Consider the following 57,157-nt stretch of genomic DNA (forward strand, 5'->3'; position numbering starts at 1 on the left):
GGGCCGGGGGGGGGGGGGGGGGGGGGGGGGGGGCGGCCCCCCCACCGGGCGCCCCCCACCGGTGGCACGGGGTCGGCACCCACCGGTGGCACGGGGTCGGCACCCACCGGTGGCACGGGGTCGGCACGCACCAGAGGGCAGATGGTGGGTGCCGACCGTTGGTCGGCACGCCAAGGGGTTTACGGGGTGACCGTCTCCACCACTTCCAGGCCGTACCCGGCCAGGCCGATCTGGCGGCGCGGGGTACCCAGCACGCGCAGCTTGCCCAGGCCCAGGTCGGACAGGATCTGCGCGCCGGCACCGTTGCGGCGCCACTGGCTCACGTCCTTGTCCTTGCCCGGCACCACCGGCGCCGGCTGCTGGCGCAGGCGGGCCAGCAGGCCTTCGCCGTCGCGCGGGGCCTGCAGCACCACCATCACGCCGGCGCCTTCGGCATCGATCGCGCGCAGTGCATCGGTCGCGGCCACGCCGAAGTCGTCGCGACGCCAGTGCAGCAGGTCGGCCAACGGGTTTTCCACCTGCACGCGCACCAGGGTCGGGGTGTCAGCATCCGGGGTGCCACGGACCAGGGCGAAATGCAGGTCGTGGGCGATGCGGTCGCGGTAGGTGACCAGCTTGAACGGACCGAATTCGGTCTCGATCTCGCGCTCATCGACGCGCTCGACGGTTTTTTCGGTGGCCAGGCGGTAGGCGATCAGGTCGGCGATCGAACCCATCTTCAGGCCGTGCTCGCGGGCGAACACTTCCAGCTCCGGGCGGCGCGCCATGCTGCCGTCGGGGTTGAGGATCTCCACCAGCACGCCGGCCGGTTCCAGCCCGGCCAGCATGGCCAGGTCGACGCCGGCTTCGGTGTGGCCGGCGCGGGTCAGCACGCCACCGGGCTGGGCGATCAGCGGGAAGATGTGGCCCGGCTGGTGCAGGTCGGCCGGCTTGGCGTTGGGCTTCACCGCGGTGCGGATGGTGTGCGCGCGGTCATGCGCCGAGATGCCGGTGGTCACGCCTTCAGCCGCTTCGATGCTGACGGTGAAGTTGGTCTGGAACTGCGCGGTATTGGCCTGCACCATCGGCGCCAGGCCGAGGTCGGCCGCGCGGGTGCGGGTCAGCGGCAGGCACACCAGGCCACGGCCGTGGGTGACCATGAAGTTGATGTCGCTGGCCTTGACCAGCTCAGCGGCCATGATCAGGTCGCCTTCGTTCTCGCGGTCTTCATCATCGACGATGACGACCATGCGGCCGAGGCGGATGTCTTCCAGGATGTCCGGAATCGGGGCGAAATTCATGCGGCATCTCCCTGTGGGGGCTGACCGTTGGTCGGCACACTGATCAGCCGCTCCACATAACGCGCGACCAGATCGATTTCAAGATTGATCGCGCTGCCCACGCCGGTGGCGGAGAACGCGGTGTTGGCCACGGTGTGCGGGATCAGCGCGACTTCAAAACCTTCGTCATCCACTTCGTTGACGGTGAGGCTGACGCCGTCCACGCAGATCGAGCCCTTCTTGGCGATGTAGCGGCGCAGCGCGGCCGGCGCGGCGAAACGCCAGCGCTGGGCACGGGCATCTTCGTGGATGGACAGCACCTGGCCGAGGCCGTCGACGTGGCCGCTGACCAGATGGCCGCCAAGGCGGTCGGTCGGGCGCATGGCACGTTCGAGGTTGATGACGGCGCCTTCGGCCAGTTGGCCCAGCGTGGTCAGGCCCAGGGTCTCGGTGGACGCATCGGCCTGGAAGCTGCTGGCGTCGAACGCGATGACAGTGAGGCAGACGCCGTTGATGGCGATGCTCTCGCCCATCTGCACGTTGTCGAACGGCAGATTCCCGACATTGAAAGTAAAGCGGACATCGCCGCCGATGGATTCGCGTGCGGCCAGACGGCCGACGCCTTCGATGATTCCAGTAAACAAGTAACGTTCTCCGCGAAAAGTGAGCGAAAAACGCCGCAAGGCAAACAGGCGGGCGCAGGGCCGCATAGGCCCTGTGGCACCGTCTTCTTTCATCCGGACTATGACCGTCGGCTCCGGCATTGGACCGGATCTGCTGACCCCCGACGGTAAGGCCGGGGCGCTCGCGGGCTCGTGCTTGCGCACCTACCGCCGGTGGGGAATTGCACCCCGCCCTGAAGACGTTTGTGTACCGGCGAACCGGCCCGCCCAGTGTAACAGCCCGGGCTGAACGGGGTCGGATGCCCCGGGGTCGGATCCCTTTCTGCAGGAAAGGGCTCTGACCCCGCCTGTCCTGTTACTGGGGTCGCTACTGGGGTCAGAGCCGTTTCCCGGTGGGAAACGGATCCGACCCCGTCGCACCCCAGCTGTGACGGCCGTCGCTCGCATTTCGTAAAACTTTCATTAAAATCGGCGGTCGGACGACATGAGGTCGCCACGGACTGCCGCACAGGTGGGCCGCCAATGGACTGAAATTCACAGGAATTCCCATGCGCAAGATCCTGATCGTGGCCGCCCTGCTGGCCGCTGCCCCGTTCTCGGCCTCGGCCGACGCCCTGAGCTACACCTACGTCGAAGGTGGCTGGACCCAGGTCAAGACCAACGACGATGTGTTCAACGATCCTAAGGTCGATGGTGGCTATGTGCGCGGTTCGATCGCGCTGGCCGAGCAGGTGCATGTGTTCGGCGGCTGGAACTACGGCAGCAAGTCGTACGACTACGACTACGGCTCGATGAAGCTGAAGTTGAACCAGCCGGAGCTGGGCATCGGTTACCACATGCCCTTCAGCGACCGCGTCGACTACACCGCCGACATCGCCTGGGTCCGCCAGCAGGCGGAGATCACCGTGAAGGACGTGGACTACGGCCGCTTCACCGTGAAAGACCACACCAACCTGGTGCGTGCCACCATGGGCCTGCGTGGCAAGCCTTCGCGCATGACCGAAGCCTGGATCAAGGCCGGTTACATGGACGGCGGCAACGAGTTCAAGGGCACCTGGGTCGGTACCCTCGGTGGCCAGATCAACTTCACCCGTACCTGGGGCCTGGTCGGTGAGATCTCCGGCTACCGCGACGTCACCCAGTACTCGGCCGGCGTGCGCGCCAGCTTCTGATTGCCCGATCCTCGTCGTGTGATCGAACGGGTCCCGCAAGGGGCCCGTTTTTTGTTGCAGGATCGCCGCAGCGTTCCACACCTTCGATCGATCCGCCATGGCCTCAAAACATGGCAGCATGCTTGTCTCGCGAGGAAGATTGCGACATTGGAAATGCCAACGCGAAGACGATCCGGCTGTCGTCCACACATAAACAGGGAATGTATGGTCTCCATCCATGTACGGGGCGAAGACAAGACTGCAGACATAGTGCAGTGGTCGATCTGGAATGACCGGCACCAAGGACTGCAACTGAAGTGCACTTACCTCGACAAGAGGAAGGCCACCCATGCACTCAGCGAGTGCGTCATTTCTCCTACGAGAACAGTAGGTGAAATGCTGCTGACCAAGCGCAGCAGTGTGCTCGTCACTGCCGTCGAGAAGGCCACGATCTACGGCGAACGATATGCAGTCGTGCACTATCCGGGCATGGACAAGCCATATATCCACAAGATGGAAGGCACCACCTTCGCTGCAGCTACATCGTTAAGGCAAACACAAGCATTCCGCTACTTCTCAGCCGTCGCGAACACCCGGCGGGATCGAGCGCAGTCGAAGACGGAAAATGACATTGCCGCCAATGTGGTGCGTCAGCTGGCCAAGCTTCCCGCCAGCGCTGATACTGCACTGCAAGCCTACTGCACGGGCCGCAACGGCACCCTGCCCCAGGGTCAAGGGCTGATCTACCCTTTCGGACTCAATGAAAGCCAGATGGCAGCGGTCGAGAACGCATTTCGCGCGCAGACCAGTGTGATAGAAGGTCCTCCCGGGACCGGCAAGACCCAGACCATCCTCAACATCCTCGCCAATATCGTGTTGCGAGGGCAGACCGTAGCCGTGCTGTCGAATACCAACTCGGCCGTGAAGAACGTCCTCGAGAAACTGGGAAAGTCTGGACTGGGCCATCTTGTTGCAGATCTCGGCAACCAGGAAAACCGAAATGATTTTTTCGCCGCCCTGCCAGTACGACCCAGCGGCGGCGACGAAACCGAGCACGGCGCCACGCTGGAAGAAGTCCAAGGCTTGCTTACCCAGGTGAAAAAGCACCTGTTTGACAAGAACCGAAGTGCACAACTAAAGGCTGAACTGGACGAATTGACGGTTGAATGGCGCTACCTTCTGGAATGGCAGATTGAAAACGGAGTGCAGGCAGCAACTCCTCTGGACAGGTACGGACTGAGCCCAAGAAAGACCGCCGACTTGATGGCCTATCTGGCCTATCTTGGTGAACGGCGCATCCGAATCAAGGATCGTATTGAGCTAGTGCTGAACTTCGGGATCTTCCGCACAACCTCGTTCGCCTCGGACGGCGCGCGCCTGATGGCCTTCCACTCTCTACAAATGCACTACTACGAGAAAGCACTGCAAGAAAAGGAAAGAGAACTGCAAACCTGCCGTGCGCGCCTGCAAGATGCGGATTTCGACCATACACTGCAGAAGTTGAAAACCGCTTCAATGAGCCATCTGAAGCAACACCTTCATGGTCGGCCACAAACATCTGACTGCTTCGATGCCAAGACCTACCGCACAAATTTTGATGCATTCCTGCAACGCTTCCCGATCCTCTGCAGCGGCACCCACTCCATCATCAATTCGATCGCGCCGGGAGCCATCCTTGATTACGTGATCATCGATGAGGCATCCCTTCAAGACATCGTGCCGGGCATCCTGGCACTGGGCTGCGCGAAGAATCTCATCGTGGTCGGTGATAGCCGCCAATTGGCGCACATCCCTGAACTACTGGGTCTACCAGCACCTTCCGAAGCCTATGACTGCGAGCGATACAGCTTGCTCGATTCATGCATCCACGTATTCAAGGACACGCTGCCACGGACACTACTGAAGGAGCACTACCGCTGCCATCCGAGAATCATCCAGTTCTGCAACCAGCAATTCTACGACAACGCACTGATCCCGATGACCGAAGACAAGGGGGAAGCTCCCCTGCAGCTGGTTGTTACGGCAAAAGGCAACCATACCCGCCAGAACACGAACGTGCGCGAGCTGGATTCACTTCTCGCAGTGCTTGACGATGACGGTGAGCCGTTCGGGATAGATTCTGAACGCCGGGGCTTCATCGCTCCTTTCCGGGCCCAGGTGGCCCTCTCCGACGCACGCCTGCCGCAGGATTTCAAAAAGGACACCGTCCACAAATTCCAAGGCAGAGAGTGCGATGAGATCGTGTTCTCCACGGTTTTGGACAGAAAGCGCTACAACCAGTCGCAGAGCCGGCTGCATTTCGTCGATGATCCCCGCATGGTCAATGTGGCAGTGTCGCGGGCCAGACACCGATTCACCCTGGTGACGGGGGACGAAGTGTTCACCAGCAATAACGGACACATTGCGGCATTGATCCGTTATGTCACCTACTACGCCCAAGACAAGCAGATCGTGCGCGCACCGGTGGTATCGGCCTTCGATCTGCTGTACAGGGAATACGACCATTCCCTGACACGGTTGAATGACCGCTTACAGCCAAGCGATTCCAAGTACAAGTCGGAGCAGATCGTAGCCGAGCTGCTGCGCCAAGTCCTGTCCGCTCCCGAATGCCAGCCGCTTATGATCCACACGCAAGTCCGCCTGGACCAGATCTCAAATTCCACGGATCTAGCATTGACCACGCGCGAACGCGATTTCATGAAACGCTCATCCTGTGATTTCGTGGTTTATTTCAAGGTCGGCAAGACGCCCGTGGGGGTCATCGAAGTCGATGGAGGATCCCATGATCATCCCGCCCAACAGGCTCGAGATCTACTGAAGGATGGCATCCTTGCCAAGGCAGGTGTCCCCATCCTTCGGTTGCGGACTGTCGAGAGCGGCATCTTGGAGAGAATCGCTCTCTTCGTTGCCCAGTGGAGCCCCCGGCAGCCGCCGCCATGACGCCGCATTGATCGGCTGCCAAACGTTCATTCGAATGCGCTAGGCTTGCCGCCCTCTGGAACAGGAACACCGTCATGAAGACCCCGATCCGCGGCCTGCTGGCCACCGCACTGCTGTGCGCGCCGTTGTTCGCCGCCGCTGCACCGGCGCAGCTGACGCCGGAGCAGACCTTCGACCTCTATGCACGCGCTTTGCTGGAGGATGATGCCGCCGCCGCGCGCACGCTCAACGACGCGCTGAAGCCGGCCTTCGACGGCCAGGACTCGGTAACGCCGGTGCCGGGCATGATGGCCCAGGCCCTGGCCGAACCGTGGCAGACGGTGCTGGCCGTGGCCGGCGTGAAGGGCGATCCCGCAGCGGCGGAAGCGATGTACGCCAAGGCGCTGAAGGCCTCGCAGTGCCGTGCCACGCGCAGCACGGTGGAAGACAACGAGTACGTGGACGACCAGAAGATCGCCAGGGTCGATTTCAGCTGCCAGTTGGCCGACCTGGGCAATGTGCATCCGCTGTTCACCGCCAGCCTGACCAGTGATGAGCAGGCTACCCGTGCGCGCTTCACCGAGGCCTATACCAAGGCCCTGCAGAGTGGCCCGCGCAAGGCCGTGACCGGCACCCTCACCCTGTACACCGCCAAGGACAAGGGCTACTGGTACAGCAGCAACTTCGACGATCTGCTGGGCCCGGTGCTGGGCGCGCTGGCGCCGTTCGAAGAATGGCTCCAGGACGTTGAAGCGGCCAAGGCACCGAAGGTGACCGGCGTGCCGGCCTGCGATCTGCTGTTGCAGCAACACCGCAGCTGCGTGGCGAAGATCGCGCCGGACCAGATCAGCGGTGTTGATGCGATGGCCGAAGAGCTGAAGGCGAAGACGCAGGTGATGTCGGCCGAGGAGATGACGCAGGAGTGCAAGTCGCTGCGGCCGATGGCCGAGATGATGTGGACTGATGAGTGCGCGTGAGGTGGTTCTGCTGAAACAGCTGGGGCTGGCTGCGCTGCTGGCCCCTGGTACTGCACTGGCGTCGGCACCTGCGCTGACGCCCGTGCAGGTATTCGACCTGTATGCACAGGTGATCGTGCACGGCGATGCAGCGGCACAGGCAACGCTGGCCCGCTATCTCGATACCGACAACGGGGCTGCCTTCGCCGCGGCATTGGCGGGCGCAAGCCATCTGGACGAGGCGCCCGAACTGGCTGATTGGCCGAAGGCCGCGGCGGCGCTACGCAAGCGGCAAGCCTCGGTGCATTGCGCCACCGACAGCGTGCGCCATGCGCAGACCGACAGCGCCGACGTCGACTATCGCTGCCACCTGCCCGACCTGTCGGCACTGCTGCCCGTGTATCGACAGCATCCCGTGCCGTTCAATGGACCGCACCCGCCGCAGATGGCCAGGGAGCTGGCGACGGCATATACGCAGATGATCGCCGTGGCACCGGACCGGGAAAGGATCATCACGGTGTCGTTCCACCGCGACCCTGACGGTGGTGCCTGGCGCGTGCAGAACCCAACGCCGCTGATGAGCGGACTGGCGGATGCGTTCCTGCCGTTCTTCGAGTGGAACGAGCACCTGCCGAACTGAAAAAGGGACGGAGGGGATTGAGTCGTTTGTGGCATAAACGACTTAATCCCCTCCGTCCCTTTTTCAGGGGCGCAGCAGCAACCGCAGATCCTCACCCACCTGGCGCTGATCGACCACGCGCAGGCGGCGCTGCTGGTCCATCGTGTCGATGCCAAGACCTGCCAGCAGCGGGCGGCCGCTGTCGCCGAGCAGGGTCGGTGCCTGGTACAGCAGCAGTTCGTCCACCCAGCCGCCGCGCAGCAGTGCACCGGCCAGCGTCGCGCCAGCTTCGGTATGCACTTCGTTGATGCCGCGTTCGGCGAGGAGTGCCAGTACCGCGCCCAGATCAAGGCGGCCGTGGCGGACAGCGACGCTGGCGAATGCCGCGTCGGCTGCGTCGGGCGGGCTGATCATCGCATCGTGCAGGTACAGCGTCGGTGCTCCACCTTCGCGCACGCGGCTGCATTCCAGCGAACGCAGGCGCGAATCCAGCACCACGCGCAACGGTGGCATCACTTCGATGTCAGCCAGGCGCACGGTCAGCATCGGGTCGTCGGCGATCACGGTGTCGGCACCGGTCAGGATCGCACCGGCACGAGCGCGCCAGTGCTGCACATCCTCGCGCGCGGCGGGGCCGGTGATCCACTTCGAGCTGCCGTCGGCCATCGCGGTACGGCCATCCAGGCTGGCGGCGAGCTTCACCCGCAGCCACGGACGACCGCGCTCCACGCGCGACAGGAAGCCCTTGTTGAGCTCGCGCGCCTGCGCCGCCATCAAGCCCTCGGCGACCTCGATGCCGGCTTCGCGCAGCAGGTCGAAACCGCCGCCATCGACCTTCGGGAATGGGTCGCGCATCGCCGCAACAACGCGCGACACGCCGGCGTCGATCAGCGCCAATGCGCACGGCGGCGTGCGTCCGTAATGCGCGCAGGGTTCCAGGGTGACGTAGGCGGTGGCACCACGCGCTTCGGCGCCGGCCTCGCGCAGGGCGAACACTTCGGCATGCGGGCCACCGGCTCGCTGGTGCCAGCCCTGCCCGACCACGCGCTCGCCATGGGCGATCACGCAGCCGACCATCGGATTGGGGCGGGTGGTATAGGCGGCACGCTCGGCCAGACGCAGTGCGTTGGCCATGTGCAGGTGGTCGAGGACGGAGAACGATGTGCTCATGCCGCCATGGTAGCGCCGTTGGTATGGATCCACGCCATGCGTGGATGACGGCACGACGCCAACCAAGGTTGGCATCTACCAGGGCAACAGGGCGTCAGCCCTTCTTCTTCTTGGTCAGGGCGATCACATCGCCCAGCAGCTGCAACTGCTCGGTGCTCGACGGCAGGTCGCGTTCGAGCTTCTCGATTTCCTCGCGGAAGTCGGCCACGTCCTCGAAGCTGCGGTACACCGAAGCGAAACGCACATAGCCGACATGGTCAAGCTTGCGTAGTTCATTCATCACGAACTCGCCGACCTTGATCGACGGCACTTCGCGCTCACCGCTGATGCGCAGCTGATGCACCACCGCGCGCACCGCCGCTTCGATCTTCTCTTCGGGCACCGCCCGCTTCTGCAGCGCGCGGTCGAAGCCGGCGCGCACCTTGCGGGCATCGAAGGCTTCGCGGGTGCCATCGCTCTTGACGATGGCCGGCAGCTTCAGTTCGACGGTTTCCAGGGTACTGAAGCGTTCGTTGCACGCCTCGCACTCACGCCGACGACGAATCGTAGCGCCGTCTTCGGAGACGCGCGAGTCGATGACCCGTGTATCGGCATGCTGGCAGAAGGGGCAATGCATTGAACGCCTGGCTCAGGGAAATACCTGCTGCCACGGTCGTGGCAGCGTCGCAACGGTACCTGAGAAGGGCTGTCCCAGCAAATGCCGACTGCAATCAGCCTTGTTCGGCAATGCCGGGCGCGCGCCGCAGCCACACCAGATGCGCCGCCGGCAACAGCAGCGGCACGCCCAGTACCAGATACCCCAGCACCTGCCAGGTGCTGCCGGCACTCAAGCTGAAAAGCACCACGCCGACCACGGCCAACGCCGCGATGGCGCCGAGCACCAGCCCGATCCATGGCAGCGCCGGTGAGCGCCGCAGGCCTTCGCGCCCCTGCCGCAGGTAGCGGATGCTGAGCCACAGCCAGGCCAGCAACCCGGCAACACCCGCCATCGACCACAGGAACAGCACGGCACCTTCGTCGCCACGCATCAGCCCGTGACGGATCAGGAAGGTGTAGATGCCGAACCCGGCGACGCCACCACCGGCCACCAATGCAGGCAGTCCCAGCAGCAGGCATTGGGCGATATACAGGCGTTTGTGCAGACGCTCATCCATGCGTTCGAATCTCCTTGCAGATCGCTCGCTTCACGCGCGCGGTCGCAGCCACAAGAGCATGCCGGCCGGAACCAGCAGCGAAGGCCCCGTCAGCAGCAGACCCAATCCCTCAACACCGTGTGTGATTCCCAGCCACAGCCCCATGCCCAACAGCGGCAGCGCCGCGAGCATGCCGAGCAGCAGCGCGCCCCACTGCACCCGGCTGCGGGTGCGCAGTGCGCTGCGTCCTCCAAACAGGTATCCGCAACTGAGATCGAGCCAGGCGAGGCAACCGGCGAGGCCGGCCAATCCCCACACCAGCATCAACGCCTGGCCGGGCAATTCGACGGTGCCGTCGGCAAGTGAAAGCACGCTTCCCGCCATGCCGATCACCGCCATCGCCCCGCCGAACAGCACGCTGGGTGCGCCAAACGGCACCGCCAGCGCTGCATAGAGATACTTGAGGCGGCGCTCGTCCATGCGCGTTACTCCGGTACTGGGGTCAGAGCCCTTCCCTGCAGGAAGGGATCCGACCCTGCTTCGATCCGGGCTTCGGGGTCAGATCCCTTTCCGTCAGTAAAGGGCTCTGACCCCTGCGGCGATCAACCGTAGACCGGGTACTTGCGGCACTGCGCGCTGACCGCATCGCGCACGCGGGCAATGACGGCTTCGTCGGCCGGCGCGTCGAGCACGTCGGCGATCCAGTTGGCCAGGTCCACGCAGTCCTGTTCCACGTAACCACGGGTGGTCACCGCCGGGGTGCCCAGGCGCAGGCCCGAGGTCACGAACGGCGAACGCGGGTCGTTCGGCACCGAGTTCTTGTTGACGGTGATGTGGGCCTTGCCCAGCGCGGCTTCCGCGTCCTTGCCGGACACGTCCTTGCCGATCATGTCGACCAGCATCAGGTGGTTCTGGGTGCCGCCGGAGACGATCTTGTAGCCGCGCGCGATCAGCGTGTTGGCCATCGCCTGGGCGTTCTTCACCACCTGCTGCTGGTAGGCCTTGAAGCCCGGCTCCAGCGCTTCCTTGAAGGCCACCGCCTTGCCGGCGATGACGTGCATCAGCGGACCGCCCTGGATGCCCGGGAACACGATCGACTGCAGCTTCTTGACCAGGTCCTCGTCGGCGCCCTTGGCGACGATGATGCCGCCGCGTGGGCCGCGCAGGGTCTTGTGGGTGGTCGAGGTGACCACGTGGGCATGTTCCAGCGGGCTCGGGTAGACACCAGCGGCAACCAGGCCGGCGACGTGCGCCATGTCGACGAACAGGTAGGCACCGACCTTGTCGGCGATGGCGCGGAAGCGCGCCCAGTCGATCACCTGCGAGTAGGCCGAGAAGCCGGCCACGACCATCTTCGGCTTGTGCTCCAGGGCCAGGCGCTCGACTTCGTCGTAATCGATCAGGCCCTGGTCGTTGACGCCGTACTGCACGGCGTTGAACAGCTTGCCCGAGGCGTTGACCTTGGCGCCGTGGGTGAGGTGGCCGCCGTGGGCCAGGCTCATGCCGAGGATGGTGTCGCCCGGCTGCAGCAGCGCGAAGTACACCGCCTGGTTGGCCTGCGAACCGCTGTGCGGCTGCACGTTGGCATAGTCCGCGTCGAACAGCTGCTTGAGGCGGTCGATCGCCAGCTGCTCGGCGATGTCCACGTATTCGCAGCCACCGTAGTAGCGCTTGCCCGGGTAGCCTTCGGCGTACTTGTTGGTCAGCTGGCTGCCCTGGGCTTCCATCACCGCCGGGCTGGTGTAGTTCTCGCTGGCGATCAGCTCGACGTGGTCTTCCTGGCGCTGGGTCTCAGCGGCGATGGCCTTGGCCAGTTCGGGATCGTAGGTTTCGATGCGGACGTCACGCGGGAACATCGGGTACTCCAGCAGGCGGGGAAAGGGGTACGACTCAGCCCTAGATTGTAGCCCCGCCCCGGCCTGCTGGGGCCGAAACGACCGGGGCCGGATTCGACGAACGAATCCGGCCCCGTATGGTTTCGAATGGGCGTTGTGGGGTCGGAGCCCTTTCCTGCGGAAAGGGATCCGACCCCGGCGCTGCATCAACGGTTGTTGATGATGTAGTCGGCGATGATGCCGGTTGCCACGGCGACCAGCAGCATGTTGCCGCGGTCATCGCGGATCCAGTGGTGGCCGTACGGTGGGCGGCGCAGCTGGTAGCGCGGGTAGTCGTTCACCACGTAGATCGGGCCGCGGTAGTAGTCGCGGTAGCGGTGGCCGCGCTGCCAGCCATAGCCATAGCCGGGCCGGTAGCCCGGGCTGTAGACCACGCGCGGCGGCGGCGGTGCCGGACGGTAGTAGCCATGGTCGTAACGGCGATCGTGACGGTAATCGCGGCGCGCTTCGCGGCGGTCGCGTTCCCAGTCGCGGCGGTCGTGACGCCATTCCCGGCGATCCTCGCGCCACTCACGGCGGTCATGGTCGCGGCCACGGTGGTCGTTGTCGGCGAAAGCCGGGGCGATGGCACCCAGCGCCAGTACGGAGGCCACGGCGCCGGCCATGAGTCGATGGAGTTGCATGGGAGACCTCTGCTGGGTGGGTGGTGATCCCATCTTGCGCATCCGATCTGAACGGTTTCCGGCTGGAAACGCTTCCCGATGCGGGACTGTGACCGGGTATTCAGGCCGCGGCCAGCCCCGGGCGCTGCGGCCAGCGCGGGCCGGAACCGGTTCCGGCTATAATTGGGGGTATTCCATTCAGTCTGTGCCCGCTGCCGCAACGGGAAGTTCCCCGTGACGGACCGGGCGCAGGGTCGCGCCTACGGAGACCTCATGTCCTCGCAATACATCTACACCATGAACCGCGTGTCCAAGGTGGTCCCGCCCAAGCGGCAGATCATCAAGGACATCTCGCTGTCCTTCTTCCCGGGCGCGAAGATCGGCCTGCTGGGCCTGAACGGCGCCGGCAAGTCCACCGTGCTGAAGATCATGGCCGGCGTGGACACCGATTTCGAGGGCGAAGCCCGTCCGCAGGCCGGCATCAAGGTCGGCTACCTGGCGCAGGAACCGGAGCTGGACCCGACCAAGACCGTGCGTGAAGCGGTTGAGGAAGGCGTGGGCGAAGTGCTGCAGGCACAGGCTGCGCTGGACGCGGTCTACGCGGCCTATGCCGAAGAAGGCGCCGATTTCGACGCGCTGGCCAAGGAACAGGAGCGCCTGGAGGCGATCCTCGCTGCCGGCGACGCGCACACCCTGGAAAACCAGCTGGACGTGGCCGCCGATGCGCTGCGCCTGCCGCCGTGGGATGCCATCGTCGGCAAGCTGTCCGGTGGTGAAAAGCGCCGCGTGGCACTGTGCCGCCTGCTGCTGCAGAAGCCGGACATGCTGCTGCTCGACGAACCGACCAACCACCTCGACGCCGAGTCGGTCGAATGGCTGGAACAGTTCCTGGCGCGCTACACCGGCACCGTCGTGGCGGTCACCCATGATCGCTACTTCCTGGACAACGCCGCCGAGTGGATCCTGGAACTGGACCGCGGCCGCGGCATTCCGTGGAAGGGCAACTACACCGACTGGCTGACCCAGAAGGATGAGCGCCTGAAGCAGGAAGACAACCAGGAAAAGGCTCGCCAGAAGGCGATCCAGAAGGAACTGGAATGGTCGCGCCAGAACGCCAAGGGCGGCCGCACCAAGGGCAAGGCCCGTCTGGCCCGCCTGGAAGAGCTGCAGTCGGTCGATTACCAGAAGCGCAACGAGACCAATGAAATCTTCATCCCGCCGGGCGAGCGCCTGGGCCAGGCGGTGATGGAATTCAAGAACGTCTCCAAGAAGTTCGGCGACCGCCTGCTGTTCGACAACCTGAACTTCCTGGTGCCCTCGGGCGCCATCGTCGGCATCATCGGCCCCAACGGTGCCGGTAAGTCGACCCTGTTCAAGATGATCACCGGCCAGGAAAAGCCGGATACCGGCGAGATCGTGGTCGGCCCGACCGTGCAGCTGTCCTATGTCGACCAGAGCCGTGACGCGCTGGAAGGCAACCACAGCGTGTTCCAGGAAATCGCGGGCGGCCTGGACATCCTCAACATCAACGGCATCGAGATCCAGTCGCGCGCCTACATCGGCCGCTTCAACTTCAAGGGCCAGGACCAGCAGAAGATGGTCGGTTCGCTGTCCGGTGGTGAGCGTGGCCGCCTGCACATGGCCAAGACCCTGCTGCAGGGTGGCAACGTGCTGCTGCTCGATGAACCGTCCAACGATCTGGACATCGAAACCCTGCGTGCGCTGGAAGATGCGCTGCTGGAGTTCCCGGGCAACACCTTCGTCATTTCGCATGACCGCTGGTTCCTGGATCGCATCGCGACCCACATCCTGGCGTTCGAAGGCGACTCGCACGTGGAGTTCTTCCAGGGCAACTACCGCGAGTACGAAGAAGACAAGCGCCGCCGCATGGGCGACGACGCTGCGCCGAAGCGCCTGCGCTTCAAGGCGCTGAAGTAAGGAACGACGAAAGGCCGCGCTCGCGCGGCCTTTCGCCTTTCAGGGGCCGCAATCGATTTTTGTTGACGCTTTTGACCCTTTCGCGCCGCGCTCCAGCGCCACTCGGCTGAAGGCTGCAGGTGTAAAGCAGCGTTAATTACTTGTCGCATACGGCAAGCTCCGCACTTTGCAACTCGTTGTATGTTCCTGGCCCAACGCTTCGGTTTTCCTACGCACCCGATTCATCCCCCACGTAGGAAACACATGAAAGCACTGATCTCGACCACGGCGGCACTGCTGCTGTCCGGCACCGCCGCTGCCGCGCCGGCGAACTGGGAAGGCATCCATCTGGGGGCACATGCCACCCATGGCGAAGGCCACAGCCAGGACCGCAGCAATGCCAATGCCACTGAAAAGAGCATCCGCGGCTTTGCAGGCGGGCTGCAGGTCGGCCGCAACTGGCAGTTCGACAACAACGTCGTTGCCGGGATCGAAGGCACCCTGTCCTTCGGCAACATCAACCAGGAGTGGAAGGACCGCGACAACCATCAGTACAGCCCTTACTACGGCAAGGATGCGGTGACCCGTTCGGGCGCGATCAACCTGACGCTGGGTTACGCCGCAGGCCAGTGGCTGCCGTACGTCAGCGCCGGCGTGACCGTGGCCCGCCAGGAGTTTTCGCTGGGCTGCGACAAGTCCCTGGTGGAGGCCACCAATGGGTGTCGCGTCGCCGAATTTGAAACCCGCGCGTCCCATGTTTCCACCGGCGGCAACGTCGGCGCAGGTGTGCTTTACCGCTTCAACGACCAGCTCTCGGCGGGTGCCGAGTACCGCTACACCCACCTGGGCTCCAGCCCGGTTTACCTGGAAGATCCCAACTACCCGGCTGCGGCGCGACGCAGCTTCCATACCAACTACAGCAGCGTTACGCTGAAGTTGAACTACCACTTCTAACCGCCTGGCGACGCATCCGCAGGCCCTCTGGGCGGCAGGGCGCGCAGGTACGAGAGATCTGCGATGTCCCTGTTCGAACGCCTGTTCCAGCTGCAGCAGCACGGCACCACCGTGCGCACCGAGCTGCTGGCCGGTGTCACCACCTTCCTGACGATGTCCTACATCGTCTTCGTCAATCCCGAGATTCTCGGCACCACCGGCATGGATGCAGGTGCGGTGTTCGTGGCCACCTGCCTGGCCGCAGCGCTGGGCTCGGTGGTGATGGCACTGGCGGCCAACTTCCCGGTGGGCATGGCCCCGGGCATGGGCTTGAATGCGTTCTTCGCCTTCACCGTGGTCGGTGCTGCCGGCCTGCCCTGGCAGCAGGCGTTGGCGGCGGTGTTCATTTCGGGCCTGGTGTTTCTGGTGCTGTCGCTGACCGGCGTGCGCGCGTGGCTGGTGTCGGGCATTCCGGCTTCATTGCGGTCGGCGATCGTGGCCGGCATCGGCCTGTTCCTGGCGATCATCGCGCTGCAGAAATCCGGCGTGATCATCGGCAACGAGGACACGCTGGTTGCGCTGGGCCCGCTCAATACCGCGCCGCCGCTGCTGGCACTGGGCGGCTTCCTGCTGATTGCGATCCTGGAAGCGCGGCGCGTGCGCGGCGCGATCCTGATCGGCATCCTGGCGGTGACCGCGGCCGGCTGGGCACTGGGCGATCTGCAGTACCACGGGCTGGTGTCGTTGCCGCCGAGCCTGGCACCGACCTTCCTGCAGCTGGACCTGCCCGGCCTGCTGCACCACAACGGCGGCGCACCGATTGCGGTACTGCTGCAGGTGGTGCTGGTGTTCGTGCTGGTGGAAGTCTTCGATGCCACCGGCACGCTGTATGGCGTGGTCGGCCGTGCCGGCCTGTTGAAGCTGCCGGGCGCACAGAAGCGGTTCGGCCGCGCGCTGCTGGCCGACAGCACGGCGATTGTCGCCGGCTCGCTGCTGGGCACCAGCAGCACCACCGCTTTCGCCGAGAGCGCCTCTGGCGTGCAGGTGGGTGGCCGTACCGGATTGACCGCGCTGGTGGTGGCCGCGTTGTTTCTGGCCGCACTGCTGTTCTCGCCGCTGGCGGCGATGGTGCCCGGCTATGCCACCGCGCCGGCGCTGCTGTTCGTGGCTGGCTTGATGTTGCGCGAACTGGTGGAAGTGGACTGGAGCGACCTGACCGAGTCGGTGCCGGCGGCGTTGTGCGCGCTGGCGATGCCGTTCACCTATTCCATCGCCAACGGCCTGGCCTTCGGCTTCATTGCCTATGCCGCGCTGAAGGCCGGCACCGGCCGCTGGCGCGAGGTGCATCCGGCGGTGTGGCTGGTGGCGGTGCTGTTTGTGCTGCGTTACGCGTTGGAGTGAGGCGCAGCGGGGTCAGAGCCCTTTCCCGTGGGAAGGGATCTGACCCCATGGTCACCGCCAGCGCGGTTGCAGGCGTCCATCGGCGGCGAAACGCCAGCGGCCTTCCGCCCAGCCGCGACCGAACAGGGTGAGCATCTGCGAGTAGTACGCGGGCGCATCGGCACGCTGCTGTTCGGCACTGGGCAGGCTCTGCAGCAGTGCCGCTGCGCGGGCTTTTTCGCCCTGTGCCAGCAGGTAGGGCAGCAGTGCGGCACGGAACCCATAATTGCCCTCGCCCTGCCCTTTGCCGGTACGCGTGTCGACTTTCTCCCACATCGGTGCGCCATTGCGCAGGCGCTGCAGTGGGCCTGACAGGGCAGCCAGCTGGCGACGGAACAAGGGGTCACGCGGCGCGGTCATGCCAGCCCACGTGTAGCAGCGGATGGCGTCGTAGCCGCCTACAGCGCCCTTCGCCGGATCAACGACGAAGGTGCCGTCCTTCCAGGCGGCCCAGTCCGGCGCGAAGCCGTGCGGACTGGTCTGCTGCAGCACGGTGACCGTGTTGTCGGCCAGGGCCTGCCAGGGACCGCCGCGGTCAACCGCTGCAAAGCGCCTCAACAGCGGCAACGGCAGGTAACTGGGATTGACACGTGTGGCGCCGTCCTCGATGAATCCCTGCGGCCCCGGCAGCAGCATCGGCCCCAGCGTGGGCAACTGCACGATCTCGCGTGCACGCACCTGTGCCAGCATGCCTTCGGCGATGGCCTGCAACGCGGGGCGTCGCCACAGGCGCGCGGCTTCCAGCAGTGCGTAGGCCAGCCACAGATCCGAATCGGATGCGGGATTGTCGTCCAGCAGGCCCCAGCCGTCTTTGTCCTTGCGGCCCCACAACCAGCCGGGCAGGCGCACGGACATGTCGCCACCGGCGAGATTGTCCTGCGTCCAGGCCAGGAGGCGGTCGAACAGCGCAGGATCGTTGTCGACCAGCGCAAAGAACAGTGCGTAGGACTGACCTTCCGATGTGCTGCGCTGATCGTCCTGGCTGCGGTCGATCATGCGCCCATCGCGGCTCAGGCTGCTGTCCTGCAGAACCTGCCAGGCCGGCCAGCGGGTTGCGGCGAGCGCACGGCCGCCGACGCCGCCCAGCAACGGCAGCAGGACGGCGGCCTGCAGCAGGCGGCGGCGTTGCGGGTCAGCGGAATTCGCCATACGGCACCAGCGGAGAGACGGGCAACGGCAGATTGCCCTGCCACGGTTTGAAGGAATAGCGCAGGTAGAGCTGGCACGTGTTCGGCGAGAAATCGCGGCTGCGCTGCAGGGTGCCGGCCGCACCCAGCACGACGTGATCTCCCAGGCGCCGCTCCACTGCGGCATACAGGCGATAGCCGGTACCGGTGCTGCTGCCGTCGGTGGTGTACAGGCCATCCGGGTCCAGCCGCAGTGGACCGTACTGCGGTTCCAGCTGTGCGATCACGCGCTGGATCAGGGCCTCTTCGGGGAAGCGGCTGATCGAGCGGGTGCGTGCATTGGAAACGCTGACCGAACCATCCACGCGCACCGACCAGTCATCGTTGCGCCAGGCGAAGCCCACCGGCAGGCTCAACGAAGCGTAGCGCTGCGGACTGTAGTAACCGCCCTGCCCCAGCGAATAGCCGCCGAGGTCCTTCTGGTAGCGCCAGTACATCGCACTGGTGCCCACATCCAGGCGCATGTCCGGGCGTTGGATCAGCTTGTGGTACCAGCCAACCATCGCCCGCGCACGGGTGTTGTCCACCACGTTGTGCCCGGTCAGCTGGTGCCAGCTCCAGTTCGACCACATGCCGTTGCGCCCGCCTTCGTCATAGCCGAGGCTGAAGGTCACGCCATTGGCGGTGACACCGCCCCAGGCAATGCCGCTGCGTGGATCGATCGCGCCGGCCTGCGACAGCAGTGAATTGGTCATCGGCCGCCGCGATACGGTCGCTCCCCAGCCCAGCCGGCCGAGGTCACCATTGAGGGTGACGCCGCCCAGCCAGTTGCCCACCACGTAGTTGGACGGGGAATGGCCGATATCGAAATTCCAGCGATCATCCAGGGTGCGCCAGCCCACGGCAAAGCCGGGTCCCGAATTGCGCCGCTGGTGTACGTCGCGGGTGCAGCCCGGGGCCTGCAGGCGCGTACCGTCGGCCTGCAGCAGGCCCAGGTCGCAGCTGCCGAAATCATCGCTGTAGGCGCCATCGGCATCGGCCTGGAAACTGCCTGCGTCGAAATGCACCTGTTCGATACGCGCCCAACCCAGGCCGCCAGCGAACGGTGCATCAAGATGGGCGATGCGGGTGTCGCGCGTCAGTTGCGAGATGCCGGGTGTGCCGTCGCTGCGGCGGCCGGAATCCTGCATCACCGTCAGCGTCGGGTTCTCCTGCTGGTACAGGGTGTCCACGTCGCTGCGCAGGCTGCGCCGCAACCAGTCGTCACTGGCGGTTTCGCGGCTGGCCAGGGTCAACGCGCGGTTGTCGCGCGGCTGCGCCTGCGAGGGCGCGATCAGGCCGTTGTCGGCCATCGCCCGTGCGTACATGTCCAGCGCCTGCTGCGGATCCTCGCGGCGCACAAGCCGCGCCGCATCGCGCCAGGACTGCGCGTCCGCTCCGCTCTGGCGGGCAAGCAGCGCGCGCAGGATCTGCAGCGCCTTGGCGTCTTCATGCAGATCGGTCCAGATGTTCGCCAACTGGCGTTGCTGGCCGATCGCATCATCGGCCACCACGGGCGGCGCGTCGTGCATCTGCCGGCGGGCGCTGGCCAGATCGCCGGTGCCGATCCAGGCCTGCACCTGGCCCAACTGCGCATCGAGGTTGTCTGGCTGCACCGCCAGCACCTGCTGGTAGTAGTGCAGTGCCTGTACGTGGTCGCCACGCAGGCGCGCCCATTCGGCCAGGATCAGCTGGTTGTCCGCGCTGGGGGGCTGTTGCTGCAGCAGGGCGATGGCTTCTGCTTCCCGGCCCTGTGCGCGCAGCTCCCACAGATGATCGATCAGCTGCTGTCGCTGCAGGCGTGCTGACAATGCGCGCATGTCATCGTCCCACTGCGCACGCGGCACGCCATCGAGCACGGCCAGCGCCTGCGGCAGGCGGTCGGAGCCTGACAGGTACAGCGCCTGCGCGTAACGCGCTTCCATGCCGGCATTGCGCGCAGCCATATCGGCAATCACGGCATCCGCTTCAATCTGCTGGCCGGCTGCCCGCAGTTCATTGCCCAGCGCATACGCCAGCCAGGCATCGCCGGGCAGCTCGCCGCGCAGCTCTCGCCCCAGCGCGATGGCGGCATTGGCATCGCCGGTGGCGAGCGCCTGCTCGCGACGCTCGCGCAGGCGATTGATCTGCAGCTGGCGCAGGTCTTCGGCGTACAGCTTGCGCTGCGCTGCAGGCAAGGCGTTGATGAAGGCTTCCAGGCGCTGTGGATCGGTGCGGCCATACAGCTGCACAAGCTTGCGGATCACATTGGCATCGCGTGGGGCGATCCGCCGCGCGGCCTGCAGCTGTCGCTCGGCGGACGCATCGTCGCCACGCGCCACCGCTACATCGACCAGGCCGAGGAGGGCGTTGACCTCGCGTGGCTGTTGCCGGCGAGCCTGCGAATAGAACGCCTCGGCCTCATCAAGCCTGCCCTCGGCCAGTGCGGTGTCGGCCTGGTCCAGCAGCAGCCAATAGCGGGTGCTGGTGATCAGGTCGCGCCATCTGTCGCTGGTATCACCGGCGGGCGTGGCCTGCACGGCACGCTGGAAGTACGCGATGGCCTGCTCGCGGCGCCCTTGTCGCATCAATGCCAGGCCCAGCCCACCGAGGAATTCCGCTTCGCGCGGATAGCCGCGCAGCGCCTGCAGGTACGCGCGTTCGGCATCGGCATTGCGACCGGCATCAAGTAGTTGCTGGGCACGCAGGCCGGCGCGCCAGGCCGGGTCGCTCACCCGCTTGTGCTGTTCGGCATAGCGCTCGCGCACCAGCGCGATATCGCTGAAGGTGGGATTGCGGGTGATGAATTCCTGCAGGCGGCGCACGTTGCGCTCGTCGGCGGGCTGGTCCTGCAGGTAGCCCCACTCGGCGTCCGCGGCCAGCGCGCGCGCTTCCGGATTGCGCCCCATGCGCTGCAGCGCGGCCAGCGCATCGCTGTCACGACCGGCCGCGAACAACAGTTGCGACAGTGTCTGCAACAGCGTGGTGTTGCCGGGATAGGTGCGATCCAGCGCAGTCAGTGCGCGGATCGCTGCATCGCGGCCGCTGGCCTGCGTGCCCCGCAGGCGCCAGTACTCCAGACCCAGTTGCAGCCCCGGTGGATCGTCGTTGAACAGGCGGCGGTAGATCGCCAGCGCTTCTTCGCTGCGGCCACCGGCGGCGAACAGGCGCGCCTGCTGCAGTTCCTGCTGCAGGTCGCCCCGGTAGGCACGCCACAGGCGCTCGCCGGCGGCCAGTTCGCGGGTGCCAACGCCGAGCTGGCGCAGCCGTTGCAGGGTCGCATCGGCGTCCTCCATCTTCTGCTGCGACAGCTGCACTTCCAGGATCGCCAGCAGGGTGCTGCGATCGTCCGGCGCCAGCATGCGCAACCGCGCCAGGGCATCTTCGATCAACCCCTGGCGGCCGCTGGCCTCACCGATGCGCACCTGCTGCAGCAGCCATTGCCGCTGCTCGGCAACCGTGCCGCCGGGCGTATCCGGCAGCGCCTGCGCCGCGCACGGGCCGGCCAGCCCGATCAGGACCAGGCCGGAGGCGGCGACCAGCGAAGGCGGCGTGCGCACCATCAATCAGTGCCCCGGATCCAGCCGCTTGGCCGCCACCCAGCGCAGCACCCGCCAGAACAGGAAGGCCACCATCAGCACCACCACCGTGGCCAATACCGCCAGCAGCGCGGGGTGATCAGCCAGGTGGTACCAGAGCAGCAGCCACCACGGCAGCGCGCCCACGTAGTAATGGTCGCCGACGAACTGGCTGTGGATGCCCGAACTGCGCAGGATCGCCACCGAACCGGCAATCGCCTGGCGCTTGCCGGTATCGCTGAGGGCGTCGTCGAGCAGGCCGTAGTCGGCGGCATTGCTGGCTGCCAGCGAGACGATGCTGCGCTGCGCATGATGCGGCGACTGCAGGCCGATGATCGCCGCGAAGGGCGCTTCGGCGGTGACCGCCACCTGGGTGACCGCCGGATCACCGGCGCGGCTGCCGCGACGGGCCTGCTCCATCGCCAGCTGGGGCGACGGTGACTGGCCATTGAGCAGGCGCGTGCGCTGGTCATCGATCAGCAGCGACAACTGATCGCTGCCGCGCAGTTCGGCCGGCATTGCACCCAGCATCAGCAGGTCGGCATCCATCGCGCTGGCCTGCTTCCAGTCATCGGACAGGCGCAGGCCATAGGCCGGGTATCCGGTCTGCACGCCCAGGCCCCCCACCAGATTCAACAGCAGGCTGACCTGCGATTCGCTTGCCGTTGCCGGCACCAGCACCACTGTCTCGGACAGATCGGCCATGCGGCTGAAGGGGAATCCACTAAGCGCGAATGCGGACAGGTCCGGCAGGCCCATGTAGTGGTGGAAACCGGAGAAGTCGATGGTCGAATCTTCTTCGATCGCCGCCTGCAGGTTCGGCGGCAGCACGGTCTGGCAGTGGTCGCGCTGGGCGCTGCCCATCACGCTGGCGAAGTTGAAATCAAAGCGCAGCTGGTTGCGATCACCCAGCTTGAGCGAGGGAATCAGCAGGCGGCCGTCGTCGGCACCGGCGTCACCGGCCAGCACCGGCAGGCGGATTTCCTCCAGGCCCTGCTTGCCGTTGCGACGCACCAGCGGGAAGCTGGAAATGAACTGTTCGTTGATTGCGACGCCCAGTCGCGATTCATCGCTGCCGAACGGCGGCGTGTAGCGGTAACGCAGGTTCAGCGGAATGCCCTGGTTGCGCCAGATGAAAAGATCCGGTGGCAGGTTGAGGCTGACCGTGATCGGCTGCGGAGACACCCCGTTCGCATGCAGCTGCTGGGGATAGTCGAGCAGTTCGGCCAAACGCACGGCACGATCGGTACGCACCCAGTTCGGTGCGTCGTACGGCTTGCGCGGGGCCAACGGCTTGACCTCGTCGATGCTGACCTGGCTGCCACGGAACAGCGCGTTGCCCGCCGCCATCGCCGCCACCGCCTTCTGCAGGTCGTCGTCGTTGCGGCCCAGCACCAGCAGCAGTTTGCGCTGCGGGTCCTCCGGCAGCGCCATCAGTTCAACCACCGGGCCCTTCACCGGTGCATGGTTGGCGATCACCGGCGGGAACTTGCCATTGACCGCCAGCACCACGGCATGCCCCTGCGCCGGCAGTTGGCCGAAGCTGACCGGGAAGCGTGCCTGCCGCCACCAACCGGCCAGGCTGCCGAAATAGGAGGCCATCACTGCACCGGCGCGTTGCTGGGCCAGCGTCGGTGCGGCACCGAACACCACCGGCAGCTCCAGCCGCGCGGTGTCGCGCGGATCGAAGAAGGGCAACGGGAAGTTGGCCAGGTCGTCCTGCATCGCCAGCGGTTGTCCGCCCAGGCGCAGCGTGCTGTTGCTGGACAGGTTCACCCACAGCGAGCTGTGGGTGGGTTCTTCGCAGATGTCGGTGTAATGGCCGACAAACTCCAGCCGCACCTGGTTGAAGTCGGCGATCAGGCGCGCATCCAGCGGCAGCTTGGCCTGCACCGGGCGGCCAAGCTGGTCGTTGCTGATCGGCACTACCCCCATCAACGCGTCGTTGAGATAGACCCGCAGATGCGACAGGGTCGGCAGCAGCGACGGCGACGGCGTGAAGCTCAGGTCCAGCTCGGCTTCGCGGGCCAGGCGATCGCGGCGTACCTGGAATTCGAAGGTGGTCGCGTTGCGCACGCCCGACAGCAGCGTGTCCTGGCGACGGCCCAACTGGGCGAACGTGCTTTCGCGCTGCCAGGGCCACGCACTGCCTGCCCAGGTCTGCGGCAGTGCGGCTTCACTGCGCTGCGCAGGAACCGCTGCAGCCGCAACCGGCGTCGGCACCGCGACCTGTGCTTGCGGGGCGGCCGGCGTGGGGCTGGTGGCAGATGCCGGCACGGGGGCCGGCGCACTGTTGCCCGAGGCCACAGGCAAGGCCAGCAGAGGCAACAGCAGCCAGCGCAGAGAGGACGGAATGCTCATGGACGAAGCCCTGGATCAGCGGCTGGGTCAGCCGGGTGGGATGGAAGCGGACGTTGCGGGGCGAAACTGGCCAGCCAGCGCAGCAGGCGACGGTTCCAGTGCGCGGGGCGGTCGAGGTCGAACGGTGCGAAATCGCCCATCCGCCGGTAACCGCGCCAGCCAAGCACCAGCACGCTCCACAGGCTGCGTGGCAGGCTCTTGGGCTGGTAGCCGGCGTGCCAGTCGAGCCACGCATCTGCGCGGGCAAAGGTGCACTGGGCAAATTCCACGCGCTGGCGTTCGTTCTCGAAGGTCAGCAGCAGGCCGAGGCGGTGGCCGACGCTGCGTTGCACGCGCGCGGGGAACGCGAACTCGCGACGGCCCCGGCCCAACAGTACCTGCACCGGTTGGCCCTCAAGCAGTTGCGGGTCGTCGCCCAGCTCGATGCCGACACCGTCGTTGGAGTAGTCCTGCATGACACCACGCAGGCGGCGACCATCGGGAACCTGCAGGGCCATCGGCAGACGCGTGGTGACGCGATGGGTGCGGCGTACCTGCTGCACTTCGGCGGCCACGGCCAGTGCCCCACCGATGATCAGCAGGTTGTACAGCACCCACAGCGAGCTGACGACCACCGTGCCACGTTCGTCGGCCGGGCCATGCATGAAACGCCAGACCGCGAAGCACAGGCCCAGCACGTTCAACAGCGCCAGCACCAGGTAAGGCCGTGCCACGCGCCAATCGAAGCGATCACCGGCCTGCGTGCCCCCCTTGTCGGTGACGTTGAACTTGCCACGCCCCGGGCTGAACAGCGCAATGGTGGTCGGCCGTGCGATGTACCAGGCCAGCACCGTCTCATACACCTCACCCCAGAAGGGGCGGCGGTACTTGCCCTGGATGCGCGCGTTGGTGAGGCTGGCGTGGGCCATGTGCGGCACCACGAACAGCAGGATCGCCAAGGCCGGCGCGTAGATGATGTAGACGTGCAGCAGCAGGAACGCCAGCGGCGCGGTGAGGAACACCAGGCGTGGAATGCCGGCGAGGAAGTGCAGCATTGCGTTCGCGTAGCAGAAGCGCTGGAACAGGCTCAGGCCCTTGCCGATCAGCGGGTTGTCGATGCGGAAGATCTGCACCATGCCGCGTGCCCAGCGGATGCGCTGGTTGACGTGCGCGCCGAGGCTGTCGGTGGCCAGGCCGGCCGCCTGCGGGATGCGCAGGTACGCCGAGTTCCAGCCGTTGCGGTGCAGGCGCAGCGCCGTGTGCGCGTCCTCGGTGACGGTCTCGGTGGCAAAGCCGCCAATGGCATCGATCGCCTCGCGACGCAGCACCGCGCAGGAGCCGCAGAAGAACGCCGCGTTCCACAGGTCATTGCCATCCTGCACCAGCCCGTAGAACAGTTCGCCCTCGTTGGGGTCGCTGCGGAACACCTGCAGGTTGCGCTCGAACGGATCGGCCGAGAAGAAGTGATGCGGCGTCTGTACCAGTGCCAGCTTCGGGTCGCGCAGGAACCAGCCACAGGAGACCTGCAGGAACGAACGCACCGGCAGATGATCGCTGTCGAAGATGGCCACCAGTTCGCCATCGATCAGGGTCAGGGCATGGTTGAGGTTGCCCGCCTTGGCGTGGCGATTGTCGGTGCGGGTGATGTAGTTCACCCCGGCGCGCTCGGCGAAGGCGCGGAACTCCTCGCGCCTGCCGTCGTCAAGAATGTGGATGCGCAGCTTGTCGGCCGGCCAGTCCAGGCCCATCGCCGCGTACACGGTGTGCCGTACCAGGGCCAGGTCTTCGTTGTAGGTGGGAATGAGCACATCCACCGTCGGCCACTGCTGGACATCGGCCGGCAGCGGCGCCGGGCGACGACGCAGCGGCCACGCCACCTGCACATAGCCCAGCATCAGCACCAGCCACGAGTAGGTTTCCGCGGCCAGCAGTACCAGTCCGCAGATCAGGTCGAAGGTGCTGTTCCAGTTCAACGTGGCCGTGTAGCGCCACCACAGGTAGCGGCAGGACACCGTCATCGACAGCACCACCAGTACCAGGGTGGCGTAGCGCCCCTGCATGCGCCGCACCAGCAGGGCGATGACCCACAGCAGTAGTACGAACACGAACTGCGCGAAGTAGGTGAACGGTTGGGTGATGCACAACACGGCCAGGCCCAGCGTGGCCAGACCGATCAGGAAGGTCAGCAGATTGCGCGTGCGCGGCGACAACGCCTGCAGGCGCTGGCTGGCCCAGGCCATGATGCGGCTGTTCCAGACCTCGTTGGGCGCATCGCGCATCGCACGCACGTAGCGCAGGTGACCACGCCCGGCAGCACCGCGCAGTTCGGCGATGCGTTGCCGGCGCGCGCGGGCCAGTCGTTGCCTGCGCTGCGATGGACGCGGCACCAGGCGCACGATCGACAGCCACACGGCCTGGATCAGCAACCGCAGCGGGTCGCCCGGGCGCCAGCGACGGTCGCCCTGCAACTGCGGGAACGCACCGCGCAGGCGCGGTGCCAGTGCCTGCCACGCCGGAGCTTCCAGGCGCAGGAACGCCCAGCCGATGGCCTGCAGCAGCCACAGCACCAGGCAGGTCGCCCACGGCGCATGGACCCGATCACGCAGGCGGCTCCAATGCAGGTAGTAGACCCGCGCGCTCATCCGTGCGCACCCTCCGCCTGCCGCCGGGCAGCCTCGGCCAGGCACCACAACGCGAGACCATCGATATCCGCCGCGGCCAGCGAATCGGCCGCATGACGGCCCAGCGGCTGCTTGCTGGCCAACGCCGCCGGCACCCGCGCATCCTCGTGCAGCGGTTGCGGCAGCAGGCGCGCAGCATGCGAGTGCAGCCACAACTGCATCAGGTCGCGCTGTACCGGTACGGCGGGATCGTAGCGATTGGCCAGAACACGGCGTGCGTCGGCATTCTGCCGTTGCAGCACCACATGGCTGGTCGGATCGACACAGGCCAGGCGCAACGGCAGAGTGCAGGCGGCGTGCTGATTGATCGCAGCCACGTGCGCCGGCAGCCGCTGTGGCAGGTCGAACAGCAGCCAGTCGAACTGCGAGGACAGCAGCGGCATGCGCTCGGCCCAGGTTGCCGGGGCAGTTTGCAGCCACTGCTCGACCCGCAGTGCCTCGCCGAGATCGACGCGACCGTAGGGAAGCACGGCCAGGCCAGGCGCGCAGGCGAAGGCCGACGCGCGCCAGTCGCCCCCATCAAGCTGGGCGCGTGCCCAGCCGCCTGCCTCCTTGGCTGGCAGGCCCAGGTGCAGGCCCAGCATCTGGTCCGGGCTGCATTCGACCAGCAGCACGCGCTGGCCCTGCACATGCAGGGCCTGGCCCAGCGCCGCCAGCACAGTGGTCACGCCGGTGCCACCATGCACGCCCTGCAGGGACAGCACCGTACTCATGGCTGCTGCTCCAGTTCGGCCAGCAGCGGCCAGCGTGCCAACGCCTGCGCGCGCTCGTTCTGCGCCGAGAAGTCCACATAGGGCATCTCCGGCATGTTCAGGCTGCGCCGCAGCAGGTCGATGTCGTCTTCCTCGACCGACAGCGTGGTGGGCACCGTGAGGATGTCAGCGGCCATCAGCGTTTGTCCTCGGGGTAAGGGCTCCAGGTCTGGCTGCCCTGCAGCTGCAGCCATGGCTTGCCGTCGTAGTCGATGACCTTGGCACCCTCGTTCTCGGACACCGACGGCGTCTGTGGCAGCCCCTTGAGCAGGCTGTTCCAGTCGCGGTCGGCCGGCGGCGATTGTGCGTTGAGCGCGTACACCCGTGCCACCAGCTCGGAGATGGCCAGGTAGCTGCTCGGCTCGGGGACATGCCGTGGGCCACCGGCGGCAGGCGCGCCCATGCCCACCAGCTTCACCCCCACCGGCACATGGGTGATCGACGGGCTGGGAATTTCGCGCATGCCCGGGATCTGCATGCGATCGCCATGCAGGGCAGCGCCGTGTTCGGGCACCACCACGATCATCGCCCGTCGTCCGCTCTTCTCCACCGCATCGACGAAACCGGCCATGTCGCCCAGTACCATCTGCGCACGCGCCTTGTAGTCGGCAGCGTTGGCACGGCCATCGGCGCCGACGATGCGGTTGCCGTCGTGCAGCGAGATGGTGTTGTAGAACAGCGCCACCTGCTGGGTGGACTCGGCCTGGCGTTGCTTGAACCAGCTGTTCAGCACGTCGCCATCGCGACGCAACGGCGATTTGTCGAACGCCACCAGCGCGCGCGGCAGCGGATTGATGTCCATCGGCTTGGCCTGCAGGCCGCCGTACTTGGACAGCTCACCGATGAAATCGTCGAAGTGACCGTCGTGATTCATGGCCACCTCGCTCTGGAAGCCGAGGCGCTGCAGGTTGGAGAACAGCTGGCATTCGGCCGGCACCGGATCGAACAACGCGGTATGCGAGGTCTGCCCGCAGCTGGCGCGCAGCAGGCGGATCGCCGCGGGTCCGCTGTAGGCGGTTGCCGAATTGAAGTCGTCGAACACCACGTCCATGCGGTCGAGCAGGTTGTTCTGCCGCAGCCCCACTTCGTCCAGGTCACTCCAGGCCAGCGAACAGATGTTGAGGATGATGACGTCGAACGGCGCGCCGCTGGCCGGCGCCGGGAACGCCGTCTTCAGGCTCGACTGCTGCTGGTAGAAACTGGCCAGCCAGGCGTTGAGGTTGTCGTTGCTGGCCGGCGCCAGCTGCGCACGGCCGCCACCCGCATTGCCGGTGGCCGCCACCGCCTGGCCCGATCCCGCGACCAGCCCGGCCGGCAGCGGCAGCGCGACCACCGCCATGCCGAGCATGCCCAGCACGCTGAGGGTGGTGATGCGCAGCCACGGTTTCAGCAGGTAATAGGCCACCAGCAGCAGGGCCAGCACCGCCACCATCTGCCAGTTGATGAAGCGCTGCGCCAGTTCCAGCCAGTAGTCGGCAGAGAAATCGAGCACGCCCGGCTGCGCCAGCAATCGCTGGAACGGCGGCCACCAGGTGTCCTGGTAGTACAGCGCCACACCCACGGGGACAGCCACCACCGTGCGCGCGATGCGCGCCCAGCGCCAACGCAACGGCACCAGCAGTGCGCCGAGGAACAGCAGGTTGGGCAGGATCTTCAGATCCAGCGCGCCCATCCAGGCCAGCACCACCTTGGACAGGAAGTACAGGTTCCAGCCACGCAGGTCGGCCCAGGCGAACGGTGATGCGGGCAATGCCTGCGGACTCATGCCGGCCTCCGCGGTGCACGCTGGCGCACGCCGGCCCGGCGCAGGTGGCGAGGCGGCAACCACCCACCGACGCGTCGGCGCAGGCCGCGCCACAGCACGCCCAGCATCGCGCCGAACGGGATCATCAGTACCGCGCAGGCGACGATCAACGTCCACAGCTGCTGGTCGGTGGTCATGCGTCGTCTCCCAGCCGCAGCGGCGTTGGTGTGGCAAATGGCGCTGCGACAACTGCGGTTACCGAGCTCGCCACTGGTTCCGCAGGCTGCGGCAGCAGTTCGGTCTCTGGATCGCTGCCGCTGGCGTTCATCGCCGCGATATCGTATTCGGCAAGCCGCTGGTAACCGTCGAACAGCTCGCGCCAGGGCAGGCGGAACAGGTTGCCCAGCGCCTGTTCGATGGCATCGCGGCGGCAACCGAACAGGAACAGGCGCACCTGTCCGCGGTATACGCAGGCCAGGTCGCCCTGGCGGCGGATGCGCAGCTGCTGCAGCGTCTGCTCGGCGCGCAGGCCAGCCACCGGCTGCAATGCCAGCACCGCACTTTCCACGGCGCTGCCGTCCTGGTCGATGCGTTCACTGGCGATCTGGCGGAAGCGTGATGCACTGACCTGGCCACTGATCGACGGTGGCCGGTGCGCACGGATCAACGGTTCCGGATCGTCCGCCAACTGGCCCTGCCAACGCTGCCGCTGCACGGTGTCGAGCAGGGTCAGCAGGCGCGGCAAAGGGGTGCGTGCAGGCACCACCAGGCTGCCACCGCACTGCAGCAACAGCCGCTCATCGGCGTAGCGCAGGCAGGGCTGCAGTTCGCGCACCACCAGCTTCAGGGCATCGCCGCGCTCACGGCGCAGGCGATGCAGCAATCGAGCCAGCGCATCGACCTGTGCGTTTTCACTGATGGCCACCACTACCGTGGCCTCGCGTGCCTGCAGTGCGGCCGGCATCAGGCCAGCCCACCCTTCGTACAGGCGCCAGGCCGACGACAACGGCGGGGCACCTTCCAGCACATCGGTCTGGGCCAGGAACAGGTCGCGGTCACTGCCGCCCTCGCCCGCCACTGACGGCGCTTCGACCTCGGGGTCGACCACGCGCTGCAGGCGCTGGCCGACCTGTTCGACAGTGAAGGCACGTTGTGCGACGACGCCGTGGCTGTTGGTCCAGTAATGCAGCAACAGCTGCAGTGCACCACGGTGCGGATGCAACTGGGCGACGCCAGCGCAGCTCCGGTTCAAGGGCAACAGGCGTGGCGCGACCGTGGCCACCTCGCCATGGCACAGCAGCAACAGGACCTGAGCGGCCTGCTGCGCCCAGTGCTGCAGGCGTTGGCACCAGCGCGACAAACGCGCATCGTCCCACCCGTCCAGTGCAGCCACCGGAAACTGCACGACGCACATGCGCGTCGTGGAACCCGAAGCGCGGGGCAGATCCTCGGCAAGGCCACGCAGGGCCTGCTGCATGCCCTGATGCGAACACTGGAACATGCGCACCCGTGCAGGGCCTTGTTCGGCAGTCAGCAGGGACAGCATCGGCTCGACACCGCGCCCCAGCGTCGCCAGCACTACGTCATCCAGATCGCCCGCACCGGTCAGCGCACTGGCGCCCAGCAGATCGGCCGGCGCGCTGCCGGCGGCAACGACCCAGTACACGCCGCCACTGCGCATTTCGACGAACTCGGCCGGCATGCCGGCAATGGCAAGATGGGGCGCCGTCACGCGTTGTTCCTTCCAGCGGCCATCGGCGGATCCATTGGCAGACTTGCAGGGTGGATACTGCAGCGAAGGGAACTCATTTGATGACGCACGTCACATTCATGTGGTTGAAACCGCATGATAACGTCGATCCTGCCGCTTGCGGCATCAAGACACGGTCAATTGCAGCCAGGCGCGAGGGCCAGCAAGCACCGCGCGCAGGCAGCCACATCCCGCTGGCCGCAGCGCGGCCCCGGACCGGACTCGATCAGGCCTGGCCCGGGTCCGGCAGCTCGAACACCTGCCGCAGGTAGGACAGGTAGCCCGGGTCATCGCACATGCTCTTGCCCGGCGAGTCGCTGAGCTTGGCCACCGGCTGGCCATTGCAGCGGACCATCTTGATGACGATGTTGAGCGGGGTCGGCCCCAGATCGTTGGTCAGATGGGTACCCACGCCGAACGCCACCTGGCAGCGGCCGCGGAAGTAGTCGTACAGGCGCATCACCTTGGTGATGTCGAGCCCATCGCTGAACACCAGCACCTTGCTGCGCGGATCGACGCGGCGCTGCTGGAAGTGGGCCAGCATACGGTCGCCCCAGTCGAACGGGTCGCCGGAATCATGGCGCACGCCGTCGAACAGCTTGCAGAAATACATGTCGAAGTCGCGCAGGAACGCGTCCAGCCCGACCACATCGGACAGCGCGATGCCGAGGTCGCCGCGGTACTCGCGTGCCCACGATTCCAGCGCCGCCACCTGCGAATCGCGCAGGCGCGGGCCCAGCGCCTGGAACGCCTGCAGGTATTCGTGGGCCATGGTGCCGTGCGGGGTCATGCCGTACAGGCGCGCGAAGTGCACGTTGCTGGTGCCGACCAGCTGCGGGCCCAGCGCATCGCGCAGCAGCGGCAGCAGGCGCGCATGCCAGTCGCGCGAGTAGCGGCGGCGGCTGCCGTAGTCGGCGATGCGGCACTGTTCGAAACCGGGGGTATCGCGCAGCAGTGCGGCCTTGGCCTGCAGGCGGCGCTCGCCCTCGGCGAAATCGGCCGTGGTGGTGTTGCGGAACCAGACTTCGTTGATGATCGCCAGCAACGGCACTTCAAACAGGATGGTGTGCAGCCACGGACCGGTGATGTCCAGTTCGATCTCGCCGGGCACGGTCTTCGATGCGCGCAGCTGGATGTACTTGCGGTCCAGGTGGAACAGGCCGAGGAAGTCGGCGAAATCCGGCTTCACGAAGCGCAGGCCACGCATGTAGTCCAGCTCTTCATTGCTGAAGCGCAGGCTGCACAGGTGGTCGATCTCCTCATCGATCTGGTCGATGTAGCGGGCCAGTTCGATACCGGGGGTGCGGCATTTGAAACGGTATTGAACCTGCGCGCCGGGGTGCTGGTGCAGCACCGCCTGCATCATGGTGAACTTGTACAGGTCGGTGTCGAGCAGGGACTGGATGATAGGCATGGCTGGAATTATGCGCCTGTAGGGGTGAACCGGGGGCGCCGCCAGTAGAGCCACGCCATGCGTGGATGACCCCATCCATGCAACCGAGCATGGGCTCGGCTCTACAAAGACCTGCGCAGCAGCCGCGGCACCTGCACCAGGGCATGGGCCCAGATCGCCCCCCACACCGCCAGCCGTACCGGCAACGACCGCTGCGACGCCTCGAATTTGCTGAAGTAGCGCCACAGCCCGCGATGCTTGTGCCATTCCACGAAGAACGGGCGCGAACGGCTGGACACCCCACGCACGTGGGTCACCTTCAGGTCGTTGGCGACGGCGACCACGCCGCCGGCCTCACGCACGCGACGGCACAGGTCCAGGTCTTCGGCATGCAGCCGGTAGCCGGCATCCCAGCCGCCGATGCGATCGAACAGGGCTCGCGGCATCAACAGCAGCGCACCGGACAATGCCGGCACCTGCTGCAACGGCTGCGCCGGGTCGCGGGCAATGGCCAGCCGCGCGCCGCGACCGGGCGAGCGCAGCATGGCAAGGAAGTCAGGATCACGACGCCGTACCGCGTCATCGGCCTGGCCGTGTTCGTCCACCTGCTCCACGCCCAGCAGGCTGTCGCCCACCGCACTGGCACGGTCACGCAGTGCGGCGAGGGTATCGACTTCAACCATCAGGTCGGGATTGATGAAGGCCAGCCACGGGCTGCGTGAATCGGCAACGCCCTGGTTGTTGGCTGCGGCGAAACCGGGATTGTCCGGATTGGCGATGAAGCGTACGCGCGGATCGTGGCTGGCATGGCGCTGGATGACCTCCAACGTGTCATCCAGCGAGCCGTTGTCGATCACCCGGATCTCGGCCACGTCGTGCGCCTGGCGCAGTCGCGACAGGCAGGCATCGATGGTGCTGCCGCTCTGGTAGGTGACGACGATGGCGGCAATGGCGGCATTCAAACAGGCGGCTCCAGCGGTGATGGCGAGACGAACAGGTCGCCCTGCCCGCGCGGCATTATCGCCTGCTGCAGGTTGTGCTGCAGGTCCTGGCGCAACGTATGCAGCGGGTCGTGCATCAGGAAGTCAGCCAACCGCGGTACCCAACCCGGCCAGCGCGCGGCCAGTGCCTCCAGATCGCCGTCGCGGCTGGGCGCTTCACTGGCACGGCTGACGAAGGCGTTTTCGCACAACACGTTGCGCCAGCCGAGACCGGCCATGCGCAGGCTCAGATCGACCAGCGCCGCGTTCCAGCCCAGGTAGCTTTCTGCGTCCAGGCCGCCGGCACGCCGCCGCGCATTGGCGCGCACCAGCACCGCGTGGGTGACTGCCGAGGGGAGTTCGGGGTGCAGGGTCGGCAGTGCGGCGCACACGTGGGCCAGCAGCGCCGGGTCGTCCGGTTCGGGGTTGAGTTCACCCAGCCGTGGCCAGGCAGCGGTCTCGCCCACGTTGCACCACGGCGTGGCGGTGGCAATGGCGGCGTCACGCGCAAACGTGGCCTGCAACTGCTGCAGCCATCCCGGTGCAGGCACGCTGTCCGGGGCCAGCACCGCGACATCCAGGCCATCGCAGGCACGCAGCATTTCGTCCAGGTGGGCAACCTCGCCGAGGGGTCTGGCGCGGCGGGTGTATTCGGCCTGCAGCGGGGTATGTGCCAGCCAGTGTTCGACCACTGCCTGTGCACGTGGCCCGGCCTGCGCGTCATCGCCCAGCCAGATCGATGTACCCGCTGCGGTACCGGCATCAAGCGCGGCCAGGCAGCGGTCAAGTACCGCGTCGTCCACGCCCAGCGGCAACAACACGATCGCCCCCATCCCGCCTCCGTGGTTGTCGGTGGCCACAGCGTAGCATCGGGTGGGTGTCGGCCGGGTTGCACCCGGCACTTGCAGAGGCCGCAGCAACGGCAACAGCAACAGCCGAAGCGGGTTTCCTGTGGGATGGCGGGGTGTGTCCGGTGGCGGGGGACGCCGTAAATACGTCCCTGTAGGCTCGGTCGCGCCAGCCCATGGGCGCACGCCCCCGCCCCCCGACACACCCCGCTTTCGACAGTTTTCCGCGAACTGTTGGAATGGCTCTTGGGGTCAGATCCGTTTTCCGCAGGAAAATGGATCTGACCCCAGAATTTCATTCGATATCTGAAAGAGATTCATCCACGCATGGCGTGGATCTACTGGCCACCGGCCAACTGTCGAAGGCGGGGCACTGTGGGTTTGCGGGGTGTGAGCCGCATGGATGCGGCGACCAAGCCTCCATGGACGGATTCACGGCGTCCCCGCAAACCCACAGTGCACCGCCATCCCACGGAATGCCGCTGTTGCTGTTGTTTCGGCCGTTGCTGTTGCTTCGGCAGGTGCAGGGCGCAGCCCTGCCGATAAACCCCTTACTTCAGCCGGCGACCGGAACGATCGATACGGAACCACTCGCCGCCTTCCATCGGCGTATGCCCGTCGCCATCGGGCGTGCCACGACGGCAGCCGTTGCAGACCTCAGCCACGCCGTCCTGGAATGGCCAGGCAAAATCGAACGTGGCCGCAATCACCTGCTCGAAGGCGGCGTTGAAGTAGCCCACGCGGTCGCCGACGCGGCCGCGGAACAGGCCTTCCTGCAGCGGATCTGCGCCGTTGTCCCAGGCGATCACCGCCTGGCTGCGGCCGCGACGGTCGACGTAGTGGAAGCCGTCGGCGGTCTGTACCAGCGCCAGGCCATCGCCGTCGTAGGGAAGATCCTGCAGGGTGTCCGCGCTGATCTGCGGCTTGTGATCGACGACTTCGCAGCCAGGCAGCATCCACAACCCGTGTTCTTCGGTCATGACCTTGCAGGCCGGCCCCTGCGCCGACGCCCAGGTGCTGGCCAGCACGCCCAGCAGGGCCAGCCAGCGCGCACGGCGGAGGCTGGCCAGGGCAGGGCGTGCCGGCCGTGCCATCACTTGCTGCCAGCCTTGCGCTCGAAGGTGGCCGGTGCCGGCAGTTCCACCGGTACGCCCTTGTCGTCGCAGGTGCCGGCCTTGCACAGGCGATCGCGCAGGGCCGGGGTGGCCTGCACGATCATGTGGTAGATCGCGTTCTGTTCCAGGGTGCCGCGGATCGCCTTGCTGCCCGGGCCGCGTGCCCAGATGCCGACGTCTTCGCCACCATGCGATTCGGACTTCATCGGGACCAGCGCTTCCTGCATGTAATCCGGATGCTCGGTATCGACATCGTGCAGGTTCGGGCGGCCAGTGGCCGGTTCGAAGCTGCTCGGGTTGTGCGGGTAACGCTTCGGGCCGGCCGGCTGCTGGTTGCTGCTGCCGGTGTGGCCCGGGCCGTTGGCGTAGCTCAGCGTGGTGTACGGCTGGCCGGTGCCGTCCAGCGCGTAATCCAGCTTGCCGGCGCCGTCTTCGCCGCCCTTGTCCTTCACCTTGCCCAGGATCGGGTTGCCACGGGCCGGGTAGCCGACGAAGTTCAGGGTGTGCGAATGGTCGGCGGTGACGATGATCAGGGTGTCGTCGGCCGAGGTCAGCTCGTTGGCCACGCGCACGGCATCGGACAGGGCCACGGTTTCGGTCAGTGCACGGTAGGCGTTGCCGCTGTGGTTGGCGTGGTCGATGCGCGCGCCTTCGATCATCAGCACGTAGCCTTCCTGGTGGCGCGACAGGTTCTTGATCGCTGCAGCGGTCAGCTCGGCCAGGCTCGGCTCACCGGCCGGGTCCTGCGGGCGTTCGTACTCGTAGCGCATGTGGTCCGGCTCGAACAGGCCGAGGATTGCCGGTGCGTTGGCGGCGGCCTGCAGCTGCTTGCTGTTCCACACATAGGCGCCCTGCGGATGCGCCTGCTGCCATTCCTGCACCAGGCTGCGGCCGTCCAGGCGCTGGCCGACCTTGTCGTCGTACTCGGGGTCGCGCTCTTCCACGGTGGTGAACTCACCACGACCGCCACCAAGGGCGACCAGCGGGCCACGGCCGTAACGCGAGGTCGACAGCAGCTGCTGGGCGATGTCCTTGCAGCCGGCGGCCTTGGCCGCTTCGGTCAGGTCGGTGTCGTTTTCCCAGTTGCGCTCGGGCGAGTGCGCATAGGTCGCGGCCGGGGTGGCATGGGTCAGGCGTGCGGTGGACACCACGCCGGTGGCCAGGCCGGCGCTGTCGGCCAGCTGCAGCCAGGTCAGCAGGCCCTTGGACAGGCTGTCGGCGCAGTCGGTGCGGCTGCCGGCACCGACACCGATCGCACCCATGTGGGTCTTCACGCCGGTGGTGATGGCGGTCATGGTGCCGGCCGAATCCGGCGTCTGCGAATCGGTGTTGTAGGTCTTGCTGAACGCGGTAGCCGGGAAGCGCTCCCACGACAACAGGTTCTCTTCGCCCGAGCCGCCCTTCTGCTGGCCTTCGTAGATACGCGAGGCAGCCACGGTGGTCAGGCTCATGCCGTCACCCAGGAACAGGATGACGTTTTTGGCCTTGCCGGCCATCGCACCATTGGCGGCCGCTTGGGCGGCACCGCTGCGGTACCACCACTGCGGGGTTTCACCGGCAGGATGGGCGACGGGGGCGACGCTGACCTTCAGGCCGGCCGGGGCGGACGCGGGGGCGGTGCTGGCGCAGGCGCCGAGCAGCAGGGTCGTGGCGCAGGCGGCCAACAGGGAGACGGAACGACGCATGGACGCTGGGATCTCACAAAGTGTAACGGGACGTTCATTATGCCCGGCCTCGCAAGGCACGCCGATGACACACTGATTTGCCATGTGGGCGGTCGTTCTGCGGCCCGCCTTGGGCTATCGTGCCAGCATCCCTTCCTACCCCCTTGGATTGCCTATGAAGCTGGTCTCTGCCTGGCTGCGGATTCCATTCTGGCAGCGCGTGGTCGGTGGCTTCGTGCTCGGTGCGTTGGCCGGCTGGGCGCTTGGCCCGGCCGCTGAAACCTGGTTCGGCCCGCTCGGCGAGCTGTACGTCACCCTGATCAAGATGATCGCGGTGCCGCTGGTGTTCTTCGCGGTCATCAACGCGATCTCTTCGCTGCACGGCCAGAAATCGGTGGCCGCGCTCAGCGGGCGCACGTTCCTGTGGTTCGTGATCACCGCCGCGCTCGCGGTATGCGTGGGCCTGGGCGTGGGTACGGTGCTGCAGCCCGGCGCCGGTGGCCTGCAGCTGTCGATGGCCAGCAACTATGTGCCGCGCGAAGTGCCCAGCGTGGTGCAGGTGCTGCTGGATGTGGTGCCGTCCAACGTGTTCTACGCGCTGTCGGGAATCGGCACCAAGGTCAACGCCGCCGGTGAAACCGTGTTGGCCGCAGGCCGTGGTTCCATCCTGCCGGTGATCTTCTTCGCTGGCCTGGTCGGCTTTGCCATCGTCAAGCTCGGCGAGAAGGTGACCGAGGCGCGCAAGCTGGTCGGCCAGATGAGCGACATCATGATCCAGGTGACCCGCTTCGTGCTGGAAGTCACCCCGATCGGCACCTTCGGCCTGATCGCCGGCCTGGTCGGCAGCTATGGCTTCGAGAAGCTGCTGCCGCTGGGCCACTTCGTGCTGGCGCTGTACGTGGCCTGCGCGCTGCACATCGTGGTGGTGTACAGCGCGCTGCTGCTGGCGCATGGCCTGAACCCGCTGAAGTTCTTCCGCGGCGCGGCGCCGGGCATGCAGGTGGCGTTCGTCAGCTCCTCCAGCTTCGCGGCGATGCCGGTCGCGCTGCGTTCGATCACCCACAACCTGGGCGTGAACAAGGATTACGGTTCGTTCGCGGTGCCGCTGGGCGCGAGCATCAAGATGGACGGCTGCGGTGCGATCTATCCGGCGCTGTGCGCGGTGTTCATCGCCCAGTACAGCGGTGTGCCGCTGACGCCGGAGCAGTACGTGGTGGTGCTGATCGCTTCGGTGCTGGGCAGCTTCGGTACTGCCGGCGTGCCGGGTACGGCGGTGATCATGGCGACGGTGGTGCTGAGTGCGGCCAACCTGCCGCTGGAAACCATCGGCTATCTGTATGCGATCGACCGCATCCTGGACATGATGCGCACGATGACCAATGTGACGGGCCAGATGCTGGTTCCGGTGATCGTGGCCAAGGAAACGGGCCTGCTCGACCAGACGGTGTACGACAACCCGTCGACCAACGTCGGCATCGATGATCCCGACCCGAGCCCGCCGCGCGCCTGAAGCGGCACTGCATCGGGCTGTATCAGTACCTGTAACACGGCTGATACAGCCCCGATGGCGCCTTGCGCAGTGGTGTTTCCTGCGCGTTAAGGCCAACGAAATCCGAACGAAGTTGTAACACTGCGGCGTCATGCCGCCGTGCTGTTGCCGGTCAAACCCCTGCTGCGACAGCCTCCCGGAGTTGGCACGAAAGCTGCTCACTCCCTGCGCATAGGCAACGGGAGAGCGGCATGGACGGCAGCACCACCCTTTTCACTGTTTCGGGCCGGCAGCTGGCGCTGCTGCTGATGCTGGTCGTTCCGCTGGCGGCTGCGGCCTCGGGTGCCCGCCAGGGGGTGAAGGCGCAGCCGGGTGAAATCGTCCTGTTGCGCGATGTCGCCACGCGCCCGGCCTACCGCATGGCGCCGCCCGGGGTGGCATTGATCGCCGATCCGAAACCGCAACATGAGATCGCCGCTGCACTCGGCAGCGGTGGCGCCACAAGCGGCATGGATGAACTCAGCGAGGACGACTACGCCGGCCTCGGCGCTGGCCAGTCCGGCAACGTGCACGCGCACGGTGTCACCACGGTCGAGCGGGTGACCCAGCAGGCGCTGGGCGGAACCCTTGGTCGCTCGGGTGAGGGAATGATGAGTGGCAGCAGCCTCAGCGGTGCGATGAGCGGCCCGCTGGGGGCCGTCGGCAATACCACACGCGGCATTGGCGATACGGTGCGCGGCGCACTGTCGCAGTTCCCGCTGGGCGCACCAGCGCAGGCGGGTGGCAAGTGAAGCGCGCAGTGTTGCTTGCGGTCTGGCTGGCAGTGCCGGCCGTAGCCTTGGCCGACGACTACAGCGGCATGCTGGCCTACCTCGATGTGACCCGCATCGACGGCCGCGCACTGGCGGGTGCCAGCGGCGCCATCGCCATCAACCAGGCGGCCGGCGATCTCAACCTCCAGGCCAACCTGCATGGCATGGCCAGCGGTGACCGCGCCGACGTGGCCATCGCCGCACGGCAGCAGCACAGCAACGATGTGGTGCTGTCGGCACCACTGGAAGCCAGCGCGCACATCGCCGGACAGGCACTGGCAGGGGCCAGTGGCATTGCATCGATCAACCAGGCCAGCGGCATCGCCAACACGACGCTCAATGTCGTCAGCGCGACGCTGGCCCGGCAAGGAATACGCGAATCCGATGACACGGCGTTGGCCGCCTCGGACATCGCGTCAGCAGGGGGGCAGGGCGACACCGGTGACGGTGTTGCGGCGGGTATCCGCAGTGTCGGCGTTTCCTCGACGGCACTGCGGGGCTTCGACGGTGTCCTGCAACTCAATCAGATCGCGGGAGCGCGAAACGATACGGCCAATGTTCTGGGCCTGGTCGTGCAGGGCAACCCGTGAGTACCACCCACCCGAACCAATCACCTGATGAGAGAGAGGGCACCATGAAAGCGACTGTCAAAAAGACCGTACTCGCCATGGCAATTGCCACTGCCTCGACCGCTGCTGCGGCCAATGGCTGGGACAACCAGAACGCCAATGCGAACATCAACCACAACCACGTCGTGACCGAAACCCGCAACGACACGCACAACCATACCGACAACGAAGTCCGCAACTGGACCCGCAGCAACACCACGGTACGCAACAACACCGACACCTCGAACGTGACCCGCAATCGCACGGTGAACATCAACGAGCAGGTGCAGAAGAACAGCAACATCCAGGCCGACGAGCGCAAGGAAAAGAACAACCACGGCGTCGACGTGAACCTGGAGAAGGACCTGCGGCTGAGCTCGGACATCAACTTCTCCGGCGACCCGACCATCAGCGGTGACATCGACCTGGACTCGGCCGCCATCGCCGTGATCGACAACCGCCAGTCGATCAGCAACAACGTCACCGGCAACAGCCTGGTCACCAACAGCGCTTCGATCGCCGATGATGTCGGCGCCGGTGCCTCCGGCAACCTCGGCTTCAACGTGGTGGCTGGCGACAACAACGCGCAGGACAACGCTGCGTCGCTGTCGGCGGCGGATGCCTCCTTCAGCTTCGGCATGGCCGACGCCGAGGTGTTCGTCAACCAGGCCGGCTTCGGCAACACCACCATGAACTCCGGCGTCACCAACGCCGCTGGCCTCGGTGGCAATGCCTTCGGCGGTGCATCGGGCAACATCGGTGTGAACATCGCTTCGGGCAACAACAACGAGCAGAAGAACGCACTTGCTGCCTCGGTAGCCACCAGTGCGATGGCGCAGTCGAGCATCAGCTCCAACCAGGTGTCCACCGGCAACACCGTGTCCAACGCCGGCTTCGTGCAGTCCTACACCGATACGGTGCAGGTCGGCCTGAGCGGTCGCGTCGCTGGCGGTACCCTGGCCGTGGGTGCCGGTACCTATCGCGGCACCGGCAATGCCTACCAGATGGCCAACTACTACCTCGATACGTGGAGTGGCGATCTGCCGCATCCGGGTGGCAATGCGACCGGGCACATCGATCTGGACAACGAGATCCAGAACGCAACGATGAACCCGAACCGGCCGGGCGTGGGTGGCCTGGGCTTCGATACGCGTGAAAGCGGCACCAGCCAGTTCGTCGAGCTGGGCGTGGCCGACCTGTATGCCAGCCTCAGCGGCACGGTCAACACCACCCGCTGGGTGAACGTCAATGCGACCAACACCTCGGCACTGTCCGGCAGCGCGTTCTCCGGCGCGTCCGGCAACATCGGCGTGAACGTGGCATCGGGTACCGGCAACCTGCAGGCCAACAGCCTGGCATTGGCCGTGGCACAGCCGAGCACCGGCGGTGGGAGCGGCGGCGGCGAGTGATCCACGGTGTGACCGCTTTCGCAGCGAACCTGCGTTGAGCGCAACAAGCCCGGCCATCCGCCAATGGCCGGGTTCCCCCGGGGGCCCCTGTCCCTCCTCCCCCTTGGGGCAGGGGCTCCTTCCTTCTCGTGGAGAACGGCATGGCCGGTCATCGCTGGTGGTTGCGTTTGCTGCCCTGCCTGCTGCTGTTGACCAGCGCATCTGGCTGGGCAGGCGAGGTGGTGTTCAGCGGGGTGCTGCCCAATGGCGCGCTGCTGCAGCAGAAGGTGGAAAGCATGCAGGAGCGGCGGTATCGCAACCTGGTGCGGCAGCACACCGACTACAGCTGCGGGGCGGCCGCTCTGGCCACCATCCTGCGTTACGCCTACCACCTGGACACCACCGAGGCGACGGTGATCGAGGGAATGATGGGGGTATCCGATCCACAGCTGGTCAAGGAACGTGGTTTCTCGCTGTTGGACATCAAGCGCTATGTCGAATCGCTGGGCATGCGTGGACGCGGCTATCGCATCGATGAATCGCGGCTGCGCACGTTGCGGGTTCCTGGACTGGTGCTGATGGATGTACGCGGCTTCCGGCATTTCGTCGTGCTCAAGCAGGTGCGCGACGGCGTGGTGGAAGTAGCCGATCCGATCCTGGGCAACCGCAGCCTGTCGCTGGCCGAGTTCAGTGCCGCCTGGCCGTCACGCGCCGTTTTCGTCGTGATCGGCAGCGACTTCGATCGCAACACGGTGCTGCTGCAACCCAGCGAACGGCCCAGTGCCCGCGCGTTGTATGCGCGGCAGGGACCGATCACCGATGCCGAACTGGTCGACTTCGGCTTCAGCCACGCCGACCTGTTCTGAAGGAGGCACGATCATGCAATGCCAACGTGTGTTACTCGCCCTGCTGCTGATGCTGCCTTTGTCGCCGTTGATGGCGGCAGACGGCGCACCGGGGCGGGGCCTGAAGGAAATTCCCGATCCCGAACTGAACCTGATGCGTGGCCGCTACACCGTCGGTGGCAACAACGTGGCCTGGTTCGGGGTGACGATGATTTCGCAGTGGCAGGGACCCAACGGTGCGGTGGTGCAGGGCGCGCTGACCCTGGGCATGGATTTCCGCAATGGCGGAACACCGAAGCTGAGTTTCCAGCCCAGCGTCCACGTCACCGCCGCTGACGCACCGTTGCCGACGACGGCGGGGCGCAGCATCGACAGTACCGGTCTGGCCAATGCCAGCGGACTGGTGCAGAGCGTGCAGGTGGCCGGCGATGGCAACACCGCGCGCAACGTGACCACGCTGACCGTGCGTGACGGTGCGGTGCCGACAGCAATGAGCGACGACGGCAGCCGCATGGTGCAGGCACAGCAGGGGGGCGCTACCGCCACGGCCATGCTCGATGGCAACCAGGCGCGCCTGCTGCTGCAGGTCGATGGACAGAGCCTGGTACAGCAGTGGATCCGCAATGGCAGCGTGGGGCAGGGCATTGCCCTGGCCGGCGATGGACAAACCGCCAGCAACCGGCTGCAGCTGGAGCTGGTACGCAATACCGCGGCCAACAACCTGCCCTTGAGCCAGAACGTGGCCCAGGCGATCGGGATGAACCGCGGCATGGGCCCAGGCCAGTAACACGGCCTGGTCGGGGGGAATCGACGTACAACGCAGGTCACCGACATGCACACTCTCTACCGGCTTACTCCGCTGGCGCTGGCGGCGCTGGCGGTCACTGCCTTCGCCCAGCAGCCCGCGCCCAGTGACGGCGCCGACATGCAGGCATTGATCGCGCAACTGGAACAGCTCAAGGCCAATTACGCACAGGAGGTACGCCGCCTGCGCGAACTGGACATGCAGGTGCAGGCGATGCAGGCGCGGCTGAGCGGCCGCGCAGGACCCGCTGCGACCCCCGCTGCACCGTTGGCGTCCGCTGCGGCATCTGCGGTTCCACCCAGCAGCGAAGGCTATGCCAGCAGCGCCGCCGAGGCACAGCAGGCCAAGCAAGAGGCACGGCGCAGCGTGGACGACGTCAAGCAGCAGCAGGCGGCGTTGTTCTCGCGCCGGTTCACCATCGAGAACGGCCTCACCTATGCGCGCTACGACCGCAAGCAGCTCACGCTCAACGGCTTCCTCGCCCTGGATGCGATCTTCCTCGGCAACATCGCGATCGAGAACGTCGAATCCGATTCGTTGACCTACAACCTGGCCGCGCGCTGGGGCGTCAGCCCCAACCTGACCTTGAACATGGACGTACCGTACCTGGCACGGCGCACGGTCTACCAGAAGGGCGGTGCCGGCGGCGCCGCGGCGGCGATCGCGCAGGAAGAAACCAACGGCAGTGGCATCGGCGATGTCAGCCTGAGTGCCAATTACCGGCTGTTCGCCGAACGCGGCTGGCGCCCGGAGACGGTGCTGACCGGTGGTGTTACCGCGCCGACCGGACGCGCACCCTACGGCCTGGACTGGAAAGTGATCGAGCGCGACGACGATGATTACATCCGCTTCGCGGTGCCGCAGGAACAGCCGACCGGCAACGGTGTGTGGCAGGCCAACCTGGGCGTATCGATGGTGAAGACCGCCGATCCGGCCATCCTGTTCGCCAACGCCGGCTACATCCATTCCTTCCCGCGCGGCTTCAGCGATATCGACAGCAACCCGGATACGGTCAACCCCGGTGACGTGAAGCTGGGTGGTTCGGTGTACTTCGGTGCCGGCGTGGCCTTCGCGTTCAACGAGCGCACCAGCCTGAGCATTTCCTTCAGCGACAAGATCAGCACGCGCGCCTCGACCCGGTTCAAGGGCGGTGAATGGGTGAAGGTGATCGGCAGCGATGCCAATGCGGCCTCGCTCAATCTCGGCGTGACCTACGCGTTGAACCAGCACACCACGCTGGTGACGATGCTGGGCATCGGCCTGACCCCGGATGCGCCGGACTTCACGCTGGCCTTCAAGGTGCCGTACATGTTGTAGGCGGGGCGGCCGGGCCATCCCGGCTGTTTCACGCGGCCAGCGGTCAGCGCTGCGCCGGCAGCTCAAGATGATGTTTGCGGCACAAGCGATAGACCGTCACCCGCGAGATCTGCATGTGCCGCGCGCACGCCGACACGTTGTAGCCATGCTGGCGCAGGGCCTGCAGCAGCACGTCGCGTTCCACCTGGCCACGTGCATCCTGCAGCAGCGCACGCCGTGCGGGCGCATCGGGTTCGGCCAGATCCAGGTCGGCCGCGCTGATCAGTTCGCCCTCCGCCACGATCGCCGCCCGCTGTACCCGGTTCAACAGTTCGCGCACGTTGCCCGGCCAGTCGAACCCGCGCATCGCCTGGTGCGCGCCAGGATCGAAACCACGTGCGCGGCCGGCATGACGTTGGCGGAATGCGCGCAGGAAGTGTTCGGCCAGCAGCAGGACATCGGCGCCACGTTCGCGCAGCGATGGCATCGGCAGGCGCAGCACGTTGAGGCGGTAGTAGAGATCGCGCCGGAAGCGACCCTGGGCGACGGCCTGTTCCAGTTCGACATGGGTGGCCGCCAGCACGCGCACATCCACCCGCAGTGGCTGGTTGCTGCCCACCCGTTCCAGCGTGCCCTCCTGCAGCACCCGCAGCAGGCTGGTCTGTGCATCGGCCGGCAGGTCGCCGACCTCATCGAGGAATACGGTGCCGCCATGGGCTGTTTCGAACAGGCCGATGCGACGTTGGGAAGCGCCGGTGAAAGCGCCACGCTCGTGGCCGAACAGTTCGGACTGCACCAGGTTGGCGGGAATGGCGCCGCAGTTCACCGCCAGGAAGGGTTTTCCTGCGCGCCCGGACAGCGCATGCAGCGCCTGCGCGGCCAGCTCCTTGCCGGTGCCGGTTTCGCCCGTTACCAGCACCGGCAGCTCGACCGGGGCGAATTTGTGCAGGGCAGTGCGGACGGCCAGCAGGGGGGCGCTGTTGCCGATCAGTGCGGGAAGACCGCCACCGTTGTGGGTCGCGGCAAGTGGCAGATCATCGCCATCGCACTGGCGCTGCAACGCCGACAGCAGGTCGGGAAGCTCCAGCGGCAGCGAGAACTGATCCTGGCAGGCCCGAAGCAACGCGCCCCAGGCGGGAGGAGGGCTGCCCAGCCCGGCGGGCAGCACGGCCAACCACGGCAGGTGATGGTGCTGCTCGACCCACGGCAGCAACAACTGCGCCGCCTCTGCATCCAGATGGCGAAGATCGACGACGGCGACCAGATGATCGCGGCCGCGCAGGCCAATGGCCATGGCAGGTGCAGGGCTGACACAGCGCAGTTGCCATCCTGCGGCCGCCAGCGCATTGCGCTCGGCTGCCGGTGGCTGGCCGAACCAGATCACGCAGCGCGATGGAATCTCCAGGCTTGCCGCCATGCCTCCCCCCAGCATCCGGGCAACGCGGGCGGCTGACAGGTCATCATCGGTGTGCCGCCCCACGCCGCGATGCTGCGGCCACGCGTGGGTGGCCGGTTGCGGCCCAACAGGACCGTGACATCAATGACCAACGCAGCATGCGGCGGACAGCGGCCATGCTTTCGGTCAGCCAACAAAAAAGCCGCTGCAGGGCAGCGGCTAGTCAGGTCACGCGCAGACGGCCTCGAATCAGAGGTCGACCCGGCGGGCCTGCATGAACTTGTTGCCCCAGTAGCCACTGAGCAGGGTGTCGACGCGGACGTCCTTGCCGGTGCTCGGGGCATGCAGGAAGCGGCCGTCGCCCACATAGATGCCGACGTGGTCGACCCGGCCCTTGCGGCCGAAGAACACCAGGTCGCCTGCGGCCAGGGCGGCGCGGTCGTTGATCAGTTCGGCATTGGCGTCATGCGCCATTTCACGCGAGACGCGCGGCAGCTCGATGCCCAGGGCCGAGCGGAACACATAACCGACCAGGCCGCTGCAGTCGAAGCCGCTGTCCGGATTGCTGCCACCCCAACGGTAGGGGGTGCCAAGCAGGGTCATGGCCCGGCGCAGCAGCGACTGCACCTTGCCGTTGTCGGCAGCGGTACCGACAACGACGCTGCCATTGGCGGCGCTGCTGGTGTCGTAATTGGCGAGCAGGCGGCTGAGGTCACCGGCCACCATGGCCGAGCGGTCCATCAGGGGAATGGTGTCATTGGCGGCCAGGTGCGGCAGCAGGGCGGCCAGGGTGGCGCTGGCGGCGGCATCGGCGCGGCTGCGCTGCGGAGCGGTGGCGTCGGCCTTGGCGGCTGCGCGGGGGGCGGTCTCGGCGGCTGCAGCCGGGGTCGCATCGGTACGGGTGGGAGCGGACTGCGACCAGGCCGGAAGGCTGGTCAGACACAATGCCAAGCCCAGCAGAAGCGGGCGGACACTACGCGAAGAAGCGGCGGTCTGGCCTTGGCACGTCGGGTCGTTTGTCGTCACGCGTCGGTCACAAGGAAAAAAACGATGGGGCATCATGCCCTGTAAAAGCAGTAATAAGTTAAAAATTCCGTTAGTAAATCGTTAGTTGCATGGTGATGGTTGTCACAGTTTTGAACATATCGCCTGTTCATTTTAGCGAAGGACGCGTTTTGCCCCTGTGTAGTGGTCCTTCCAATAGGGGCCGCTGAGCGAATCCAGGCGGACCGTCCCGCCGGTGCTCGGGGCGTGCACGAATCGACCTTCGCCGACGTAGATCCCCACGTGACTGACATTGCCGCGGCTGCCAAAAAAGACCAGGTCGCCGGTTGCCAGGCGCTTCGGGTCGATCTTCGGGCCCTGTACCGCCGCCAGGTCGCGTGAGGTCCGCGGCAGCTTCAGGTCCAGCATTTCACGGTAGACGTAAGCGACCAGGCCGCTGCAGTCGAAGCCGGATTCGGGCGTGTTGCCGCCGTAGCGGTAGGGCGTGCCGACCAGGCTGATGGCACGCATCAGCACCGAATTGGCGGCCTCGGGGTTGTCCGGTGTGGTGCTGGGCCAGCTTGCCGCAGGCGGTGGCGGTGCGGAACGGACGGCCTTGCCGCCGCCACAGGCGGTCAGCAGCAGGGGCAGGGCGAGCAGCAGGGCGGGCGCGAGGCGCCGGCGCGTGCCGGACGAAACTGGCGTGATGTGCATGTTCTCCGGATAATGCGCGACCTTGGATTGGCCGTCATGATGGCGGCGTCCCCGCCGGGCGACAACCCGCCCCAACCCGCCTGCCTCCGGCAGATCCAGACAGAGTTGCGCATGAAGATCGAAAAAGACCGCGTTGTCCGCTTCCACTACACCGTCTCCGAGGCCGGCCAGGAGCCGATCGAATCGTCCAAGGACCGCGGCGAGCCGCTGGCGATCCTGATCGGCCACGGCAACATCATCCCGGGCCTGGAAAACGCCATGATGGACAAGGAAGCCGGCGCGACCTTCGACGTCGACGTCAAGGCGGCCGATGCCTACGGCGAGCGCCGTGATGGCCTGTCCCAGCGCGTGCCGAAGAAGCACTTCGGTACCGCCAAGCTGGTCCCGGGCCAGCAGGTCGTGCTGCAGACCAACTTCGGCCCGCGTGCCGTGACCGTGCAGAAGGTCGGGATGAGTGTGGTCGACGTCGACCTGAACCACCCGATGGCCGGCAAGGACCTGCATTTCGACGTCGAGATCGTCGACGTGCGCGAAGCCGGCAAGGAAGAGCTCGAACACGGCCACGTCCACGGCGACGGCGGTCACCAGCACTGATCGCGCTGCGATCGTGATGGCAGCAACGGCCCGCTTCGGCGGGCCGTTGCGTATGTGGAACAGGGCGGAGCCATCCATGGTCCGCAGGCCGGCGGCATAATGACGGACCTGCACGCCGGATGCCCCGTGAACACCGCTTCCCCTTCCCTGCAACCGGTGGCTTCCGGCGAACGCATCGCCCTGCTGGACATACTGCGTGGGTTTGCCCTGCTGGGCATCCTGCTGATGAACATCGAGGCCCTCAGCGGGCCGCTGGACCTGGCCTTCACCGGCATCGACGCGCATTGGCAGGGCATCGACTACTGGGCCGATGCCTTCGTCTATGTGTTCGTGCAGGGAAAGTTCTTCACCCTGTTCTCGCTGCTGTTCGGCGCGGGCTTTGCGGTGATGGCCCAGCGTGCTGAAGCGGCGGGTCGCCCGTTCACGCCGTTCTACCTGCGCCGCAGCGCCGGGCTGCTGCTGATCGGCCTGTGCCACGCACTGCTGGTCTGGTCCGGCGACATCCTGGTGCTGTATGCACTGGCCTCGCTGCCGTTGCTGGCTTGCCGCGAAGCACCGCGCAGCTGGCTGCCGTGGATGGGTCTGCTGGTGTATGCACTGGGTGTCGCGCTGATGCTGCTGGTCGGCGCAATGGTGTCGATGGCCACCCCGCAGGACCTGCAGAAGATGCTGGTCGACGCGCAGCAGGGCATCGACCAGCAACGCCTGGTGTACGGCCAGGGCGACTGGATGCAGGCCAACGTGCAGCGCCTGCATGAGTTCGGCGCGTCGCTGGGGGGCATGTTCATTTCCGGACCCGAAGTGCTGGGCATGTTCCTGCTGGGCGCCTGGTTCGCTGGCAGCGGCGCATTGACCGCGCCGGAGCGGTTCCCCCGGTTGTATGCCGGCCTGCGCTGGGTCGCGCTGCCTGTGGGATTGCTGGTCACCCTGGCCGGTGTGCTGTGGATGCCCTATCTGGCGCCGGGTGTCTATGACCTGCCGACCACCACGGCCATGGCACTGGTGGCCGTGGGCGGCGTGCCGATGTGCCTGGGCTACCTGGCCTGGATTGTGCACTGGCGTGCGCGCATGGGCTGGCTGGCGCCGGTCGGGCGGATGGCGCTGACCCATTACCTTGGTCAGTCGGTGGTCTGTACGTTGCTGTTCTATCACTACGGGCTGGGGTGGTTCGATGCAGTGCCGCGTGCCTGGCAGCTGCTGTTCGCCTTGCTGCTGTTCGCTGCGCAGGTAGCCCTCAGCCGTCTGTGGCTGCGCCGTTTCTGCTTCGGTCCGATGGAATGGCTGTGGCGTGCGATGACCTACCAACAGTGGCCAGCGATGCGCCGTGAGGCCGCGCAGGGGTGATCGATGCAGGCTGCGCGTGCATCGTCCTGTGCGGCTGCGTGCATCGTCAAGCACACCACTGCACACCCTCACGTCTGGCCTGCAGCGGGCCATGGCATGCTCACAGCAGCATGAGCGCCTGCGCCAGCCAGCTGCCTGTCGATCTTTTCTGCGGGCGCGCGCCCGTCATCGATCCTGTTCCCTGTCGACCCGAGCGATTCCGATGAACACTCCCTCTTATGACTACGATCTGATCGTCCTTGGCGGCGGTTCCGCTGGCCTGGCCGGTGCCATCCGCGCTGCGCAGCATGGCAAGCGTGTTGCCCTGCTGGAGCCGGGTGAACTGGGCGGCACCTGCGTGAATGTAGGCTGCGTGCCGAAGAAGGCGATGTGGCTTGCCGCCGATCTGGCCGAGCGCATCGGCCTGGCCAGCGCGATGGGCTTCGACGTGGAGGCGCGTCCGGCGCTGTCGTGGAAGGAACTGGTGATCCATCGCCAGGCCTACATCAGCAACATCCACACCAGTTACCACAAGCGCCTGGATGAAACCGGCGTGGTGCGCATCCCGGCCCGTGGCCATCTGCTGGATGCGCACACCGTGGCGTGCAGTGATGGCGTGCAGTACAGCGCTGCACACATCCTCATTGCTACCGGCGCCCATCCGCAGCGGCCCGACATTCCCGGCGCCGAACTGGGTCTGGTGTCCGACGATTTCTTCGACCTGCGCGCGGCACCGGCCGAGGTCGCCATCGTCGGCGGCGGCTATATCGCGGTGGAACTTGCCGGGCTGTTGCAGGCCCTGGGCAGCAAGGTGAGCCTGCTGGTGCGTAGTAGTCGCCTGCTGGAGCGCTTCGACTACGAGCTGACCGCGCAGCTGGCCGAGAACCTGCGCCAGCAGGGTGTCCGCATCCACTTCGATTACCGTCTGCGTGAGTTGAAGCGCGACGGCGAACGCGTGCGCGCGTTCGGCCATGACGGTCCGACCGACAGCATGTTCGATGCCGTGTTCTTCGCGACCGGCCGGCGCGGCAACAGCCGGGATCTCGGTCTGGAGGCGCTGGGCATCGGCATCGGCGAACACCAGCAGGTGGAGGTGGACGAGTGGCAGACCACGGCGGTGCCGAGCGTACATGCGGTCGGTGACATCGCAGGCAAGGTCGGCCTGACGCCGGTCGCCGTGGCTGCATCGCGCCGTCTGATGGATCGTCTGTTCGGCGGTCGCCCGGACGCGAAGATGGACTACGACAACGTGGCCAGCGTGGTGTTCTCGCACCCGCCGCTGGGCGCAGTGGGCATGAGCGAGGAAGATGCACGTGCGCGCTTCGAGCAGGTGACGGTGTACCACAGCCGGTTCCGGCCGATGCTGCAGGCACTGGCCAACGGCACCCAGCGCAGCCTGTTCAAGATGGTGTGTGCCGGGCCGGAAGAGCGTGTGGTCGGTGTACACCTGCTCGGCGAGGCGGCCGACGAGATCCTGCAGGGTTTCGCGGTGGCGGTGAAGATGGGTGCGACCAAGGCCCAGTTCGACGACACGGTGGCGATTCACCCGACGTCTGCTGAAGAAGTGGTGTTGATGCGCTGAGCCGGGCGGTGGTAGAGCCGAGCCCACGCTCGGCTGCGTTCCGCGCACACAGGGTGCAGCCGAGCGCGGGCTCGGCTCTACAGGTCAGCAGGCGCCTCCATGCGACAATGATGGCCCCACGCCTTTCCGGGCCGCCCCGCGCGGCCCGCCGTCGTCCTGATGTCCAGCCCCGCTTCTCGCATCGCCACCACGTCCCCGCGTATCGCCCTGGGCGGCATCGGCCTGGCTGCGATCGGCGCCATTGCCGCTTCGGGCAAGGCGATCATCGTCAAGCTGGGGCTGCGCCATGGTGTGGACGCGACCACGCTGCTGGCGCTGCGCATGCTGATGGCGCTGCCCCTGTTCGCGCTGATGGCGGTGTGGGCTTCGCGGCGTGCGGAGCGGTTGTCCTGGGCTGACCGGGCGCGCGTGCTATGGCTCGGCTTCACCGGGTACTACCTGTCCAGCCTGCTGGATTTCCAGGGCCTGCAGTACATCAGCGTGACCCTGGAACGGTTGATCCTGTACTTGAACCCGACCCTGGTGCTGCTGATAAACGTGCTGCTGGCGCGGCAGCGGCCGGGTCGCTGGCAGGTCGGTGCGCTGGTGCTCAGCTATCTCGGCGTGCTGATCGCGTTCGGCCATGACCTGCAGCGCGAAGGTGGGCAGATCATTCTCGGCAGCCTGCTGGTGCTGGGCAGTGCGCTCAGCTATGCGCTCTATCTGTTCGGCAGCGGTCAGGTGGTCGCCCGTATCGGCGCGGTGCGCCTGACCGCCTATGCCAGCTGCGTGGCCAGTGTGCTGGTGTTGCTGCATTTCACCATTACCCACCCGCTGCCGCTGCTGTGGCAGGCACCCGCTGCGGTGCAGTGGCTGTCGCTGATCAATGCGACGGTCTGCACCGTGCTGCCGGTGCTGGCGATCATGCTGGCGGTGCAGCGCGTCGGCTCGTCGCTGGCCGCGCAGGTGGGTATGCTGGGCCCGGTTTCCACCATCGTGATGAGCCTATGGCTGCTCGACGAACCGATGGGGCCGGCGCAGATCGCCGGCACCGTGCTGGTCCTGCTCGGCGTACTGCTGGTGACGCGGCTGCGCCGCTGACGCCGGAGCAGGCGCGTGCGCGCATCATGGCGGTGATCCATGCAATCCCGCCAGGGCAGGTGATGGGCTACGGGCAGGTCGCGATGCGCGCCGGCCTGCCCGGACGCGCCCGGCTGACCGCACGCATCCTCGGCCAGAATGACGATCCCTCGCTACCTTGGCACCGGGTGCTGCGCTCGGATGGGCGCATCGCCATGGCTGAAGGTTCGGCCGGCTGGCGCGAACAGTCGCAGCGGCTGCGTGCCGAGGGTGTGGTCGTGGAAAACGGCCGGGTGCGGATGCCCGCGGTCGACCCGGCGGCGGCGCTGGATGCGGCCGTATGGGGGCCGGGTTGATGGCTGCCTGCGACTGAACGGGCGGCCGGCCGCTCTGGTCAAAAAGGGCCGGTGCTGCGGCTATGATGGAGGCCGTTCCATGCCGGTGTCCCCATGTTCCCGCGACTGCCAACCGTCACCAAGGCCCTGTTGATCGCCAACGCGATCCTGTTCCTGCTGCAGCAGCCGTTCCTGCTCGGCATGCAGACCTTCGAGCCGTTCATGCTGCAGCCGCTGCAGCAGGGCTTCGATGCGTTCTCGCCGGGCGGCAACTTCCAGCCCTGGCAGCTGCTGACCTACGGCTTCCTGCATGGCAGCTTCTTCCATCTGTTCTTCAACATGCTGGCCGTCTTCATGTTCGGCGCGCCGCTGGAACAGACCTGGGGCGAGAAGCGCTTCCTGATCTACTACCTGGTGTGCGTGGTCGGTGCCGGTCTGTGCCAGTTGCTGGTCGGCACGATGCTGGAGAACCCGGCCACGGTGCTGGGTGCTTCCGGTGGTGTGTTCGGCCTGCTGCTGGCCTACGGCATGCTGTTCCCCAACCAGCGGGTGATGCTGCTGTTCCCGCCGATTCCGATGAAGGCGCGTACGTTCGTGATCCTGTTCGGCGTGGGCGAGCTGGTGCTGGGCATGACTGGCTGGCAGCCGGGCGTGGCCCATTTCGCACACCTCGGCGGCATGCTGTTCGGCTGGCTGCTGATCCGTTACTGGCGTGGCCAACCGCCGTTCAACAAGCGTCGTCCCCCCGGCCCGCCGAAGCGCCCGAACCATCTGCGCAGCGTGAAGTGAGGCGCAGGCTCATTTGACGCTGGTAGGTGCCAACCTTGGTTGGCACGCGTTGACGCCGGTAGATGCCAACCTTGGTTGGCAATCACCTCTGCCACGTTGTGCCAACCAAGGTTGGCGCCTACCAACAGCAGGTCATGCAGGCGGCGGGGCATACCGACATCCACGCATGGCGTGGATCTACAGATCCTGCAGCACCACCTGCGCGGCATTGTGTCCCGGCGCACCGGTCACCCCGCCGCCCGGATGTGTGCCCGCGCCGCACAGGTAAAGGCCGGGCAGGGCGCCGCGATAGCCGGCCTGGCCCACCATCGGCCGTGCCGAGAACAGCTGGTTGGCGCTGAGCGCGCCGTGGAAGATGTCGCCGCCGATCAGCCCGAACGTCCGCTCCAGATCCAACGGTGAAAGCGCCTGCCGACCGAGCACGCTGTCGGCGAAGCCCGGAGCGAAGTGATCGACGGTGGCGATCATCAAGTCGGCGACGGTATCGCGGTGATCATCCCAGTGCCGGCCATCGGGCAGCTCCGGCGCCACGTGCTGGCAGAACAGGCTGGCCACATGCTGCCCGGGCGGCGCCAGCGAATCGTCCAGCGTGCTCGGAATCAGCATCTCCACGATCGGCTCGCGCGACCAGCCATCGCGGCGTGCATCCAGCCAGGCACGGTCCATGTAATCCAGGCTGGGCGCCATGATGATGCCGGCACTGAGGTGGTCGCCGGGGCCGGGCAGGGCGCGGAAATCCGGTAGCCGCGACAGCGCCACGTTCATCCGGAACGTGCCCGAGCCGCAGCGCCAGTTCGCCATGCGTTCGCGGGTGGTGGCGGGAACCTGGGCGGGTTGAAGCAGTTGTTCGTACAGCAGCTTCGGATTGACGTTGGCCACCACCGCACGTGCGCGCAGGCTCTCGCCGCCGGACAGCGCGACGCCGACCACGCGTCCGTCTTCAACCAACAGGCGCTGCACGCCGGCATCCACGCGCAGCTCGGCACCTGCCGCACGCGCGGATGCGGCGATGGCCTGGCTGATCGCACCCATGCCACCGATGGCGTGGCCCCAGGCGCCCTTGACCCCGTTGCACTGGCCGAACACGTGATGCAGCAGCACGTACGCGCTGCCCGGCGTGTAGGGGCTGGCGTAGTTGCCGACAATGCCATCGAACCCGAACAGGGCCTTGATCGGCTCGCTCTCGAACCAGCGGTCCAGGTATTCGGCGGCCGACAGCGTGAACAGATCCAGCAGTTCCTGCCGCAATGCGGGATCAAGCGCGGCCAGCTCGCGCCCGAGCCGGCCCATCTGCCACAGCGCGGGCAGCGCGCGCCAGCCGGCCGTCACCCCGAGGTCGGGCGGCGGACGCAGCGCCCAGTCGCGCAGCACGTCGGCAAATACTTCCAGACGCGCTTCATAGGCGGGCAGCGCCTGCGCATCGCGCTCGGAGAATTTCGCCACTTCCGCCTGGGTGCGGCCCGGTGCAGACAGCAGGTAGCGACCATCGGGCAATGGCAGGAAGTTGTTGGCCGGCCGCGCGACGATGCGCAGCCCGTGCGCATGCAGCTGCAGCTCCTCGATCACCTTCGGCTGCAGCAGCGACACCGTGTACGAGGCCACCGAGTTGCGGAAGCCGGGATGGAACTCCTCGGTGACCGCCGCACCGCCAAGGACGCTGCGGCGCTCCAGCACCAGCACGCGCTGCCCCGCGCGCGCCAGGTACGCCGCACACACCAGCCCGTTGTGGCCGCCGCCAACGATGATCGTGTCCCACGTCGTCATGCGTTGCGGATCGCCGCTTCAATGGTGGCGATGTCGATCTTCTTCATCGGCATCATCGCGTTGAAGGCGCGCTTGGCCAGAGCCTTGTCCTTGCTGGTCACCGCTTCGATCAGCATGCGTGGGCTGATCTGCCAGGAGATGCCCCAGCGGTCCTTGCACCAGCCGCATTGGCTTTCCTGGCCACCGTTGCCGACGATCGCATTCCACAGGCGATCGGTCTCGGCCTGGTCCTCAGTGGAAATCTGGAACGAGAACGCTTCGCTGTGCTTGAAGGTCGGGCCGCCATTGAGCCCGACACAGGGGACACCGCAGACCGTGAACTCGACGGTGAGGACGTCACCCTGCTTGCCGTCGGGGAAGTCGCCGGGCGCGTGATGCACGGCGGTTACTTCACTGTCGGGAAAGGTCCTTGCATAGAACGTGGCGGCCTCGAGCGCACCGTTGTCGTACCAGACGCAGATCGTGTTCTTGTGAGCCATGGCGGGGCTCCGCAGTGGACGAAGGCGCAGCGATAGCACGCGTGGTGTTAATGCCGGATCGTGCTGCACTGCGGGAGCTCGCGGCGCCGCGCTACCATGGGCAGACGACACGACAGGGATGATGCGTGAAGATCCTGATTCTGGGTGGATATGGGGTGTTCGGTGGGCGTCTGGTCCGCTTGCTGGCGGACCTGCCGATGCTGGAACTGCTGATCGGTGGCCGCAACCTGGCGGCGGCACAGGCCTTCTGTGCAAGCTATGTGGGGCAATCGACACTGCGCCCACTGCAGGTCGACCGGCAGCAGCTGGCTGCGGCTTTGCAGGCCGAGCGACCGGAGCTGGTGGTGGATGCCTCCGGTCCTTTCCAGGACTACGGCGAACATCGCTACGGCGCGATCGAAGCCTGCATCGCTGCCGGCATTGATTATCTGGACTTCGCCGACGCCGCGGACTTCGTATTCGGCGTTTCGCAGTATGACGCGCAGGCCAGGGCGGCCGGCATCTACGTGCTGTCGGGCGTCAGCAGCTTCCCGGTGTTGACCGCGGCGGTACTGCGCGAGATGGCCACGCACATGGACATCGTCAGCGTGGAAGGCGGCATCGCGCCATCGCCGTATGCCGGCATCGGTCTGAACGTGATGCGTGCGGTGGTCGGCTATGCCGGTTCGCCGGTGAAGCTGCGCCGCAACGGTCGCGACGGGCACGGCATCGGCCTGGCCGAGAGCCGCCGCTTCACCGTCGCGGTGCCGGGGCGGTTGCCGCTGCGCAACCTGCATTTCTCGTTGGTGGATGTGCCCGATCTGCAGGTGCTGCCCCCCGAACATCCGACGATGACCGACATCTGGATGGGGGCAGGCCCGGTACCGGAAATCCTGCATCGCGTGCTGAACCTGCTCGCCAAGGTGCGTCTGCATCTGAAACTGCCGTCGCTGGAGCCGTGCTCGCGGTTGTTCTACACCGTATTGAACCTGATGAAGTTCGGTGAACATCGCGGCGGCATGATCGTACGTGCAGTGGGTACCCGCGATGGTGCGCGTGTCGAACAGAGCTGGCACCTGCTGGCCGAGGCCGATGACGGCCCGTACATTCCGTCGATGGCGATCGAGGCGGTGATCCGCAAGCAGCTGGCCGGTGATCGGCCGGCGCCCGGAGCGCGCGCGGCCACGCATGCGCTGGAATTGAGCGACTACGACCGGCTGTTTGAAGGCCGCACCATCCACACCGGTTTCCGCCGGGACATGCCCGGTGCCAGCCTGTACCAGCGCGTGCTTGGCAGCGCATACGCGCAACTGCCGGCCAGCGTGCAGGCGCTGCATGCCCCGTCTGCCGCCACGCGCTGGTGTGGCACGGCATCGGTCGAACGTGGTCGTGGACTGCTGTCGCGGTTGCTGGGGAAGGTGTTCGGTTTTCCTGCGGCGGGCGCGAGTGTGCCGGTCAGTGTGGAGTTCACCCCGGAGGCGGGTGGTGAGCGCTGGACGCGGACCTTTGCCGGCCGTCGTTTCTCTTCGCTGCAGACGCAGGGGCAGGGGCGCAACGAGGCACTGCTGGTCGAGCGCTTCGGTGCGGTGTCGGTAGCGTTGGCGTTGCTGGTGGAGAACGGGCGGCTGCAACTGGTGCCGCGACGCTGGTCGATCCTGGGCATGCCGTTGCCGCGCGCGCTGCTGCCGGGGGACAACAGCTTCGAGCATGAAGTGGACAGGCGATTCGTGTTCGACGTGGAGATTGGTGCGCCAGTGGTGGGGCGGATCGTGCATTACAGGGGAACGCTGAGACCCGGGTGAGGTCCATCCACGCCAGGCGTGGATCCCCCCCAGGCAACGGCAGTAGATCCACGCCATGCGTGGATGGCCAGAACCACGAAAAAGGGCGCCCGAAGGCGCCCTTTCATCAACACGAAACCGTCAACCTCAGCGCCAGACCTTGATCTGCTCGGCGTCGGTACGCTGCATCGGCTGGCCCGGCTTGCAGCTGAAGCTGGCGCCGAACGCCGGCAGGTTCGACAACGGGCCGTTGGTGCGCCAGCGGCCCGGTGCACGGATGTCGGCGGTCAGGCGGCGTGCGGCCTCGTTCGGCGACAGCTGCTGCGGCCACAGCGCGGCCCAGGCGCGGAAGAAGCCCTGCTGCTGTGCCGGCTTGGCCTTCGGCTCCTGCGCGGTATACGCGGCCCAGGCCAGTTCCAGGCCGGCGATGTCGGCCAGGTTCTCTTCCTGGGTCAGCGTGCCGTTGACCTTGGCTCCCTTCACGCCGGGGAACTCGTAGCCGCCGTACTGCGTGGCGACACGGCTGCC

The 57,157-nt window shown here is 66.4% G+C and carries 49 protein-coding genes, 1 pseudogene and 1 riboswitch (1 of these 51 cut by a window edge); of the genes and pseudogenes, 22 read left to right on the forward strand and 28 right to left on the reverse strand.

Annotation, left to right across the window (positions count from 1 at the left end; genetic code table 11):
- Nucleotides 1-179 precede the first annotated feature (179 nt).
- Together ribB and AC13GI_RS13935 are read right to left on the reverse strand one after the other, a co-directional pair.
- The gene (gene ribB / locus AC13GI_RS13930; RefSeq protein WP_099820321.1) at nt 180-1,280 is read right to left on the reverse strand and encodes a 3,4-dihydroxy-2-butanone-4-phosphate synthase; all 1,101 of its coding nucleotides are present in this window, start codon (nt 1,278-1,280) and stop codon (nt 180-182) included.
- Nucleotides 1,277-1,903, reverse strand: coding sequence for a riboflavin synthase (locus tag AC13GI_RS13935; protein WP_482996646.1), 627 nt, complete (start codon nt 1,901-1,903; stop codon nt 1,277-1,279). Before AC13GI_RS13935 ends, ribB begins: the two co-directional genes overlap by 4 nt.
- Nucleotides 1,904-1,980: 77 nt before the next feature.
- Nucleotides 1,981-2,127: riboswitch (FMN riboswitch) on the reverse strand.
- Between the two features lie 303 nt (nt 2,128-2,430).
- On the opposite strand from AC13GI_RS13935, the gene AC13GI_RS13940 reads away from it, so the two are divergent.
- From AC13GI_RS13940 to AC13GI_RS13955, 4 genes are all read left to right on the forward strand, one after another.
- On the forward strand, nt 2,431-3,054 hold the full coding sequence (locus AC13GI_RS13940; protein WP_482996605.1) for an outer membrane beta-barrel protein: 624 nt from the start codon (nt 2,431-2,433) through the stop codon (nt 3,052-3,054).
- 375 nt (nt 3,055-3,429) lie between these two features.
- On the forward strand, nt 3,430-5,973 hold the full coding sequence (locus AC13GI_RS13945) for an AAA domain-containing protein (RefSeq protein ID WP_482996606.1): 2,544 nt from the start codon (nt 3,430-3,432) through the stop codon (nt 5,971-5,973).
- Nucleotides 5,974-6,047: 74 nt separating this feature from the next.
- Complete coding sequence (locus AC13GI_RS13950; RefSeq protein ID WP_482996607.1) at nt 6,048-6,929, forward strand: hypothetical protein; 882 nt, start codon at nt 6,048-6,050, stop codon at nt 6,927-6,929.
- Nucleotides 6,916-7,548, forward strand: a complete 633-nt coding sequence (locus AC13GI_RS13955) for a hypothetical protein (protein WP_482996608.1) — start codon at nt 6,916-6,918, stop codon at nt 7,546-7,548. Before AC13GI_RS13950 ends, AC13GI_RS13955 begins: the two co-directional genes overlap by 14 nt.
- A gap of 63 nt (nt 7,549-7,611) precedes the next feature.
- On the opposite strand, the gene ribD is transcribed toward AC13GI_RS13955, so the two are convergent.
- The 6 genes from ribD to AC13GI_RS13985 all read right to left on the reverse strand — a co-directional run bounded on the left by ribD (nt 7,612) and on the right by AC13GI_RS13985 (nt 12,348).
- Nucleotides 7,612-8,697: a bifunctional diaminohydroxyphosphoribosylaminopyrimidine deaminase/5-amino-6-(5-phosphoribosylamino)uracil reductase RibD gene (gene ribD / locus AC13GI_RS13960; RefSeq protein WP_482996609.1), complete on the reverse strand. Its 1,086-nt coding sequence runs from the start codon at nt 8,695-8,697 to the stop codon at nt 7,612-7,614.
- Between the two features lie 94 nt (nt 8,698-8,791).
- On the reverse strand, nt 8,792-9,313 hold the full coding sequence (nrdR, locus tag AC13GI_RS13965; RefSeq protein ID WP_025876654.1) for a transcriptional regulator NrdR: 522 nt from the start codon (nt 9,311-9,313) through the stop codon (nt 8,792-8,794).
- 94 nt (nt 9,314-9,407) lie between these two features.
- Nucleotides 9,408-9,851, reverse strand: a complete 444-nt coding sequence (locus tag AC13GI_RS13970) for a hypothetical protein (protein WP_482996610.1) — start codon at nt 9,849-9,851, stop codon at nt 9,408-9,410.
- 30 nt (nt 9,852-9,881) lie between these two features.
- Nucleotides 9,882-10,310, reverse strand: coding sequence for a hypothetical protein (locus AC13GI_RS13975; RefSeq protein ID WP_482996611.1), 429 nt, complete (start codon nt 10,308-10,310; stop codon nt 9,882-9,884).
- Nucleotides 10,311-10,432: 122 nt separating this feature from the next.
- The gene (glyA, locus tag AC13GI_RS13980) at nt 10,433-11,686 is read right to left on the reverse strand and encodes a serine hydroxymethyltransferase (RefSeq protein ID WP_099820330.1); all 1,254 of its coding nucleotides are present in this window, start codon (nt 11,684-11,686) and stop codon (nt 10,433-10,435) included.
- A gap of 185 nt (nt 11,687-11,871) precedes the next feature.
- Nucleotides 11,872-12,348 carry an RcnB family protein gene (locus AC13GI_RS13985; protein ID WP_099820331.1) on the reverse strand — a complete coding sequence of 159 codons (477 nt, stop codon included), beginning with the start codon at nt 12,346-12,348 and terminating at the stop codon, nt 11,872-11,874.
- A gap of 252 nt (nt 12,349-12,600) precedes the next feature.
- Between AC13GI_RS13985 and ettA the strand changes: the two genes are divergently transcribed.
- The 3 genes from ettA to AC13GI_RS14000 all read left to right on the forward strand — a co-directional run bounded on the left by ettA (nt 12,601) and on the right by AC13GI_RS14000 (nt 16,578).
- Nucleotides 12,601-14,265, forward strand: coding sequence for an energy-dependent translational throttle protein EttA (gene ettA / locus AC13GI_RS13990; RefSeq protein ID WP_025876664.1), 1,665 nt, complete (start codon nt 12,601-12,603; stop codon nt 14,263-14,265).
- A 243-nt stretch (nt 14,266-14,508) separates the two neighbouring features.
- Nucleotides 14,509-15,198, forward strand: a complete 690-nt coding sequence (locus AC13GI_RS13995; RefSeq protein ID WP_165787271.1) for an outer membrane protein — start codon at nt 14,509-14,511, stop codon at nt 15,196-15,198.
- Between the two features lie 63 nt (nt 15,199-15,261).
- A complete protein-coding gene (locus AC13GI_RS14000; protein ID WP_025876668.1) occupies nt 15,262-16,578 on the forward strand; it encodes an NCS2 family permease in 1,317 nt (438 codons plus the stop codon).
- Nucleotides 16,579-16,629: 51 nt separating this feature from the next.
- Here the strand turns inward: AC13GI_RS14000 and bcsZ are convergent, their stop codons facing one another.
- The 14 genes from bcsZ to AC13GI_RS14070 form a co-directional block, all read right to left on the reverse strand.
- Nucleotides 16,630-17,766, reverse strand: a complete 1,137-nt coding sequence (bcsZ, locus tag AC13GI_RS14005) for a cellulose synthase complex periplasmic endoglucanase BcsZ (protein WP_482996612.1) — start codon at nt 17,764-17,766, stop codon at nt 16,630-16,632.
- Nucleotides 17,750-21,325: a cellulose synthase complex outer membrane protein BcsC gene (gene bcsC / locus AC13GI_RS14010; protein ID WP_482996613.1), complete on the reverse strand. Its 3,576-nt coding sequence runs from the start codon at nt 21,323-21,325 to the stop codon at nt 17,750-17,752. The genes bcsZ and bcsC overlap by 17 nt, the downstream gene beginning before the upstream one ends.
- Before the next feature lie 3 nt (nt 21,326-21,328).
- Nucleotides 21,329-23,701 (reverse strand): cellulose biosynthesis cyclic di-GMP-binding regulatory protein BcsB, encoded by a 2,373-nt coding sequence (gene bcsB / locus AC13GI_RS14015; RefSeq protein WP_482996614.1) that lies wholly within the window; start codon nt 23,699-23,701, stop codon nt 21,329-21,331.
- Nucleotides 23,698-26,322 carry a UDP-forming cellulose synthase catalytic subunit gene (gene bcsA / locus AC13GI_RS14020; RefSeq protein WP_099820337.1) on the reverse strand — a complete coding sequence of 875 codons (2,625 nt, stop codon included), beginning with the start codon at nt 26,320-26,322 and terminating at the stop codon, nt 23,698-23,700. The genes bcsB and bcsA overlap by 4 nt, the downstream gene beginning before the upstream one ends.
- Entirely contained in the window at nt 26,319-27,074 is a 756-nt protein-coding gene (gene bcsQ, locus AC13GI_RS14025) for a cellulose biosynthesis protein BcsQ (protein ID WP_482996615.1), read from the reverse strand. The genes bcsA and bcsQ overlap by 4 nt, the downstream gene beginning before the upstream one ends.
- The gene (gene bcsR / locus AC13GI_RS14030) at nt 27,071-27,250 is read right to left on the reverse strand and encodes a cellulose biosynthesis protein BcsR (RefSeq protein WP_482996616.1); all 180 of its coding nucleotides are present in this window, start codon (nt 27,248-27,250) and stop codon (nt 27,071-27,073) included. Before bcsR ends, bcsQ begins: the two co-directional genes overlap by 4 nt.
- Nucleotides 27,250-28,878, reverse strand: a complete 1,629-nt coding sequence (gene bcsG, locus AC13GI_RS14035) for a cellulose biosynthesis protein BcsG (protein ID WP_482996617.1) — start codon at nt 28,876-28,878, stop codon at nt 27,250-27,252. Before bcsG ends, bcsR begins: the two co-directional genes overlap by 1 nt.
- Nucleotides 28,875-29,054, reverse strand: a complete 180-nt coding sequence (gene bcsF, locus AC13GI_RS14040; RefSeq protein WP_025876682.1) for a cellulose biosynthesis protein BcsF — start codon at nt 29,052-29,054, stop codon at nt 28,875-28,877. The genes bcsG and bcsF overlap by 4 nt, the downstream gene beginning before the upstream one ends.
- Nucleotides 29,051-30,589: a BcsE family c-di-GMP-binding protein gene (locus AC13GI_RS14045; protein ID WP_482996618.1), complete on the reverse strand. Its 1,539-nt coding sequence runs from the start codon at nt 30,587-30,589 to the stop codon at nt 29,051-29,053. The genes bcsF and AC13GI_RS14045 overlap by 4 nt, the downstream gene beginning before the upstream one ends.
- A 244-nt stretch (nt 30,590-30,833) precedes the next feature.
- A complete protein-coding gene (gene pncB / locus AC13GI_RS14050; protein ID WP_099820342.1) occupies nt 30,834-32,021 on the reverse strand; it encodes a nicotinate phosphoribosyltransferase in 1,188 nt (395 codons plus the stop codon).
- A 101-nt stretch (nt 32,022-32,122) separates the two neighbouring features.
- On the reverse strand, nt 32,123-32,962 hold the full coding sequence (locus tag AC13GI_RS14055; RefSeq protein ID WP_482996619.1) for a glycosyltransferase family 2 protein: 840 nt from the start codon (nt 32,960-32,962) through the stop codon (nt 32,123-32,125).
- Nucleotides 32,959-33,813: a glycosyltransferase family 2 protein gene (locus tag AC13GI_RS14060; RefSeq protein WP_380655868.1), complete on the reverse strand. Its 855-nt coding sequence runs from the start codon at nt 33,811-33,813 to the stop codon at nt 32,959-32,961. Before AC13GI_RS14060 ends, AC13GI_RS14055 begins: the two co-directional genes overlap by 4 nt.
- Nucleotides 33,814-34,379: 566 nt before the next feature.
- Complete coding sequence (locus AC13GI_RS14065; RefSeq protein WP_380655871.1) at nt 34,380-34,925, reverse strand: WG repeat-containing protein; 546 nt, start codon at nt 34,923-34,925, stop codon at nt 34,380-34,382.
- Nucleotides 34,922-36,628 (reverse strand): alkaline phosphatase, encoded by a 1,707-nt coding sequence (locus AC13GI_RS14070; protein ID WP_482996620.1) that lies wholly within the window; start codon nt 36,626-36,628, stop codon nt 34,922-34,924. The genes AC13GI_RS14065 and AC13GI_RS14070 overlap by 4 nt, the downstream gene beginning before the upstream one ends.
- A 154-nt stretch (nt 36,629-36,782) precedes the next feature.
- Between AC13GI_RS14070 and AC13GI_RS14075 the strand changes: the two genes are divergently transcribed.
- The 7 genes from AC13GI_RS14075 to AC13GI_RS14105 all read left to right on the forward strand — a co-directional run bounded on the left by AC13GI_RS14075 (nt 36,783) and on the right by AC13GI_RS14105 (nt 43,871).
- Nucleotides 36,783-38,117, forward strand: coding sequence for a dicarboxylate/amino acid:cation symporter (locus tag AC13GI_RS14075; protein WP_100461150.1), 1,335 nt, complete (start codon nt 36,783-36,785; stop codon nt 38,115-38,117).
- 230 nt (nt 38,118-38,347) lie between these two features.
- Nucleotides 38,348-38,887 (forward strand): hypothetical protein, encoded by a 540-nt coding sequence (locus AC13GI_RS14080; RefSeq protein WP_482996621.1) that lies wholly within the window; start codon nt 38,348-38,350, stop codon nt 38,885-38,887.
- On the forward strand, nt 38,884-39,498 hold the full coding sequence (locus tag AC13GI_RS14085) for a hypothetical protein (protein WP_482996622.1): 615 nt from the start codon (nt 38,884-38,886) through the stop codon (nt 39,496-39,498). The genes AC13GI_RS14080 and AC13GI_RS14085 overlap by 4 nt, the downstream gene beginning before the upstream one ends.
- Nucleotides 39,499-39,542: 44 nt before the next feature.
- Complete coding sequence (locus tag AC13GI_RS14090; protein WP_482996623.1) at nt 39,543-40,925, forward strand: adhesin; 1,383 nt, start codon at nt 39,543-39,545, stop codon at nt 40,923-40,925.
- A gap of 140 nt (nt 40,926-41,065) precedes the next feature.
- The gene (locus AC13GI_RS14095) at nt 41,066-41,770 is read left to right on the forward strand and encodes a C39 family peptidase (RefSeq protein ID WP_099819003.1); all 705 of its coding nucleotides are present in this window, start codon (nt 41,066-41,068) and stop codon (nt 41,768-41,770) included.
- A gap of 13 nt (nt 41,771-41,783) precedes the next feature.
- Nucleotides 41,784-42,536 carry a hypothetical protein gene (locus AC13GI_RS14100; RefSeq protein WP_099819004.1) on the forward strand — a complete coding sequence of 251 codons (753 nt, stop codon included), beginning with the start codon at nt 41,784-41,786 and terminating at the stop codon, nt 42,534-42,536.
- A gap of 45 nt (nt 42,537-42,581) precedes the next feature.
- A complete protein-coding gene (locus tag AC13GI_RS14105) occupies nt 42,582-43,871 on the forward strand; it encodes a transporter (RefSeq protein ID WP_380655887.1) in 1,290 nt (429 codons plus the stop codon).
- Nucleotides 43,872-43,914: 43 nt separating this feature from the next.
- On the opposite strand, the gene AC13GI_RS14110 is transcribed toward AC13GI_RS14105, so the two are convergent.
- The 3 genes from AC13GI_RS14110 to AC13GI_RS14120 form a co-directional block, all read right to left on the reverse strand.
- On the reverse strand, nt 43,915-45,267 hold the full coding sequence (locus AC13GI_RS14110; RefSeq protein WP_099819006.1) for a sigma-54 interaction domain-containing protein: 1,353 nt from the start codon (nt 45,265-45,267) through the stop codon (nt 43,915-43,917).
- Between the two features lie 228 nt (nt 45,268-45,495).
- Nucleotides 45,496-46,272 carry a C40 family peptidase gene (locus AC13GI_RS14115; protein ID WP_380655890.1) on the reverse strand — a complete coding sequence of 259 codons (777 nt, stop codon included), beginning with the start codon at nt 46,270-46,272 and terminating at the stop codon, nt 45,496-45,498.
- 132 nt (nt 46,273-46,404) lie between these two features.
- A complete protein-coding gene (locus AC13GI_RS14120; protein WP_099819008.1) occupies nt 46,405-46,944 on the reverse strand; it encodes a C40 family peptidase in 540 nt (179 codons plus the stop codon).
- Nucleotides 46,945-47,055: 111 nt separating this feature from the next.
- Here AC13GI_RS14120 and AC13GI_RS14125 point away from each other — a divergent pair, with 111 nt between their 5' ends.
- The 7 genes and pseudogenes from AC13GI_RS14125 (at nt 47,056) to AC13GI_RS14155 (ending at nt 52,626) form a co-directional block, all read left to right on the forward strand.
- Nucleotides 47,056-47,538, forward strand: a complete 483-nt coding sequence (locus AC13GI_RS14125) for an FKBP-type peptidyl-prolyl cis-trans isomerase (protein WP_025876084.1) — start codon at nt 47,056-47,058, stop codon at nt 47,536-47,538.
- Nucleotides 47,539-47,637: 99 nt separating this feature from the next.
- Nucleotides 47,638-48,882, forward strand: a complete 1,245-nt coding sequence (locus AC13GI_RS14130; RefSeq protein ID WP_482996624.1) for a DUF418 domain-containing protein — start codon at nt 47,638-47,640, stop codon at nt 48,880-48,882.
- Nucleotides 48,883-48,945: 63 nt separating this feature from the next.
- Nucleotides 48,946-49,088: pseudogene (locus AC13GI_RS14135) on the forward strand (amino acid dehydrogenase); the annotation flags it as partial.
- Nucleotides 49,085-50,443 carry a glutathione-disulfide reductase gene (gorA, locus tag AC13GI_RS14140; RefSeq protein ID WP_482996625.1) on the forward strand — a complete coding sequence of 453 codons (1,359 nt, stop codon included), beginning with the start codon at nt 49,085-49,087 and terminating at the stop codon, nt 50,441-50,443. The pseudogene AC13GI_RS14135 and the gene gorA, both read left to right, overlap by 4 nt.
- A gap of 159 nt (nt 50,444-50,602) precedes the next feature.
- Nucleotides 50,603-51,523 (forward strand): DMT family transporter, encoded by a 921-nt coding sequence (locus tag AC13GI_RS14145; protein ID WP_482996626.1) that lies wholly within the window; start codon nt 50,603-50,605, stop codon nt 51,521-51,523.
- Entirely contained in the window at nt 51,430-51,858 is a 429-nt protein-coding gene (locus AC13GI_RS14150) for an MGMT family protein (RefSeq protein ID WP_482996627.1), read from the forward strand. The genes AC13GI_RS14145 and AC13GI_RS14150 overlap by 94 nt, the downstream gene beginning before the upstream one ends.
- 93 nt (nt 51,859-51,951) lie before the next feature.
- On the forward strand, nt 51,952-52,626 hold the full coding sequence (locus AC13GI_RS14155) for a rhomboid family intramembrane serine protease (RefSeq protein ID WP_380658099.1): 675 nt from the start codon (nt 51,952-51,954) through the stop codon (nt 52,624-52,626).
- Nucleotides 52,627-52,803: 177 nt separating this feature from the next.
- Here AC13GI_RS14155 and AC13GI_RS14160 read toward each other — a convergent pair whose 3' ends face one another.
- Nucleotides 52,804-54,390, reverse strand: coding sequence for a phytoene desaturase family protein (locus AC13GI_RS14160; protein ID WP_482996628.1), 1,587 nt, complete (start codon nt 54,388-54,390; stop codon nt 52,804-52,806).
- A complete protein-coding gene (locus AC13GI_RS14165; protein WP_482996629.1) occupies nt 54,387-54,869 on the reverse strand; it encodes a VOC family protein in 483 nt (160 codons plus the stop codon). Before AC13GI_RS14165 ends, AC13GI_RS14160 begins: the two co-directional genes overlap by 4 nt.
- A gap of 125 nt (nt 54,870-54,994) precedes the next feature.
- On the opposite strand from AC13GI_RS14165, the gene AC13GI_RS14170 reads away from it, so the two are divergent.
- Complete coding sequence (locus AC13GI_RS14170) at nt 54,995-56,650, forward strand: saccharopine dehydrogenase family protein (RefSeq protein WP_482996630.1); 1,656 nt, start codon at nt 54,995-54,997, stop codon at nt 56,648-56,650.
- Between the two features lie 126 nt (nt 56,651-56,776).
- On the opposite strand, the gene AC13GI_RS14175 is transcribed toward AC13GI_RS14170, so the two are convergent.
- A protein-coding gene (locus AC13GI_RS14175; protein ID WP_482996631.1) for a M13 family metallopeptidase crosses the window boundary here: on the reverse strand, nt 56,777-57,157 show its end. The gene runs 1,626 nt beyond the window's last position; the window shows 381 of its 2,007 coding nt (coding positions 1,627-2,007); its start codon lies off the right edge, out of view; the stop codon is at nt 56,777-56,779.

It is taken from the genome of Stenotrophomonas sp. 82F1 (assembly GCF_056861525.1).

What these genes read in the sequence shown, in the direction of transcription:
- bcsA (WP_099820337.1), bottom strand. Translation starts at nt 26,322, where the DNA reads ATGAGCGCGCGGGTCTACTACCTGCATTGGAGCCGCCTGCGTGATCGG.
- AC13GI_RS14060 (WP_380655868.1), bottom strand. Translation starts at nt 33,813, where the DNA reads ATGGGGGCGATCGTGTTGTTGCCGCTGGGCGTGGACGACGCGGTACTT.
- AC13GI_RS13975 (WP_482996611.1), bottom strand. Translation starts at nt 10,310, where the DNA reads ATGGACGAGCGCCGCCTCAAGTATCTCTATGCAGCGCTGGCGGTGCCG.
- bcsF (WP_025876682.1), bottom strand. Translation starts at nt 29,054, where the DNA reads ATGACCACCGACCAGCAGCTGTGGACGTTGATCGTCGCCTGCGCGGTA.
- AC13GI_RS14125 (WP_025876084.1), top strand. Translation starts at nt 47,056, where the DNA reads ATGAAGATCGAAAAAGACCGCGTTGTCCGCTTCCACTACACCGTCTCC.
- AC13GI_RS14080 (WP_482996621.1), top strand. Translation starts at nt 38,348, where the DNA reads ATGGACGGCAGCACCACCCTTTTCACTGTTTCGGGCCGGCAGCTGGCG.
- bcsQ (WP_482996615.1), bottom strand. Translation starts at nt 27,074, where the DNA reads ATGAGTACGGTGCTGTCCCTGCAGGGCGTGCATGGTGGCACCGGCGTG.
- ribD (WP_482996609.1), bottom strand. Translation starts at nt 8,697, where the DNA reads ATGAGCACATCGTTCTCCGTCCTCGACCACCTGCACATGGCCAACGCA.
- AC13GI_RS14095 (WP_099819003.1), top strand. Translation starts at nt 41,066, where the DNA reads ATGGCCGGTCATCGCTGGTGGTTGCGTTTGCTGCCCTGCCTGCTGCTG.
- AC13GI_RS14110 (WP_099819006.1), bottom strand. Translation starts at nt 45,267, where the DNA reads ATGGCGGCAAGCCTGGAGATTCCATCGCGCTGCGTGATCTGGTTCGGC.
- pncB (WP_099820342.1), bottom strand. Translation starts at nt 32,021, where the DNA reads ATGCCTATCATCCAGTCCCTGCTCGACACCGACCTGTACAAGTTCACC.
- AC13GI_RS14160 (WP_482996628.1), bottom strand. Translation starts at nt 54,390, where the DNA reads ATGACGACGTGGGACACGATCATCGTTGGCGGCGGCCACAACGGGCTG.
- AC13GI_RS14000 (WP_025876668.1), top strand. Translation starts at nt 15,262, where the DNA reads ATGTCCCTGTTCGAACGCCTGTTCCAGCTGCAGCAGCACGGCACCACC.
- gorA (WP_482996625.1), top strand. Translation starts at nt 49,085, where the DNA reads ATGAACACTCCCTCTTATGACTACGATCTGATCGTCCTTGGCGGCGGT.
- AC13GI_RS13945 (WP_482996606.1), top strand. Translation starts at nt 3,430, where the DNA reads ATGCTGCTGACCAAGCGCAGCAGTGTGCTCGTCACTGCCGTCGAGAAG.
- AC13GI_RS14075 (WP_100461150.1), top strand. Translation starts at nt 36,783, where the DNA reads ATGAAGCTGGTCTCTGCCTGGCTGCGGATTCCATTCTGGCAGCGCGTG.
- bcsC (WP_482996613.1), bottom strand. Translation starts at nt 21,325, where the DNA reads ATGGTGCGCACGCCGCCTTCGCTGGTCGCCGCCTCCGGCCTGGTCCTG.
- ribB (WP_099820321.1), bottom strand. Translation starts at nt 1,280, where the DNA reads ATGAATTTCGCCCCGATTCCGGACATCCTGGAAGACATCCGCCTCGGC.
- AC13GI_RS14130 (WP_482996624.1), top strand. Translation starts at nt 47,638, where the DNA reads ATGACGGACCTGCACGCCGGATGCCCCGTGAACACCGCTTCCCCTTCC.
- AC13GI_RS14145 (WP_482996626.1), top strand. Translation starts at nt 50,603, where the DNA reads ATGTCCAGCCCCGCTTCTCGCATCGCCACCACGTCCCCGCGTATCGCC.
- AC13GI_RS14165 (WP_482996629.1), bottom strand. Translation starts at nt 54,869, where the DNA reads ATGGCTCACAAGAACACGATCTGCGTCTGGTACGACAACGGTGCGCTC.
- bcsZ (WP_482996612.1), bottom strand. Translation starts at nt 17,766, where the DNA reads ATGGCGAATTCCGCTGACCCGCAACGCCGCCGCCTGCTGCAGGCCGCC.
- AC13GI_RS14100 (WP_099819004.1), top strand. Translation starts at nt 41,784, where the DNA reads ATGCAATGCCAACGTGTGTTACTCGCCCTGCTGCTGATGCTGCCTTTG.
- AC13GI_RS14155 (WP_380658099.1), top strand. Translation starts at nt 51,952, where the DNA reads ATGTTCCCGCGACTGCCAACCGTCACCAAGGCCCTGTTGATCGCCAAC.
- AC13GI_RS13995 (WP_165787271.1), top strand. Translation starts at nt 14,509, where the DNA reads ATGAAAGCACTGATCTCGACCACGGCGGCACTGCTGCTGTCCGGCACC.
- nrdR (WP_025876654.1), bottom strand. Translation starts at nt 9,313, where the DNA reads ATGCATTGCCCCTTCTGCCAGCATGCCGATACACGGGTCATCGACTCG.
- bcsR (WP_482996616.1), bottom strand. Translation starts at nt 27,250, where the DNA reads ATGGCCGCTGACATCCTCACGGTGCCCACCACGCTGTCGGTCGAGGAA.
- AC13GI_RS14150 (WP_482996627.1), top strand. Translation starts at nt 51,430, where the DNA reads ATGGCTGCTCGACGAACCGATGGGGCCGGCGCAGATCGCCGGCACCGT.
- glyA (WP_099820330.1), bottom strand. Translation starts at nt 11,686, where the DNA reads ATGTTCCCGCGTGACGTCCGCATCGAAACCTACGATCCCGAACTGGCC.
- AC13GI_RS13970 (WP_482996610.1), bottom strand. Translation starts at nt 9,851, where the DNA reads ATGGATGAGCGTCTGCACAAACGCCTGTATATCGCCCAATGCCTGCTG.
- AC13GI_RS13940 (WP_482996605.1), top strand. Translation starts at nt 2,431, where the DNA reads ATGCGCAAGATCCTGATCGTGGCCGCCCTGCTGGCCGCTGCCCCGTTC.
- AC13GI_RS14070 (WP_482996620.1), bottom strand. Translation starts at nt 36,628, where the DNA reads ATGCGTCGTTCCGTCTCCCTGTTGGCCGCCTGCGCCACGACCCTGCTG.
- AC13GI_RS14090 (WP_482996623.1), top strand. Translation starts at nt 39,543, where the DNA reads ATGAAAGCGACTGTCAAAAAGACCGTACTCGCCATGGCAATTGCCACT.
- AC13GI_RS14105 (WP_380655887.1), top strand. Translation starts at nt 42,582, where the DNA reads ATGCACACTCTCTACCGGCTTACTCCGCTGGCGCTGGCGGCGCTGGCG.
- bcsG (WP_482996617.1), bottom strand. Translation starts at nt 28,878, where the DNA reads ATGAGTCCGCAGGCATTGCCCGCATCACCGTTCGCCTGGGCCGACCTG.
- AC13GI_RS13950 (WP_482996607.1), top strand. Translation starts at nt 6,048, where the DNA reads ATGAAGACCCCGATCCGCGGCCTGCTGGCCACCGCACTGCTGTGCGCG.
- bcsB (WP_482996614.1), bottom strand. Translation starts at nt 23,701, where the DNA reads ATGAGCATTCCGTCCTCTCTGCGCTGGCTGCTGTTGCCTCTGCTGGCC.
- AC13GI_RS13985 (WP_099820331.1), bottom strand. Translation starts at nt 12,348, where the DNA reads ATGCAACTCCATCGACTCATGGCCGGCGCCGTGGCCTCCGTACTGGCG.
- AC13GI_RS14120 (WP_099819008.1), bottom strand. Translation starts at nt 46,944, where the DNA reads ATGCACATCACGCCAGTTTCGTCCGGCACGCGCCGGCGCCTCGCGCCC.
- ettA (WP_025876664.1), top strand. Translation starts at nt 12,601, where the DNA reads ATGTCCTCGCAATACATCTACACCATGAACCGCGTGTCCAAGGTGGTC.
- AC13GI_RS13955 (WP_482996608.1), top strand. Translation starts at nt 6,916, where the DNA reads ATGAGTGCGCGTGAGGTGGTTCTGCTGAAACAGCTGGGGCTGGCTGCG.